Origin of the sequence: Candidatus Pantoea gossypiicola, from assembly GCF_008632075.1 — a bacterium.
GTDB lineage: Bacteria > Pseudomonadota > Gammaproteobacteria > Enterobacterales > Enterobacteriaceae > Pantoea > Pantoea gossypiicola.
The window spans coordinates 1-57,671 of record NZ_VWVM01000015.1; the positions used below are offsets into that span (position 1 = coordinate 1).

Consider the following 57,671-nt stretch of genomic DNA (forward strand, 5'->3'; position numbering starts at 1 on the left):
CCAGACATTACTCACCCGTCCGCCACTCGTCACCCGAGAGCAAGCTCTCTGTGCTACCGTCCGACTTGCATGTGTTAGGCCTGCCGCCAGCGTTCAATCTGAGCCATGATCAAACTCTTCAATTTAAGTTTGATTTGCTGCAACAAGTGCAGCGATGCTCATCTGTAAAACGTCATAATGAATTTCATTATGTGTTCACTCGTGAGGCTTTGATATTTTTGTGCGTCCGGAGACGCTGATATCAATCCTGCGAGTGCCCACACAGATTGTCTGATAAATTGTTAAAGAGCAGTGCGAACAGTGCGTTAGCGTCCTGTCGCGAGGTGGCGTATATTACGCTTTCCTCCTGCAGAGTCAACCTCTATTTCAGAAGTTTTTCTCCGGCGGGTCAGTCTCCTGAACCTTCAACCCGTTTCCCGTTGCCGGTGTGCCGTGTCGATGGAGGCGCATTATAGGGAACGGTTCAGATAGCGCAAGTGCAAATTGAGACTTTTTTACTGTTCGTCTGAAATTTGCACAAAAGCGCCGTTTTAGCCCTGTTTAATGCGTGCAGGCAGCTCTGCCAGGCTATTAATTACCCAGTCTGCTGCAGCTTCGCCTTCAGCTGTGACGGGTTTACCGCTACGCACCAGCACTTTGGTGCCAACGCCCGCAGCCTTTCCTGCCAGCATATCTTCCAGCTTGTCACCCACCATATAGGAAGCAGCCATATCAATATGCAACTCTTCCTGTGCGGTCAGCAGCATGCCTGGCTGTGGCTTACGGCAATCACATTCCTGACGGAATTCTTCTACAGTTGCTTCGGGATGGTGAGGACAGAAATAGATGCCATCAAGATCGACGTCGCGATCGGCCAGCGACCAGTCCATCCACTCTGTCAGACGCATAAAGGTATCTTCGGTAAACATACCGCGTGCTATGCCAGACTGATTGGTCACGATCACCAGCGCATACCCCATTGCCTTCAACTGCTGCAGCGCTTCAATCGTGCCGTCAATAAACTGGAAGTCATCGATCTCATGGACATAGCCACTGTCGATATTAAGGGTGCCATCACGATCAAGAAAAATAGCGGGGACTTTATTCGCCACGTAGAAACTCCTGCTGTAAAAATTGCCGATCAGTATCGCATGATTGCTGTAAAAGGGAGAATGTCAGATTGAATCACTTCCATTGATTTAGACGTCTGGATGCCTTAACATCCATCCAGCTTTTATAGCGATTAAAAGTGACGAGGCTTCCCACACCACGGACAACGCAACACGATAATTAATAACATAATGATTAAACTAGAAAATATTACTAAGGTGTTTCAGCAAGGCTCGCGGACTATTCCGGCATTAACGGATGTCAGCCTGCACGTGCCTGCCGGACAGATTTATGGCGTTATCGGCGCTTCCGGGGCCGGTAAAAGTACATTGATTCGTTGCGTGAATCTGCTGGAGCGCCCGACTTCGGGTCGCGTACTGGTCGACGGAGCCGATCTGACTGCTCTTAATGAACGTCAGTTAACCCAGGCGCGCCGCCAGATTGGCATGATCTTCCAGCACTTTAACCTGATGAACTCACGCACCGTTGCGGGCAACGTTTCTCTGCCACTGGAACTCGGTAATCTCTCCCGCGCTCAGATCAACGCTCGTGTCACTGAGCTGCTGGAACTGGTGGGATTGTCTGATAAGCATGATGCCTGGCCTGCAAATCTCTCGGGTGGTCAGAAGCAGCGTGTCGCGATTGCCCGTGCGCTGGCCAGCAATCCCAAGGTTTTGCTGTGTGATGAAGCCACCAGCGCACTGGATCCCGCTACAACCCGCTCTATTCTGGAGCTGCTGAAAGATATCAATCGCCGCCTTGGGCTGACGATTCTCCTGATCACTCATGAGATGGATGTGGTGAAACGCATCTGCGACCAGGTTGCGGTCATTAGTCACGGTGAGCTGATCGAGAAAGACAGCGTCAGTGAAGTGTTCTCACACCCTAAGACGCCTCTGGCGCAACAGTTTATTCAGTCGACTCTGCATCTGGATATTCCGGATGATTACCAGCAGCGTCTTTCAGCCACTGCCACTGAAGGCACCGTACCGCTGCTGCGACTGGAGTTCACCGGTAAATCGGTTGATGCGCCACTGCTTTCCGAAGCGGCCCGGCGTTACAACGTGAATAACAACATTATCAGTGCCCAGATGGATTACGCCGGTGGTGTAAAGTTCGGCATTATGCTGGCCGAAATGCATGGCGCAGAAAGCGATACGCGCGAGGCGATAACCTGGCTGAAGGAGAATCATGTGAAAGTAGAGGTGTTAGGTTATGTCTGAAGCGATGATGTGGTTGCTGGGACGGGGCGTATGGGAAACGCTGATGATGACCTTCGTCTCTGGCTTTTTCGGTTTTGTACTGGGCCTGCCGGTCGGCGTTTTACTTTATGTCACCCGTCCAGGACAGATTCTGCAGAATCAGGGGCTGTACCGCGTGCTCTCCGCGCTGGTGAATATCTTCCGTTCTATTCCTTTCATTATCTTACTGGTCTGGATGATTCCTTTTACCCGCGTTATCGTCGGCACCTCCATCGGACTGCAGGCAGCTATCGTTCCGCTGACCGTTGGCGCTGCACCGTTTATTGCGCGTATGGTTGAAAATGCCTTGCTGGAACTGCCTACCGGCCTGATCGAAGCCTCGCGAGCCATGGGCGCAACGCCAATGCAGATCGTCCGTAAGGTCCTGCTGCCGGAAGCGATGCCGGGCCTGGTGAATGCTGCAACCATTACCCTAATTACTCTGGTCGGTTACTCCGCCATGGGTGGCGCAGTGGGTGCCGGTGGTCTGGGTCAGATCGGCTATCAGTATGGTTATATCGGATACAACGCCACGGTGATGAATACGGTATTGGTGTTGTTAGTGGTTTTGGTGTATCTCATTCAATTCTGTGGTGACCGCATCGTGCGTGCAGTGTCCCATAAGTAAGCCAGCAATCTCACATTATTAAGAAGGAAAGGATATGTCTTTCAGATTCAAAAAAATTGCCGCTGTGGGTGCTCTGATTGGCGCGATTGCGCTGGCAGGATGCGATCAAAAAGAGAAAGACGCTAACCACATCAAAGTGGGCGTCATTGTTGGTGCTGAGCAGCAGGTTGCTGAAGCCGCACAGAAAGTGGCTAAAGAGAAATATGGTCTGGACGTTGAGCTGGTCACCTTTAACGACTACGTGCTGCCAAATGAAGCGCTGAGCAAAGGCGATATCGACGTCAATGCTTTCCAGCACAAACCGTATCTGGACCAGCAGATTAAAGATCGTGGTTACAAGCTGGTTTCAGTAGGTAACTCCTTCGTCTACCCGATTGCGGGCTATTCGAAGAAGATCAAGTCGCTGGATGAGCTGCAGGATGGCGCGCAGGTTGCCATTCCGAATGACCCGACCAACCTGGGCCGTACACTGCTGCTGCTGCAGAAAGTGGGGCTGATCAAATTGAAAGATGGCGTGGGCTTGCTGCCAACCTCGCTGGATATCACTGAGAATCCTAAGCATCTGAAAATTGTTGAGCTGGAAGCGCCACAGCTGCCGCGCTCACTGGACGATCAGCAGATCGCGCTGGCCGTAATCAATACCACTTACGCCAGCCAGATTGGCCTGACCCCGGCTAAAGATGGCATTTTCGTCGAAGATAAAGATTCGCCTTACGTGAACCTGATTGTTGCCCGCGAAGATAATAAAGATGCGGAAAACGTGAAGAAGTTCGTCCAGGCTTACCAGTCTGACGAAGTGAACGAAGCCGCGAACAAAGTCTTTAACGGCGGCGCAGTTAAAGGCTGGTAATTCAGCTCATCATCTCCTTCAGGGCGGCGCTATGCCGCCCTTTCTGTTATTGGGTACCCTGCCCGACTTGTTATTTATTCCCGTCCTTGTTTCAATAACGCCACTTTTTGAAATCTGAGGATGTTGCCATGCGTTTTTTACCGCTCTGCTTGTTAGCATTGATGCTGACAGGGTGTGTTCATGAGTATCACCCGATAAGCAGCGCACCGTCCCGGCCGCAGCAATCCAGCCAACCGACCCGCAAACCAGTGGTACGACCGGCCCCGGTTAAGCTCTATACCGATGCCGCCGATCTGGTCAGCAAACCGTTCCGCGATCTGGGTGAAGTCTCCGCTGAAGATTGCCAGATCAGTAATCAGAACTCCCCGGCCAACATCGCCACAGCACGAAAACGTCTGCAGATTAAAGCATCACAGATGAAAGCCAATGCGGTGCTGGTGCATCAGTGTGAAATCGTCACCGGCACGCCGGGCTGTTATCGTCAGGCCGTCTGCCAGGGTTCAGCACTGAAAGTCAGCAATCAATGAGTGAATTCGCCTTTGCGCAAATTGGGGTAATCCGTTCACCGTGGAAAGAGAAGTTTGCCGTGCCGCGCCAGCCAGGTCTGGTGCAGGATGGCGGCGGCGAACTTCACCTGCTGCCCCCCTACAATCAGCCGGAAGCCGTTCGCGGGCTGGAAGACTTCAGTCACCTCTGGCTGCTGTTTGTCTTCCATCAGACGATGGCGGGCGGCTGGCGTCCTACGGTTCGCCCTCCCCGGCTGGGCGGCAATGCGCGCATGGGTGTTTTTGCCACACGGTCAACGTTCCGTCCTAACCCGATTGGCATGTCGCTGGTTGAACTAAAAGGGATCAGGATTGAAAAACAGCAGGTGATCCTGCAGCTTGGCAGTCTGGATCTGGTCGATGGCACGCCGGTGGTGGATATCAAACCTTATCTGCCCTTTGCCGAAGCGCTGCCTCATGCGCAGGCCGGGTTTGCTCAGGCGGCACCTGCGGCGGATATGCCTGTTCGCTTCTCCGCGCTGGCCCAGCAGCAGCTTCAGCAGCAGTCGCGCTATCCCAATCTCGCACGTTTTATCAGTGAAGTGCTGGCACAGGACCCTCGTCCCGCTTACCGTCAGGGTGAAACGCAGGAACGGGAATATGCGGCCTTGCTGATGGATTTTAATGTACGCTGGCGCATTGACGATGCCGGTACTGAAGTTATCGCTATCGACCCGCGTTAAAACCCGCTTTTGAGCCGGTGATCTCGCTGGTACACTAGCCGCCAGCAAAATTCTGTCTGTGACTCTCCGATCAACTGGAACCGTAATCAATGCGTACTACTCAATATCTGCTCTCTACTCAGAAAGAGACGCCTTCCGACGCTGAAGTGATCAGCCACCAGCTGATGCTGCGCGCCGGTATGATCCGCAAACTGGCTTCTGGCTTGTACACCTGGTTACCGACCGGTGTTCGCGTGCTGAAGAAAGTCGAAAATATCGTGCGCGAAGAGATGAACAACGCGGGCGCGGTTGAGATTTTAATGCCGGTTGTGCAGCCCGCCGACCTGTGGCAGGAGAGCGGTCGCTGGGAGGAGTATGGCCCGGAACTGTTACGTATTGCCGATCGCCACGAGCGTCCGTTCGTGCTGGGTCCGACGCATGAAGAAGTAGTCACTGACCTGATCCGCAATGAGCTGAGCTCTTATAAGCAACTGCCGCTCAACCTGTATCAGATTCAGACCAAATTCCGTGATGAAGTGCGTCCACGCTTTGGCGTGATGCGTTCACGCGAGTTCATCATGAAAGATGCATACTCGTTTCACGTTTCGCAGGAATCGCTGCAGGAAACCTATGACGCGATGTATCGCGCCTATAGCCAGATTTTCAGCCGTATGGGCCTGGATTTTCGTGCCGTGCAGGCCGATACCGGCTCTATCGGTGGCAGCGCATCACATGAGTTCCAGGTGCTGGCGCAGAGCGGTGAAGATGATGTGATCTTCTCTACCGATTCCGATTACGCCGCCAACATTGAGCTGGCCGAAGCCGTCGCCCCCGCCGGTGAACGTGCCGCGCCGTCGCAGGAGATGCAGCTGGTCGAGACGCCAGATGCCAAAACCATCGCGGAGCTGGTTGAGCAATTCAGTTTACCTGTTGAAAAGACAGTGAAAACGCTGATTGTTAAAGGTGCTGAAGAGAGCGGTCATGCACTGGTTGCCCTGCTGGTTCGCGGCGATCATCAGCTGAATGAGATCAAAGCAGAGAAGTCAGCTATCGTTGCATCACCGCTGGTGTTCGCGACAGAAGAAGAGATTCGCGCCGCTGTGGGAGCCGGTCCGGGTTCAATCGGCCCGGTTGGTCTGCAGATGCCGATCATCGCTGACCGTACCGTGGCGAAGATGAGCGATTTCAGCGCCGGTGCCAACGTCGATGGCAAGCATTACTTCGGCATTAACTGGGAGCGCGATCTGCCGCTGGCCAGCGTTGCAGATATCCGTAACGTGGTCGAAGGCGATTTAAGCCCGGATGGCAAAGGTACGCTGCAGATTAAACGCGGCATTGAAGTCGGTCACATCTTCCAGCTCGGCACCAAGTATTCTGACGCGCTGAAAGCCTCCGTTCAGGGTGAAGATGGCCGTAATCAGGTGATGAGCATGGGCTGCTATGGCATCGGCATCACTCGCGTGGTTGCCGCAGCCATTGAGCAGAACCATGACGATCGCGGCATCATCTGGCCAGCCGCACTGGCACCGTTCGAGGTGGCGATTCTGCCAATGAATATGCAGAAATCGTTCCGCGTTAAAGAGCTGGCGGAAGAGCTGTATGCCACTCTGCGTGCCAAAGGCGTTGACGTTATTCTGGATGACCGTAAAGAGCGTCCGGGCGTGATGTTCGCCGATATGGAACTGATCGGTGTGCCACACACCATCGTCATCGGCGACCGCAATCTCGACAATCAGGAGATTGAATATAAATCACGTCGCGCCGGTGAGAAGCAGATGATTAAGCAGGATGAGATCGTTGATTTCCTGCTGAAGGCGCTGAATAAGTAAGCTTTGAAGGAATGGTCAGATGCCTCGCTTGTGGGGCGTCTGACAGCCGAAGAATGAGGTGTGCCCTAACCGGGCCAACGCATGGCGTTTTTGTCCATGGCACGGGACGCTTTCCTCTTCTGACCCTGTTCCCTGCGCTCTGAGCTTATTCGTTGCTGCCAGATTCACGCTGGTCTGGTTGATCAGATCCTAAACGCCCCGCCTGCGGGGCGTTTTTTATTGCACCCTGCCGCGCATCGCTTTCGTCGAACTGCGTCGCGCTTTTCCTTCCAGACGCCGCTCTTTCGAGGCGCGGGTCGGGCGCGTGGCGCGCCGGGCTTTTTCGACCGTGCTCAACTCCCGGATCAGATTGACCAGACGCTGCAATGCCGCTTCGCGATTCATCTCCTGACTACGATACTCCTGCGCCTTAATCACCACGACACCTTCACCGGTAATCAGGTGATGACTGGCGGTCAGTAACCGCTCTTTATAAAACGCAGGCAGTGAAGAGGCCGCAATATCGAAGCGCAGATGAATGGCGGTACTGGCTTTGTTGACATGCTGTCCGCCTGCACCCTGGGCACGAATTGCCGTCAGCTCGATCTCACTTTCCGGAATCTCAACCGAACGGGATAGCATAATCATCAGCGCGCTCCCCACACCTTAATCACGTTGACCTCCGATAACCTGTTCATCAAATTAACCTTTTGTGCTCTGATTCATTCCGCCTGAGACAGCGGAATCTGTCACTTTAGCAGTGATTCGCGCACTGATCCTGCTTTACGCGGGCTGATTTCCTCCAAATGGCTATGATATAGTCGCCAGTTAACCAGAGTATTTACGCTCTGCTGAGGAGGGCCACGTGCAAAATTATTGTGAGTTAGTTCGCCGGAAATATGCCGAAATCGGCAGCGGGGATTTAGGTTACATACCGGATGCGATTGGCTGCGCATTAAAGGCACTTAATGATATTGCCGCAAATACTGAGCTAAACTCTTCTGTCAGGGAACAGGCGGCCTACGCCGCTGCTAACTTATTGGTGAGCGACTATGTTGATAAATGAAGCGTACCAACCTATCAATTGCGATGATTACGATAATCTGGAGCTCGCCTGCCAGAACCACTGGATGCTGTCGCTGGAAATGAAAGATGGCGAGCAGCTTAAGGCAAAGGCTAAAGAGATCTTTTCACGCAAGAATGTGGAGTATCTGGCTATCGATCTTTCCGGTGAACATCGCGAATTACGTCTCGATCATATCGCCAGCTTTACCCATCCCGAACTGGGTACGGTCGTGGTCAGCGCAGAGTAATCCACGCATTCCGGGCGGGACCTTCCCGCCCTGTTAATCTTCAGGGCTGTAACGAACTGTAGTACGCCGCCAGATCCGCCATATCGCTATCGCTTAATCCCGCTACAAACGCCTTCATGACCTCAGCCTGACCGCCACTGCGTTCACCCTTTTTGTAGGCCTGTAGCGCATGCTCCAGATAAGGAGCGTGTTGTCCGGCCAGGTTTGGGTAAAGCGTTACCGCCGCTTTACCCGCTGTGCCATGACACGCCATGCAACTGGCCGCTTTTTCTGCGCCGCGCTGCGCATCACCCGCTGCCCACGTCGGTAACACGGCCGCCACGAAACAGGCGATAAGCCATTGCTTCATTGTTAGTGCTCTCCTGCGCGGGATGTCATGTCCCAGACTATCTGCCAGCCCTGCTGATCACTGGCCGCGCCAGCATGGGTGACAAAGAGATTCGGTACACAGACCAGCGCCTGGTTGTAGTAAATTAACGGCAGCCGTTCTCGCTGCCACGGCGGTATCTGTAATTCCTGCCACAGCTTTTTCATTTCTCTTCCGCCATTGCGGCCCACCAGATGGACGTGACCCTGCGCATGAAAGCGCACGCTGATCTGCTCATCCGGCTGAGGATAGCGCAACAGGCTCTGCGACTGGCTGGCACGCAGCGTGCCGAGGTTCTGTGGTAAATCCAGCGGCTGGCGGAGATCGGGCCATGCCAGCTCAGTGTCGCGTAGAGAAGGGAATAACGGCAGCCAGTAGAGTCGCTGACGGTAACGACGCAATTCAGCCTGGCCGAAGCGAAGCCGGGGCTGTGCATCTTCCCGGCTTGCCATCACTTCATCGCGGATCCGTTTCAGCGCCTCCCGGGACGGCATCGCGCCGCCCTGCCCGGCAATCCAGCGACGCAGTAACGCATTAGCGCGCAGCTCACTCATGGCCATTAAAGGCGGAAAGTGCAGACTGCCATCTGGCTGGATGAGCTCAGCCAGTTGCCCGGCCAGCAGTTCATCCAGCAACTGCTCCTGCTCACTACACAATGCCGCACTTCGGGCCGTTGCCTCGGCAAAATGGGGCCAGCGCTGATAAAGCTCAGGCAGCAGCCGCTGACGAAGGAAGTTACGATCGTAGCGAATATCCTGATTACTCTCATCATCTATCCACACCAGCTGATGGGCGTCGGCGTAAGCTTCCAGCGACTGCCGCGACTGATTCAGCAGCGGACGCACCAGCTGATGGGAACCCAGCATGCGCGATGAAGGCATTGCCGCCAGCCCGGCCGGACCACTGCCGCGCTTCAGCGCCAGCATTAAGGTTTCACACTGATCGTCGAGGTGCTGGGCGGTAAGCAATATCTCGCCCGGCTTCAGCGCGGCGCTCAGCGCCTGATAACGGGCGGTGCGAGCGGCTGCTTCAATCCCGTTTTCCCTGCCATCTACGGTTACGCGCAGCACGTCACATGGCAGTTGCCACTGCTCGCATAGCGTCTGGCAATGGGCGGCCCATGCATCGGCATTCGGGCTGAGACCATGATGCACATGTAACGCTCGCAGGTGCGATTCAGGATGCTGCTGCTGCCAGGCACGAAGCTGATGCAGCAGCACCGTTGAATCGAGTCCACCGCTGAATGCGACTACCAGCGCGGCATCATTTTGCAACAGGGTGTCAAAAGCGGGCAAAGACATAGCGGCATCCGAAAAATTGGGCCACTGAATGTCGCCCGCTGAGTGGCTATTTTACGCCTGATAAAGCTCCAGCGGCAAACCATCCGGATCCGCAAAGAACGTACACGGTTTACCGGTCAGTTCATCGATGCGAATTGGCTCGCAGACCACGCCTTTATCGGCCAGCGTTGCAACGGCAGCGGCCACATCCGGTACGGTAAAGGCCAGATGACGCAGACCACACGCCTCAGGATGACTGACACGTGCTGGCGGCTCGGGAAAAGAGAATAGTTCGATGGTATAGCGATCCTGTAAGGCCAGATCGCCTTTCCAGGAGTCTCGGGCCTCGCGGTAAACTTCGCTCATCAGACGAAAGCCGAGTACGTCGCAATAGAACGCTTTGCTGCGCTGATAGTCGGAGGCGATGATGGCGATGTGGTGAATAGCGGTTAACTGCAACATAGTGAAAGTCCTGATTCGGGCAGGCTGTCCGCAGACCGCCTGCCGCTGTGAGTCATTTAAGGGTTAAGCGGGATCGTTTTTCAGCACGCGGACGCGGTACTCGCCCTCTTCCGTCAGGCTGGCACCGTGAATATCGGTTTCGAAGCCCGGATAATGCCGGCCAATGCTGCACAGCATCAGCAGGAAGTCGAGCACGGCACGGCTTTTCTCGGTAATCATCTCGCCCGGCATCACCAGGGGAACGCCCGGCGGATAGGGCAGAATCATGTTGGCCGACACCCGCCCGACCAGTTCACTGAGATCTACCGTTTCGATGTTGCCCTTCACCTGCTGCTGAAATGCCTGATGCGGTGTCATCTTCATTTCTGGCAGCACGTCGAATGCCTGCAGCATCAGACGCGGCAGATCGTGATGGCGGATCAGCTGATGGATTCCCTGCGCCAGGGTCTGAATGCGCATATTGCGATAGAAGTCGGGATCCTCCGCGTAGAGATCCGGCAGCATGTTTTTCACCCGCAGATTGAGATCGTAGGCGCGTTTGAACTCGGTCAGACCGCGCAGCACGCTCATCGCTTTGGTTTTGTCGATGCCGATGCTAAACAGGAACAACAGGTTATAGGGACCGGTTTTCTCCACTACAATGCCGCGCTCATCCAGAAACTTCGCTACCAACGCGGCCGGGATCCCCTCTTCTGCCATCTCCCCCAGTTCGCTCATACCTGGCGTCAGGATAGTGACTTTGATCGGATCGAGGTACATGTGATCGCGATCGGCTTGAGTAAATCCATGCCACTCTTCTTCACCGGGCTGGATCGCCCAGCACTGCGCTTCGTCGATCTGTTCCGGCTGCCAGATATCAAAGAACCAGCTGTCAGACTCTTCGCGCAGCCGCTGGATTTCCCGACGGAAGTGCAGCGCACGTTCCACCGAGCGATTGATCAACCGCTTACCGGGGTTACCGCGCAGCATAGCGGCGGCAGTTTCAATCGAGGAGACGATAGCGTAATTGGGCGAGGTGGTGGTGTGCATCATGTAGGCTTCGTTAAACGTCTGTTCGTCGTAGTCGCCTTTAATGTGAATCATGGAGGCCTGCGAGAACGCCGCCAGTAGTTTGTGAGTCGATTGCGTCTCGTATACCACCTTGCCCGGAATACGATCGCCACTCATGCCGCTTTTACCGGCATAAATCGGATGGAAATTGGTATATGGCACCCAGGCCGAATCGAAATGGATCGACGGCACATCCAGCGTCTCTTTGATGAACTGAGTGTTGTAGAGCAGCCCATCATAAGTAGAGTTGGTAATCACCGCATGCACCGGCCAGGTGGCACGATCGGTAGCCGCCACTTTGTGCGTAATACTCTCGCGGGTGAACTCCTGCTTCGGAATACCACCGAGAATCCCCAGCGCATTGCGGGTCGGCTTCAGCCAGATAGGGATCAGATCGCTCATCATCAGCAGATGGGTCAGAGATTTGTGGCAGTTGCGATCGATCAATACGGTGCTGCCCGCCGGTGCTGCATACATACCGACAATTTTGTTCGATGTAGAGGTGCCGTTGGTCACCATATAACTCTGCTCGGCACCAAACGTGCGTGCGATGTACTCTTCCGCTTCGAGGTGCGGGCCGGTGTGATCCAGCAGCGAACCCAGTTCGGTCACTGAAATGGAAATGTCCGACTTCAGCGTATTAGCCCCGAAGAAATCATAGAACAGGCAGCCGACCGGGCTTTTCTGAAAGGCGGTGCCCGCCATATGGCCCGGCGTGCAGAAAGTGTACTTACCCTCTTTCACATAGGTGAACAGCGCTTTAGTCAGCGGCGGCGTAATGTGGTCGAGATAGTCATCGGTATATTGCCGGATATGCAGCGCGATATCGTCGGCGGCGTTCAGCGCATATTCAAAAAAATGCAGCGGCATGCGCATCTCATTGATGCTGATGTCCATCTGTGAGTGGGTATTGATAAAGGCGTACAGCGGCAGGTATTCGTTGAGCTGATTAATCTCTCCGCACAGCTCAGGACTATTGTGCGCGTCCCAGTCGAAGATGACGCCGCTGATTCGCGGATTGTGTTCGATCAGCTTCAGCAGATCGTCACTGTTTTTCGGGTAAAGCAGCTGGAAGCCTTGCAGATTTAACGCCGCGTCGAGTTCGCGTAACGGTTCATCTTTATAAAACACGCCGTGCGCGCCCATGATCGCCAGAATATTCAATGCCCCTCTCCCTGATTGTTGTGGAACCGGACAAGCATAACCGCTAACTCAGGGAAGGTGTAGCAAGGGGACGATCAGATGAGGCTGAAAGGCGTCAGACCGCATGCGGTGGCTGAACTGACAGCATAAAAAAAGCGGACCGGAGTCCGCTTTTATTGATGAGCTAAAATCAGGCGTAGCCGTAGCTCATCAGACGCTGATAACGACGATCCAGCAGCTCTTCGGTGGTTAATCCATCGAGATCGGCCAGGTCAGCCAGCAGCTGCTGCTTGAGTGACTGCGCCATATCCACCGGACGGCGATGTGCGCCACCCAGCGGCTCAGGGATCACAGTGTCAATCAGCTTCAGCTCTTTCAGACGGTGCGCGGTAATGCCCATCGCTTCGGCAGCAAGCGGGGCTTTGTCAGCGCTTTTCCACAGGATCGAAGCACAGCCTTCTGGCGAGATCACTGAATAGGTGCTGTACTGCAGCATATTCACTTTATCGCCCACGCCAATTGCCAGCGCACCACCTGAACCGCCTTCACCGATGACCGTACAGATCACCGGTACTTTCAGGCCAGACATTTCACGCAGGTTTCGGGCAATCGCTTCAGACTGCCCACGCTCTTCTGCGCCCACGCCCGGATAAGCACCCGGTGTGTCGATGAAGGTGATGATTGGCATTTTGAAACGTTCAGCCATCTCCATCAGGCGCAACGCTTTGCGATAGCCTTCCGGTGCAGGCATGCCGAAGTTACGGCGAATCTTCTCTTTGGTTTCACGGCCTTTCTGGTGTCCGATAATCATCACCGGACGTCCATCAAGACGCGCAATCCCGCCGACAATCGCTTTGTCATCCGCATAAGCACGGTCGCCCGCCAGCTCATCGAAATCGTCGAAAGCGTTGCGAACATAGTCAAAGGTGTAAGGACGTAAAGGATGGCGTGCCAGCTGGGCAATTTGCCATGCGCCCAAATCGGCGAAGATTTTACGGGTCAGCTCAACGCTTTTCTCACGCAGACGCTGAACTTCTTCATCCAGATTAACGTGTTTATCATCCTGACGACCAATTGAGGTCAGCGAATCAATCTTCGCTTCCAGTTCTGCAATTGGCTGTTCAAAATCCAGGTAATTAAGACTCATAATGTTCCTGTTCTAGTCAAACTCCAGTTCCACCTGCTCCGATCCAATCAACGAGCGCAGATCGTTAAGTAAACGATCGCTGGGCGAAATTCGCCACGCTGCACCAAAGCGCAGCTTCGCTCGCGCGTCGGCTCTCTGATAGTAGAGATGCACCGGAATAGTCCCTGATCGATGGGGTTCCAGGGACTGACGGAGTCGGTTTAATAGCTGGTCATCAATTTGCCTGTCCGTCAGCGAGATAGCAAGTCCGCGCGCGTATTTTTCGCGAGCTTCGTCGATGTCCATGACTTCACGCGCGGTCATTTTAAGTCCACCACTGAAGTCATCAAAGCTGACCTGTCCGCTGACGATCAGGATTCGGTCTTTCTCCAGCAACTGCTGGTATTTATCTAACGCATCGGTAAATAACATCACCTCAAGACGACCGGAGCGATCGTCCAGAGTACAGATACCAATTCGGTTGCCGCGTTTGGTTACCATTACACGCGCTGCGATCACCAGACCGGCCGCCACGGTAATTTTACCCCGTTCGGTAGGATGCATATCTTTCAGCCGCACCCCGCCAACGTAACGCTCAATTTCTTTCAGATACTGATTAATCGGGTGGCCGGTCAGGTACAAGCCCAGCGTTTCCCGTTCCCCATCCAGCTGCACCTGCTCAGGCCACGGTGTGACGCTGGCGTACGATTTCTCGACCTGCTCCGGCTCTTCTGCCAGTACACCAAACATGTCCGCCTGACCAATCGCTTCCGCTTTCGCATGCTGGTCGGCCGCTTTCAGTGCATCACCGAGTGCGCTCATCAGCGCAGCGCGGTGTGGTCCGAGGCGGTCAAAGGCCCCGGACATGATCAGTTTCTCCATCACCCGACGGTTGATCTTTTTGGTGTCGGTACGGGCGCAGAGATCAAACAGCTCGCGGAAATAGCCGCCCTCGTTACGGGCGTCGATGATCGCTTCGATCGGACCTTCGCCCACGCCTTTGATCGCGCCTATGCCGTACACGATCTCGCCCGCTTCGTTAACGTGGAACGGATAGAGACCGGAGTTAATATCGGGCGGCAGGACTTTCAGCCCCATCCGCCAGCACTCATCGACCAGACCGACCACTTTCTCGGTGTTATCCATATCGGCGGTCATAACCGCCGCCATAAACTCAGCCGGATAGTGCGCTTTCAGCCACAGCGTCTGGTAGGAGACCAGCGCGTAGGCCGCAGAGTGTGACTTGTTAAAGCCATAACCTGCAAATTTTTCCACCAGATCGAAGATCTTCATCGACAGTTCGCCGTCGATGCCCATGCTTTCAGCACCGTCACGGAAGACTGAACGCTGCTTAGCCATCTCCTCAGGTTTCTTTTTACCCATGGCGCGACGCAGCATATCTGCACCGCCCAGGGTATAGCCAGAGAGCACCTGGGCGATCTGCATCACCTGTTCCTGATAGAGGATGATGCCGTAAGTCGGCTCCAGTACTGGCTTCAGGCTTTCATGCTGCCACTGAATGTCGGGATAGGAGATCGCTTCCCGGCCATGCTTACGGTCGATGAAGTTGTCTACCATGCCGGACTGCAGAGGGCCAGGACGAAACAGCGCTACCAGTGCGATCATATCTTCGAAGCAGTCGGGCTTCAGACGCTTAATCAGATCTTTCATGCCGCGCGATTCAAGCTGGAACACCGCGGTGGTTTCTGAGCGCTGCAGCATATCAAAGCTTTTCTTATCATCCAGCGGGATCGCGGCGATATCGATCGGCTCCAGTCCCTCTTTTTCCCGGCGCGGGTTGATCATCTTCAGCGCCCAGTCGATGATGGTCAGCGTTCGCAGTCCCAGGAAATCGAACTTCACCAGGCCGGCATATTCCACATCATTTTTATCGAACTGAGTGACCGGGAACTGGCCGTGCTCATCGCAGTAGAGCGGCGCAAAGTCGGTAATTTTCGTTGGCGCGATGACCACGCCACCCGCATGCTTACCAGCGTTTCGCGTGACACCTTCCAGCTTGCGCGCCATGTCGATCAGCGCTTTCACCTCTTCATCTGCGTCATACATCGCAGGAAGTTGTGGTTCAGCAATAAAGGCTTTTTCCAGCGTCATGCCGGGATCGGGCGGGATCAGTTTTGAAATACGATCGACAAAGCCGTAAGGATGACCCAGCACGCGGCCCACATCGCGGATAACCGCTTTCGCTGCCATGGTGCCGAAGGTAATGATCTGCGAAACCGCCTCACGTCCGTACATATCGGCGACATGTTCGATTACCTGATCGCGTTTCTCCATGCAGAAATCGACGTCGAAGTCGGGCATCGAAACACGTTCCGGGTTCAGGAAGCGTTCGAACAGCAGGTCGAATTCCAGCGGATCGATATCGGTGATTTTCAGCGCATAGGCCACCAGCGACCCCGCACCCGAGCCACGGCCCGGTCCAACCGGTACGCCGTTATCCTTGGACCACTGGATGAATTCCATGACGATCAGGAAGTAGCCAGGGAAGCCCATCTGGTTGATAACGTTCAGTTCAACTTCCAGACGCTCATCATATTCCGGGCGTTTTTCCGCGCGCTCAGCCTCGTCCGGAAACAGGAACACCAGACGCTCTTCCAGCCCCTCACGGGATTTCACCACCAGATAATCTTCAGTGGTCATATCGCCGGTCGGGAACTGTGGCAGGAAGTACTCCCCGAGCCGGACTGTCACATTACAACGCTTAGCAATCTCTACGCTGTTTTCCAGCGCTTCCGGGATGTCCGAGAACAGCTCGCACATCTCCTCTTCGCTGCGCATATATTGCTGAGGACTGTAGTTGCGCGGACGTTTAGGATCATCCAGCGTATAGCCGTCATGAATCGCAACGCGAATTTCGTGCGCATCGAAATCTTCCGCATTGATAAAGCAGACTTCATTGGTGGCGACGACCGGGATGCCCTCGGCAATCGCCAGTTCAACAGCGGCATGCAGATAGCTCTCTTCGTCCTGACGACCGGTACGAATGAGTTCCAGGTAGTAACGATCGGGGAAGTGCTGTTGGTAAAACGACAGGCACTGCGACACCAGGGTACTGTTGCCACGCAACAGGCTGCGGCCCACATCGCCACGCCGCCCGCCTGACAGCAGGATTAACCCTTCCTGCAATTCGATCAGCCAGTCACGATCGATAATCGGCCCGTCCACGCCATAGCCACGCTGATAGGCGCGGGAGATTAACAGCGTCAGGTTCTGATAGCCGGTATTGTTCGCCGCCAGCACGGTCAGCTGCGTGAGTTCATCCCCCATCAGCTCGCTGGCGACCTTAAAATCGGCACCAATGACCGGCTTTATCCCTGCGCTGTGCGCGCCACCGTAGAATTTCACCAGACCACACAGGTTAGTGAAGTCGGTAATCGCGATAGCAGGCATGCCAAGGGCAGCCGCCTTCTTTATCAACGGCCCGGTTTTTGCCAGGCCATCAACCATCGAATAGTCACTGTGGACACGCAGATGTATAAAACGGGGTTCAGCCATATCAGTTTCCGGTTAAAACAGCGTCAGGCTATTAAAGCGTAAGGGCCTGGCGGGCAGCCAGTACTTCAGCATCGAGCAGCGCGTTGCGTACGGGCGCAAAACTGCGACGGTGGAACGGCGTGGCACCATACTGCGTCAGTTTTTCCATATGCAGCGCCGTCGGATAACCTTTGTGCTGAGCAAAACCATACTGCGGGAACAGCTGATCCAGCTCAGTCATCTCACGATCGCGCGACACTTTGGCGATGATGGAGGCGGCACTGATTTCGGCCACCAGACTATCCCCTTTCACTACGGCCTGTGAAGGCACAGGCAACGCCGGACAACGATTACCATCAATCAGCACATAGTCGGGCTGAATACTCAGGCCAGCAACAGCACGCTGCATCGCCAGCATAGTGGCGTGCAGGATGTTGAGCTGGTCGATCTCTTCCGGCTCTGCGCGTCCCAGACTCCAGGCCAGCGCCTTCTCTTTGATTTCGTCATACAACGCCAGGCGGCGCTTTTCCGACAGTTTCTTGGAGTCAGCCAGGCCGGTAATCGGATTAGCCGGGTCGAGGATGACGGCAGCCGTGACGACCGCACCGACCAGCGGACCGCGACCTACTTCGTCCACACCGGCAATCAGTCTGGCAACAGGGTAGATAAAATCAGGCATTCACCAGCTCCAGTACCGCGTCCGCTGCCTGCTCATCGGCGTTCCAGCGGATCTGTTGATGCAATTCATGAAACGTCTGCAGCAGGGTTTCGCGTTCAGGCCCGGCATGCAGCAGCGGATCTAACGCCGCGGCCAGGGCATCAGGCTGACACTCGTCCTGCAATAGCTCTTTGACCAGCTCACGCCCGGCCAGCAGATTCGGCAGCGAGACGTAAGGCGTTTTTACCAGTCGTTTCGCCAGCCAGAACGTGGCCGGCTTCATCCGATAACCGACGACCATAGGGCATTTTGCCAGCATGCACTCCAGTGCAGCAGTACCTGACGCCAGGAGTGCGGCATCGCTCGCAATCATCGCTTCACGTCCCTGACCATCCAGCAGATGCATCGGCAGTTCGGGAGCGACGTCGGCTTTGATTTTCTCAAACTGTTCGCGACGCCGGGCATTAACCAGCGGCACCACGATTTCCAGCGCCGGATAGTGACGACGCAACAGTTGAGCTGTTTTCAGGAAATCAGCGCTGAGCATTTCCACTTCTGCTCCACGACTGCCGGGCAACAAAGCCAGACAGAGCGCATCATCGGCAATACCGAGATGACGCCGCGCAGCCTGCTTATCGGGTTGCAGCGGCATAGCATCGGCCATGGTATGGCCGATAAAGCGACAGGGAACGTTATAGCGATCGTAGAAGGCTTTTTCAAACGGCAGGAAGGCCAGCACCAGATTGGTGTTGCGGCCAATTTTAAACACACGCTTTTGCCGCCATGCCCATACAGAGGGACTGACATAGTGGATCGTGCGAATGCCCGTGCGTTTAAGATTGCCTTCCAGCGTGATATTAAAATCGGGCGCATCAATGCCGACAAAGACATCGGGTCTGAGTTCGGTAAAACGCCGGGTGAGATCGCGGCGGATTGTCAGTAGTCGTCGCAGGCGGCCCAGCACCTCGACAATGCCCATTACCGCCAGCTCTTCCATCTCATACCAGGCTTCACATCCTTCCGCCTGCATCAATGGCCCCGCCACGCCGACAAAGCGTGCATCAGGATGACGGGCTTTCAGGGCACGAATCAGACCTGCACCAAGAATATCGCCGGAGGTTTCTCCGGCGACCAGGGCAATCGTTAGAGGACGCGCTGACATGGATTAACGAATTAATCCACGGGTTGAACGGGCAAAGAAATCGTAGAAAGGCTGCACTTCGCTATGCTGCTGCGCAAGCGCTTCAATCTCCGGCTTCACGTCTTCCAGCGTTCTGCCGCTGCGATAAAGCAGCTTGTAGGCGTTGCGAATCGCGTGCAACGACTCTTTGCTGAAGCCACGGCGCTTAAGACCTTCGATATTGATCCCGAACGGAGTAGCGTGGTTGCCCTGCGCAATAACGTAAGGCGGCACATCCTGCGCTACGCCGGAACAGCCACCCACCATAACGTGCGCACCAATCGTGCACCACTGATGCACCGCTGTCATGCCGCCAATAATGGCGAAATCATCCACCGTAACATGTCCACCCAGGGTCGCGTTGTTGGCGAAGATACAGCGGTTGCCGATTACGCAGTCGTGCGCAATATGAACGTTAACCATCAGCAGATTATCACTGCCCACCGTGGTGACATGTCCACCCTGAATGGTGCCGCGATGAATCGTCACGCTTTCACGGATGCGGTTGCGATCGCCGATTTCAACCCGTGTTGGCTCACCGGCATATTTCAGATCCTGGTTCACTTCGCCGATAGAGGCGAACTGATAGATCTGGTTATCTTTACCGATACGCGTGTGGCCGTTCACCACAACGTGTGACTTCAGTACCGTTCCTTCACCGATCTCCACATTAGCACCAATAAAGCAAAATGGGCCAATGTGAACGCGGGCACCGATAACCGCGCCCTCTTCAATGACAGAACTGGGATGGATAGTGGCGGTTGGATCAATCACGAATTATGCCTCCCGGCTGCGGGCACACATCATGGTCGCTTCACAAACGATTTTACCGTCGACAGTCGCCACGCCTTTAAAGCGGGTCAGACCACGGCGGGTTTTCTCGAAAGTGACTTCCATGATCATCTGGTCGCCTGGTACCACAGGGCGCTTAAAACGGGCACTGTCGATACCGGCAAAGTAATAGAGTTCACCTGGTTCCAGTTTACCTACGCTTTTAAACGCCAGAATACCGGTGGCCTGCGCCATCGCTTCCAGGATCAGAACGCCAGGAAAAATCGGTTTACCAGGGAAATGCCCCTGGAAAAACGGTTCATTAACAGAAACGTTCTTCACTGCACGCAGGTATTTGTGCTCTTCAAATTCCAGCACGCGGTCTACGAGCAGAAACGGATAGCGGTGCGGCAGCAGCTCTAAAATCTCTTCAATTTTCAGAGTATGAGTTTCAGTAGTCAAAATACTCTTCCTGTCCTAAAAATCTGATGACATCAATAACACGGCCTGCACAGATCAACATGATCTTCCGCAGGCCGCAAATAGGTTCTGTGGCGCCGGGCTTCCCTGCTTAACATTTTTATTATGAAAGCCGGTCAGTTTTGGGATGGCGGTCAGTCGTCTTTGCCGACCTTGCGCTCGATGGCTTTTAAGCGTTTGCTCATGTCATCGATGTTCATCACCAGCGCTGCAGTTTTGCGCCAGGTTTTGTTGGGTTGCAGCGGAATGCCTGAGGAATAGACGCCAGGCTCTGTGATAGGACGCATGACCATGCCCATACCGGTCACGGTGACTTTGTCACAGATTTCCATATGGCCGTTAATGACGCTGGCACCGCCAATCATACAGTAACGTCCAATTTTCAAACTACCCGCCATGATCACACCGCCTGCAACCGCAGTATTGTCACCAATAACTACGTTGTGAGCGATCTGGCACTGGTTGTCTATGATAACACCATTGCCTATCAGAGTGTTATCCAGCGCACCGCGATCGATAGTAGTGCAGGCACCAATTTCCACCCGATCGCCGATAATTACCGCGCCTAACTGCGGGATTTTCACCCAGTTACCACGATCGTTGGCATAACCGAAACCATCAGAACCGATTACGGTCCCTGACTGAATCAGACAATCCTGGCCGATTTCGATCTCGTGATAAACCGAGACGTTGGCCCAGAGACGGGTTCCGCTGCCGATACGGGTTTTTTTGCCCACGAAACAGCCTGCGCCGATCACCACGTTATCACCCAGCTCAACGTCCGCTTCGATTACCGCATTGGCACCAATGGCAACGTTATTGCCAAGTCGGGCCGAGGGATCGATTACCGCGCTGGGGGCAATATCTTGCGCTGGCTGTGGGGTGGTATCGAGTATCTGTGCCATACGCGCATAGGTCAGGTAGGGGTTTTTGACTACCAGGGCTGCGGTTTTGCACCACTCCAGATCCGCTTCCGTCAGCACCACGGCTGAGGCTTTTATCAGGGCGAGTTGCTCGCGGTAACGGCTGTTTGCAAGAAAAGTGATTTGGCCAGTTGTGGCGGATTGCATAGAAGCAATGCCGGAGATGACGATATCGCCATCTCCGTGCAATTCTGCATCCAACTGCTGGGCTAAATCAGCCAGTCGAATAGATGACATGAATTATTTAACCTGTTTCAGCACGTCAGCAGTGATGTCTTTTGCGTTTGATGCATAAGCCACCGCGTTAGCGTCGATCACGACGTCATAACCATCGCTGTCAGCGACTTTCTTCACGGCATCCTGAATACGGCTCAGCAGCTTGTTACGCTCTTCCATCTGACGACGGCGATTATCCTGCTCAAAAGCCTGCGCTTTTGAAGAGAAGGCTTCACGCTGAGACATGACATCTTTTTCCATACGGCTGCGTTCGCTGGCCTTCATGGTAGAACCGTCACGCTGCAGACGCTGCATTTTGGTTTGCAGATCGCGCTCCTGGCTCTGCAACTCAGTTGCACGGCCTTTGAACTCGTTTTCCAGCTGTTTAGCAACAGTCGCACGTTGCGGTAACTGTTGGAAAATGCTGGACACGTTTACCACTGCAATTTTGTCAGCAGCCTGAACACCAGCGGAAACCGCTAAAGCAAGACCCAGACCTGCGGCACACAACAACTTTTTCACTATAAACTCCTTACCATCAACGTTTGTGTCAGCGACACAGTGTTTGCCCCGGAACAGCAACAGGTACTGTCCGGCAGCAAGACTTCAGCTATGCATCCATGCTCAGAACATTACCAGGTTTTACCAATGTTAAACTGGAACTGTTCTGACTTGTCTCCATCGACTTTCTTAATCGGCTGGGCGTACGAGAACACCAGCGGACCGAGCGGTGACATCCACTGCAGCGCCACACCGCTTGATACGCGGATATTGTTTGGATCGCTGTAGTCAGGAATACCCGCCGCACGTGTTTCAGCGGTATTTTCCCAATGGGTATCCCATGCGGTACCGGTATCGACAAACACCGAGGTACGCACCGAGTTAGCATACTTCTCGCTCAGGAACGGCGTTGGCGTAATCAGCTCAAGGCTGGCAATCGCCATGGCGTTACCGCCCACCGCATCGTCAGACTTACAGACGCCATTCGGATCGGCGATTCGGCAGTTCGACGAGTTGTTATTGTAGTAAGCCGCTTTCGGTCCAATAGTGTTGGACTGGAAGCCACGCACGGTGCTCGAACCACCGGCGTAGAAGTTCTCATAGAACGGCATCTCTTTGCCGCCGAGTCCATCTCCATAACCCACACGACCACGGCCCAGCAGCACCCAGGTACGATCCTGGTTAATTGGCACATACTGCTGAGTATCCAGCGTGGCCTTATAGAAGCTGTTATCTGAGCCTGGAATCGTTACCTTACCGTTCAGGTTGGTACGGTTACCGGATGTCGGGAAGAAGCCGCGGTCCAGCGTGTTGTACGTCCAGCCATAGTTAAAGGTGAAGTCATCGGCTGAGAATTCGCCTTTATCATTAAGCTGCTGCGGCTTGCCGACTGAATCCAGATAACGCCACATCGCAACCTGCGGCTGCATGTTTGACAGGTCGTTGTGCACATAGCCCAGACCGACACGCAATGTGTTGTTTTCGTTAACCGGGAAGCCAAGCGTGCCATCCAGACCATAACTTTTGTTGGTATAGTCAGACAGGTCCGCATTGTCTGCTTTAAAGTCGTTGTAGAACAGACGGCCACCCAGACTCACACCATCAACGGTGAAGTAAGGATCAGTCAGCGAGAATTCAGCATAGGTCTGGTAATCATTTTTGGTCCCGCTGATGCCAACGGTATTACCGGTGCCCAGCCAGTTATCCTGCGTGACCCCGACCTGGAAGCTTACACCACTTTCAGTGCCGTAACCGACGCCGAAGTTAAAGGTGCCGGTGTTACGCTCTTTAACCTTGTAGACCACATCAACCTGGTCCGGCGCACCTGGTACACGCTGCGTATCCACATCGACGGTTTCAAAGTAACCGGTACGGTTCAGACGCTCTTTACCCTGTTCAACCAGATCGCTGCCCAGCCATGCACCTTCCATCTGACGCATTTCGCGACGTAACACCGAGTCTTTTGACGTGTCATTGCCTTCGAAACGGACGTTACGCACGTAGTAACGGTTGCCCGCATCCACGTTGATATGCAGTTTTACGGTTTTATCGGTGTCGTTGATTTCAGGCTGTGTGGCTACGCGCGGATAGGCATAGCCATAGCGGCCCAGCAGTTTCTTGATGTCATCTTCCATTTTCGTGACTTTGGCGCCGTTATAAAGCTCGCCAGCCGGAATTTTGGTCAGATGTTCAATTTCTGCTGAATGGCCCGCCATGCTGCCATTGACGATCACACCAGCGATTTTGTACTGGTCGCCCTCGGTGATATTCACCGTGATGTAGATGCCTTTTTTATCTGGCGTCAGGCTGACCTGGGTCGAATCGATGTTGAAGCGTGCGTAACCGCGATCCAGATAGAAGCTGCGCAGGGTTTCGAGGTCGCCCGCCAGTTTCTGCTTCTGGTATTTACGATCGCCCACCACGTTCCACCATGGCACTTCATCGCGCAGCTGGAAACGGGAGATCAGTTCATCTGAGCTGAAGGCTTTATTACCGACAATGTTTATCTGCTGAATTTTGGCAGAAACACCTTCCGTAAAGACCAGCTTCAGATCAACGCGGTTACGCGGCAGTGGCGTGACCACGGCTTTTACGTTAGCGGTATATTTACCGACGCTGTAATAGAAGTCTTCAAGTCCCTTCTCGATAGAAGAGATAGTAGTACGGTCCAGCGCTTCGCCGACACGGACGCCTGAAGCTTCCAGATTTTGTTTGAGCTGATCCTCTTTCACCGCTTTGTTACCGGTGAAGGTAATGCTGGCAATGGTAGGACGTTCTTTGACCTGGACAATCAGCGTTGTACCGTCTCGCAGGACCTGAACATCCTCAAAGTTGCCAGTAGCGAACAGCGAGCGAATGGTATTTCTGACATCATCGTCATTCACCGTATCGCCAACCCGTACTGGCATGCTCAGCAGAGCCGCGCCGACGGCGACTCGCTGCAGCCCTTCGAAATGAATATCCTTCACCACGAAATCGTCTGCACCGTAAACGGTGGCGCTGCTAAACAGCAGCGACGCTATGAGCAACTTTTTCATCGCCATCGTTGTTATGCGTTTTCCTAACACATCCCTCGAATGTTCGCGTTCCAGCGGTTACAAACGTGAGAAATCATTGAAAAGTGCAAGCCCCATTAACAGCACCAGCAAAATTGAGCCGATGCGATAACTAAAGTCCTGAACTCGCTCGGACACCGGTCCACCTTTGATCTTTTCGATCGCCAGGAACAGCAGGTGCCCACCATCTAAAACCGGCAGAGGGAACAGGTTGATAATGCCCAGGTTGACGCTAATCAACGCCAGGAACATCAGGTAGTAAATCAACCCATACTCTGCTGACAACCCTGCACCCTGCGCAATCGAGATTGGCCCGCTCAGGTTGTTCAGCTTCACATCACCGGTTATTAACTTGCCCAGCATGGAAACGGTAAGCTTCATCAGTTGCCAGGTTTTTACACTGGCCTCACCGATAGCCGCAAACGCGCCATACTGCCTTACCGTCTTGTACTCTTCGGGCAGCGGAACAATGCGCGGAATCACACCCGCAAAGCCCGCTGTCGTGCCAGCTTTCGCTTCTGGCGTCATCGTCAGCGCAATTGATTCACCGCCGCGATCCACCTCAAGCGTCATGCTTTTGCCGGGATTGTCCCGGACCTGGGTGACAAACGTCTGCCACTGCGATAATGGCTGACCATCGACTTTAACGATCCTGTCGCCTGCTTGCAAACCGGCTTCACTGGCTGGCGAATTCGCCTGAACTTCTGCCAGTGTGGTCTCAATTTGCGGACCGCGAGGCTGAATGCCTAACGCGACGACCGGATCCTGCTTATCAGGCTCAAACTGCCAGTTACGCAAATCCAGCTGCTTCTGCTGAGTCGCGTCCTCGCCAAATCGTGCCACCGTTAACGTGGTGCTGCTGTCGCCGATTTTACCCACCAGCGCCATACGCACAGCATCCCAGTCAGGCGTTTCGATACCGTCAACGGCCTTAAGTTCCATGCCGGGCGCAATTTGCGCTTCCGCAGCGACCGAACCGTTTAAAATTTCACCAATTACCGGACGCACACCAGGCACGCCGTGAATAAACACCACCCACCAGGCAAAGATGGCAAAGAGGAAGTTAGCGACAGGACCTGCCGCGATGATGGAGGCGCGTTGCCAGACGGCTTTATTATTAAAAGCCTGATGACGCAGCTCGGATGGCACGCTTTCGACACGTTCGTCGAGCATTTTAACGTAGCCACCAAGGGGAATCAGCGCGATGACAAATTCCGTGCCGTGGCGGTCACGACGCTGCCAGAGCGACTTACCAAACCCAATGGAAAAACGCTCAACTTTGACGCCACAGCGACGAGCGACCCAGAAATGGCCAAACTCATGAACGGTAATCAATACGCCCAGCGCAACGATAAAGGCGAAGAAACTCCAGATTATGCTCAACATCTTTGCCTGTCCTTAAAGGGTGCGGAACACCAGCAGCAATAAACAGGCAAACACCGGCACCGCCGCAGTCAGACTATCAATGCGATCAAGAATGCCGCCGTGACCCGGTATCAGATTGCCACTGTCTTTGATACCTGCTTCACGTTTAAACATGCTCTCAGTGAGGTCGCCCAGCACAGAGGCCAGCGTTGCGATAACCGCGCAAATCACCAGCGTACCGGTCGAGACCGTCAGCGGTGCCAGTGAGGCAAACAGCAGCGCAATCAGCGCTGAGGAGACCAGGCCGCCCAGGAAGCCTTCCCAGGTTTTACCTGGCGAGACCTTCGGTGCCAGCTTATGTTTACCAAACATCTTGCCAAACATATAGGCACCTGAATCCGCCCCCCACACCAGCAGCAACACAAACAGCAGCCACCAGGCACCAGCGAAGTGATCGGTTTCATAGTGATACTGGCGCAGCGCCACCATGCCCCAGAAAAAAGGCACCAGCGTTAACACGCCAAACAGTAAGCGAAGCGGGCGCGAATGACGCCAGAAGGCCGCAGAAGCGGGATAGGAGAGTACCAGCAGCAGTGCAACGACCCACCACGCCAGCGACGCCCAGAGCGATGTCGCGACCTGGGGCAGATGCACCGTGTGTTGATAAGGTGGAAGCGTAAACTGCATCAGCGCCAGCAGCAGACCACAAAGTACAGCCAGCCAGACGCGCTGTTGCCGTGATGCCATCCCTGCAAACTGGCCCCATTCCCAGGCGGCCAGCATACAGATAACGATGGTAGTGAGAGCAAAGCCCACAGGTGGTAACCAGAACAGTGCAGCTATTACCAGCGGAATTAATATCAACGCGGTAATCAGACGAGACTTCAGCAAAGGTTACCCCCAGATTGCTCAGGCGCCGCCTGGTGCAGCGCCGCCAAAACGACGCTCCCGCAGAGAGAATGCATTCAGTGCACCTTCAAAAACGTGTTCATCGAAATCCGGCCAGAGCACATCGGTAAAATAGAATTCAGCATAGGCAATCTGCCACAGCAGGAAGTTGCTAATCCGATGCTCTCCCCCGGTCCTTATCACTAAATCCACTGGCGCCAGCTCCTGCATACAGAGCTGCGACGTCAGGCTCTCTTCGGTAATCTGGTCAGGACGCAGTAATCCTTCCTGCACCTGCTCAGCCAGTTTTTTCACGCCTTCGATAATATCCCAACGGCCGCCATAGTTGGCAGCAATGTTGAGCGTCAGGCCACTATTATTTGCGGTCAGCGTCTCAGAACGGCGAATACGTTCCTGAATACGCGGGCTGAAACGGCTGGTATCGCCAATGACGCGTAAGCGAACATTGTGTTTGTGCAGGCTTTTTACTTCGCTGTCGAGCGCCCAGACAAACAGTTCCATTAATGCGGTGACTTCCTGTGCCGGACGGCTCCAGTTTTCACTGCTGAAGGCGTAAAGCGTCAGGGCTTCAAGATTGTTGCTGACCGCAAAGCTGACGGCACGGCGCACCGATTTAACGCCCGCTTTGTGGCCTGAAATACGCAATTTTCCCTGATTTTTGGCCCAGCGACCGTTGCCATCCATGATGATAGCGACATGGCGCGGACCGTTTCCCTGCTGGTCATCAGTGTTGTTGTGATTGTTAGACGACATAACGCTTAACCAATTCCTTTCATCAGAAATGCTGTGGTTTCTGAATACATTGCGCCCGATTCAAATCCCGACACGCTTTTGGTGCCGGGCCACACCGAATTCGGTGACAGACCGTGAAACGCGAGCCAGCGACTATACCATTTTCACCTGAAGCGAACAAATGGCCTCATAACGATCGGCTTCACGAGGTGAAGCGCGGCAACATTTCTGCCGCCAGCGCGCGCGCGGAGCAATCAATTTCAAGGACAGCGTCCACCGAATCCGGCTCCGGACACACTTGTGCCGCCATCACCGCGCTATTAAGCGCAGCGATGTCGGTGAAGCGGATCTGGTTATTCAGGAAAGCCGCGACGGCAACCTCGTTGGCTGCATTCAGCGTGGTGGTCGCCGCCTGCCCTGCCTCACAGGCATCAATGGCCAGCTTCAGGCAGGGATAGCGACTAAAATCAGGTTCTGCAAAGCTCAGCGCCGACATGCGGGTAAAATCCAGCGGCGTCACGCCTGCTTTGATGCGCGAAGGCCACGCCATACTGTGGGCAATGGGCGTACGCATATCGGGAGAACCTAACTGAGCCAGCACGCTGCCATCGCAGTATCGCACCATGGAGTGAATCACCGACTGTGGGTGAAGGATCACTTCCATCTGCGCTGCGCTGGCATTAAACAGCCAACGGGCTTCAATGTACTCAAGACCTTTATTCATCATGGTGGCCGAATCGACAGAGATTTTTCTTCCCATCGACCAGTTCGGATGTGCACAGGCCTGATCCGGCGACATGGCGCTGAGATCCGCTAAATCTGTGTCACGAAAAGGACCACCCGATCCCGTAAGGATAATTGACTCAATGCCATTATCCCGCAGGTCAGCGTAACCTAACTGATGCTGGATGGTAGCCGGTAAACTCTGAAAAATGGCGTTATGCTCGCTGTCTACTGGTAGTAACTGTGCGTTATGATGACGCACCGCCTCCATAAACAAACGGCCGCAGGTGACAAGCGATTCTTTGTTGGCCAGCAGCACCGTTTTACCGGCGCGAATAGCGGCCAGCGTTGGCAGCAAACCTGATGCACCGACAATGGCCGCCATCACCTGATCCACCTCATCCAGCGCGGCCAGCTCACAGGCTGCCTGAACGCCGGAGAGCACTTCAGTATTGACCCTGATTGCTCTCAGTCGCTCACGCAGCGCAGCGGCAGAAGTCTTGTCTGCCATGCAGGCATAGCGTGGCCTGAAAGCCGCACACTGTTCGGCCATCAGCGCCACGTTATGGCCGGCAACCAGCGCCGTAATCTGATAAAGCTCTGGGTTGGCGCGAACCACCGCCAGCGTACTGGTGCCGATCGAGCCGGTGGATCCCAGCAGAGTTAATCGCTTCATGAGGCTATCCGTGTGAAGTCAGCGTGCCCGCAGGCACAATGTAAAACGCCGCCAGATGTCGCATTCATACGAATACCTCTCTGTACGGCGTTTTGTCCGGCAGTGATGGAATCAGAAATCCATCAGCTCCGTCTCTTTTTCTGACAGTGCAGCATCAACTTTCTTGATGTATGCATCGGTCATTTTTTGCACTTCGTCCTGCGCACGACGTTCGTCGTCTTCACTGATTTCTTTATCTTTCAGCAGTGCTTTGATTTTATCGTTGGCATCGCGACGGACGTTACGTACCGACACACGGCCCTGCTCGGCTTCGCCGCGCACGATTTTAATCAGATCTTTACGACGCTCTTCTGTCAGCGCTGGCAGCGGAACACGGATGTCAGTACCGGCTGAACTTGGGTTCAGACCGAGATCAGACTTCATGATCGCTTTTTCGACTGCCGAACTCAGTGAACGATCAAACACGTTGATTTTCAGCGTGCGTGAATCTTCCACAGTGACAGAAGCCAGCTGACGCAGTGGCGTCGGCGTGCCGTAATATTCGACGACGATGCCGTCGAGCAGCGTAGGTGACGCACGACCGGTGCGCACTTTGCTGATGGTCGTTTTGAATGCTTCAACGCATTTTTCCATGCGCGTGTCAGCATCTTTTTTGATGTCGTTAATCACGTTGAAACCCTTGGATTCGGTTTGACCTGGCCAGTTCCGGCATAACCGGAAGCGGGATCGATAATCATCGATAATCCTGACTGGTGCGCGATGCATTCTCATCGCGCTGACAGAATATACCTTATTTTATCTCGCCTCGGGTATTAATGCGTAATCAGGGTGCCTTCTTTTTCACCCATCACTACGCGACGCAGTGCGCCAGGTTTATTCATGTTGAAAACACGGATAGGTAATTTGTGGTCACGCGCCAGAGTAAAGGCCGCCAGATCCATCACTTTCAGCTCTTTATCCAGGACTTCGGCATAGGTCAGTTGATCATACAGTGTCGCATCCGGGCTTTTCACCGGATCGGCAGAGTAGACGCCGTCAACTTTGGTCGCCTTCAGTACCACGTCCGCTTCAATCTCAATGCCACGCAGACACGCCGCAGAGTCGGTGGTAAAGAACGGGTTGCCGGTACCGGCGGAGAAGATGACGACGCGGTTGTTACGCAGCAGGCTGATCGCTTCTGCCCAGCTGTAGTTGTCACAGACGCCATTGAGTGGAATCGCTGACATCAGGCGTGCATTCACATAGGCGCGGTGCAGTGCATCACGCATCGCCAGGCCATTCATTACAGTCGCCAGCATACCCATGTGGTCACCTACGACACGGTTCATACCTGCCTGCTGCAGGCTCGCGCCGCGGAACAGGTTCCCTCCGCCAATTACCACGCCAACCTGGATGCCCAGCTCAACCAGCTCTTTTACCTCTTGTGCCATGCGGTCAAGCACACTCGCGTCGATACCAAAACCTTCAGCGCCTTGCAGAGCTTCGCCGCTGAGTTTAAGCAGGATACGTTGATAAACAGGTTTTGCGTTGGTCGCCATGGTCAGTTCTTCCTGGAAGATTGGGTGTAAAGGAGAAGTAAATTCTGATCGATCATCCGCTTACCGCAAAGAAAATGCTATTGGGATGAAACTGAAAACGTGTCTGTTGCGATTCACAGACAAAAAAGAACCGCCATCTGGCGGTTCTTTCAGAGCATTAAGACTGTTTGGACATTGCTGCAACTTCTGCAGCGAAGTCAGACTCAACTTTCTCGATGCCTTCACCCACTTCGAAGCGGATGAAGTTGATCACGTCAGCGCCCTGCTCTTTCAGAGCCTGGCCAACGGTTTTGCTTGGGTCGATAACGAAAGCCTGACCTGTCAGAGAGACTTCGCCGGTGAATTTCTTCATACGGCCTTCAACCATCTTCTCTGCGATCTCTTTTGGCTTGCCAGACTGCATCGCGATGTCCAGCTGAACCTGGTACTCTTTATCAACCACGTCAGCAGAAACGTCTTCTGGCTTAACGAATTCAGGCTTGCTCGCTGCAACGTGCATCGCGATCTGTTTGATCAGATCTTCATTAGCGCCTTTCGCTGAAACCAGAACGCCGATACGCGCGCCGTGCAGGTAGCTGCCCAGCTCTGCGCCTTCCAGGATTGCAACGCGACGGATGTTGATGTTCTCACCGATTTTAGCAACCAGTGCAACGCGCTCTTCTTCGAACTGCGCTTTCAGGACTTCAACGTCAGTGACGCGATTAGCGGCAGCCGCATCCAGAACTTTGTCTGCGAAAGCCTGGAAACCGCCATCTTTTGCTACGAAGTCAGTCTGGCAGTTAACTTCCAGAATCACACCGTAGTCGCCAACGATTTTGGTTTTGATTACGCCATCAGCAGCAACGTTGCCTGCTTTTTTCGCTGCTTTGATTGCGCCAGACTTACGCATATTCTCAATCGCCAGCTCAATGTCGCCGTTCGCTTCAGTCAGCGCTTTTTTGCAATCCATCATGCCAGCGCCAGTACGCTCGCGCAGTTCTTTTACCAATGCAGCGGTAATGTCAGCCATTCCAGAATCCTCGGTTCGTGCCTGTGTACATAGGTACCCGCAGACACTTATTTGCGGAAAATTTACTCTGTCCCGCCGTCCGGTTGGGGGCGTAACAGACTTAGATAAATAAAGGGGCCACTATAGGCCCCTTACAGATCACATCTGAATGCTAAGGGCTCTTATGCAGAGCAAACCTTAATTAAGCGTTTTCTAAAGACGCTTCTTCAGCTTGCTCAGCCAGGTCCTGAGAGCGGCCTTCGCGAACGGTGGTCGCAACGGCAGTCAGGTACAGGTTTACAGCACGGATCGCATCGTCGTTACCTGGGATAACGAAATCAACGCCATCTGGATCTGAGTTGGTATCAACGATAGCAAATACCGGGATACCCAGGTTGTTTGCTTCTTTGATTGCGATGTGTTCGTGGTCAGCATCAACAACAAACAGCGCGTCTGGCAGACCGCCCATGTCTTTGATACCGCCCAGGCTGTTTTCCAGCTTGGCCAGCTCACGTGCACGCATCAGCGCTTCTTTTTTGGTCAGTTTGTCGAACGTACCATCCTGAGACTGAGTCTCCAGATCTTTCAGACGTTTGATTGACTGACGCACGGTTTTCCAGTTAGTCAGCATGCCACCTAACCAGCGATGGTTTACGAAGAACTGGTCGCAGCTCAGTGCAGACTCTTTTACCGCTTCAGCAGCAGCGCGCTTAGTCCCTACGATCAGGATCTTACCTTTACGGGAAGCGATCTTGTTCAGTTCAGCCAGAGCTTCGTTGAACATAGGAACCGTTTTTTCCAGGTTGATGATGTGAACCTTGTTACGAGCACCAAAGATGAATGGCTTCATTTTTGGGTTCCAGTAACGGGTCTGGTGACCGAAGTGAACACCAGCCTGGAGCATGTCGCGCATGGAAACAGTTGCCATGATAAAACCTCTAAAGTTTGATTGGGGTTGGGCCTCCATGTATCCCATACGACCGACCTCTTTCAAGGCACCCCGGCGTATGTGTCGATACATGTGTGTTTTAGTACACATAATGAGAGTTATGCGTTTCCTGCTGACCGAGACGGCCATACAGAGAATCGTCGGCGCGCTTTATATCACAACCAGCCCAGTGACGCCAATAAATGATCGCTGACAGAGGCCAGCGCGTTCTCTATTTGGCAGCCCATTTGCTGACTGCTAACATGACAGCACAGAACTTATTATTGTCGAAAATTTCGACAACTGCGGATTAATTTAATGGCAATTTCAATTAAAACCCCTGAAGAAATCGAAAAAATGCGCGTCGCGGGCCGACTGGCCGCCGAAGTGCTGGAGATGATCGAACCCTACGTTAAACCGGGTGTGACCACCGGTGAACTGGACCGCATCTGCCACGAGCACATTACCCAAAAGCAACAGGCGGTCTCTGCCTGCCTCGGCTATCACGGCTTTCCGAAATCGGTCTGCATCTCCGTTAATGAAGTGGTGTGCCACGGCATCCCCAGCGACGATCGCCCGTTAAAAGATGGCGATATCGTCAATATTGATGTCACCGTGATTAAAGATGAGTACCACGGCGACACCTCTAAGATGTTTATCGTCGGCAAGCCGACCATTCAGGGCGAGCGCCTGTGCCGCGTCACGCAGGAGAGCCTCTATCTTTCCCTGCGTTTGATTAAGCCCGGCATTCGTCTGCGCGAGCTGGGCCGGGCTATCCAGAAGTATGTGGAAGCGAATGACTTCTCCGTGGTGCGCGAATATTGCGGCCATGGCATCGGTAAGGGCTTCCACGAAGAGCCGCAGGTGCTGCATTACGATGCCGATGACAGCGGCGTGGTACTGCAGGCAGGCATGACCTTTACGGTAGAACCGATGGTCAATGCCGGTGATTACCGCATCCGCACAATGAAAGATGGCTGGACGGTAAAAACCAAAGATCGCAGCTTGTCCGCACAGTATGAGCATACTATTGTGGTGACGGAAAACGGCTGTGAGATTTTAACCCTGCGTAAAGATGACACGATCCCTGCCGTGCTCGTTGCTGAAGGGTAATTTTCCTCACACAGATCAAGCCGGCGATGAGCCGGCTTTTTTTTGGCTAAAAATAGAGAAAAGCTGCATGAGCGTGAGTCTGTCAGAAGAGGTAAAAAACGGTCTGGTCGATTCGCCGGCCGAATGGGGTGACGACCAGCTGACCCGCGACATTCTGAAGCCGCGGCTGGAGCAGTTTCAGCAGCACCTGGCTGCCGCATTTGATGCCGGTGAAGCCGTTGAGCCGCTGATTGATGCGCGTACGCTGTTTATCGATCGGCTGCTACGTCGCCTGTGGCGCTTTTTTGGCTTTGATGCGATGCCCTCTATCGCGCTGGTCGCCGTAGGCGGCTATGGCCGTGCCGAACTGCATCCGCTCTCTGACATTGATGTGTTGATCCTCAGCCGACAGCCGCTGGACGAACAGGCCGCACAGCGCACCAGCGATCTGCTGACGCTGATGTGGGACCTCAAGCTGGAAGTGGGCCATAGTGTCCGCACGCTGGAAGAGTGTCTGCTGGAAGGACTGTCAGACCTTACCGTTGCCACCAACCTGATTGAGTCGCGAATGCTGACCGGCGACGTGGCGCTGTTTCTGGAACTGCAGAAAAACATCTTCAGTGACGGCTTCTGGCCCTCATCCACCTTCTTTGCCGCCAAAATTGAAGAACAGCAGGAACGCCACAAGCGTTACCACGGCACCAGCTATAACCTTGAGCCGGACATCAAGAGCAGTCCGGGTGGTCTGCGCGATATCCATACGCTGCAGTGGGTCGCCCGACGTCATTTTGGTGCCACCACGCTGGATGAGATGGTTGGCTTTGGTTTCCTCACCGATGCGGAGCGCAGCGAACTCAACGAATGCCAGGAATTTCTCTGGCGCATCCGCTTTGCCCTGCATCTCTCCCTGCCCCGCTACGATAATCGGCTGCTGTTCGATCGCCAGCTCAGCGTGGCGCAGCGCCTGAATTACCAGGGTGAAGGTAATGAGCCGGTCGAGCGAATGATGAAAGACTTCTATCGCGTCACGCGGCGCATCGGCGAACTGAATCAGATGCTGCTGCAGCTGTTTGATGAGGCGATTCTGGCGCTCTCTACCAGCGAAAAACCGAGACCTGTCGATGATGATTTCCAGCTGCGTGGCGATTTGATCGACCTGCGCGATGAAACGCTGTTTACCCGCGAACCGCAGGCAATTCTGCGCATGTTCTATGTCATGGTGCGTAACGACAGCATCAAAGGGATCTACTCCACGACTCTGCGTCATCTGCGCCATGCGCGTCGTCATCTTAAACAGCCGCTGTGTCAGATTCCGGAAGCGCGTCGCACTTTTATGTCGATTCTGCGTCATCCCGGGGCGGTCAGCCGGGCACTGGTACCGATGCACCGTCACAGCGTGTTATGGGCTTACACGCCGCTGTGGGGCCATATTGTCGGCCAGATGCAGTTTGATCTGTTTCACGCCTACACCGTGGATGAGCACACTATCCGCGTGTTGCAGAAGCTGGAAAGCTTTGCCAATGAAACCACCCGTCCGCAGCATCCGCTCTGCGTAGAGTTATGGCCGCGTCTGCCACAGCAGGAGTTGTTGCTGATGGCAGCACTGCTGCACGACATTGCCAAAGGGCGCGGCGGCGATCACTCGATTCTCGGCGCACAGGACGCGCTCGACTTCGCTGAAATGCATGGCCTGAACTCGCGGGAAACGCAGCTGGTGGCCTGGCTGGTGCGCCATCATCTGCTGATGTCAGTGACAGCGCAAAGGCGCGATATTCAGGACCCGACGGTGATCCAGCAGTTCGCTGAGGTGATGCAGAATGAGAACCGGCTGCGCTATCTGGTTTGCCTGACCGTCGCCGATATCTGCGCCACCAACGAAAGCCTGTGGAACAGCTGGAAGCAGAGCCTGCTGCGCGAGCTCTTTTTCGCCACCGAGAAGCAGTTGCGACGCGGCATGGAAAACAGTCCGGACCTGCGTGAGCGGGTGCGTCACCATCGCCTGCAGGCGCTGGCGCTGCTACGGATGGACAACATCGATGAAGAGCGCCTGCACCAGATCTGGAATCGCTGCCGGGCAGATTATTTCCTGCGCCATACGCCTAATCAGATTGCCTGGCATGCCCGCCACTTACTGGTTCACGATCTGAAGAAACCGCTGGTGCTGGTCAGTCCGCAGGCCACGCGCGGCGGAACCGAAATTTTCATCTGGAGTCCCGATCGTCCGCACCTGTTTGCCGCCGTCGCCGGAGAACTCGACCGCCGCAATCTCAGCGTTCACGACGCGCAGATCTTTACCAGCCGCGACGGCATGGCCATGGATACCTTTATTGTGCTGGAACCGGATGGCAGCCCGCTGTCGCCAGATCGCCATCCGATGATCATTCAGGCGCTGGAGCAGGCGATCACCCAGTCTGACTGGGTGCCGCCGCGTACCCGCCGTCCGTCAGCCAAACTCCGACATTTTAGCGTGGATACCGAGGTCAATTTTCTGCCAACGCATACTGATCGTCGCAGCTACCTGGAGCTGGTGGCGCTGGATCAGCCAGGCCTGCTGGCGCGGGTCGGCGAAGTTTTTGCCGATCTCGGTGTGTCGCTGCACGGCGCACGCATCAGTACCATCGGCGAGCGGGTCGAAGATTTGTTTATTCTGGCCAACAGTGAACGTCAGGCGCTGGACGAAGAAATGCGCAAAGCGTTGCAACAACGGTTGACAGAGGCCCTTAATCCAAACGATAAAGTGTGACCAGACTCGATTTGTAAACATTAATCTCTTTACTTGTGTCGGGTTATTGCCCGGCATCGCACATGACAGATCAGGAAAAAAATATGCAACAGTTACAGAGCGTTATTGAATCCGCCTTCGAACGTCGCGCTGACATCACCCCTGCCAGCGTTGACAGCGAAACCCGTGATGCCATCAACCAGGTGATCTCTCTGCTGGACAGCGGTGAGCTGCGCGTTGCTGAGAAGATCGACGGCGAGTGGGTAACGCATCAGTGGCTGAAGAAAGCAGTGCTGCTCTCTTTCCGCATCAATGACAATCAGGTAATGGAAGGTGCAGAAACCCGCTTTTACGACAAAGTGCCAATGAAGTTTGCCGGCTGGGACGAAGCGCGTTTCAAAGCTGCAGGCTTCCGCGTCGTGCCGCCTGCGGCTGTCCGTCAGGGTGCCTGTATCGCCCGCAATACGGTGCTGATGCCTTCTTACGTCAACATTGGCGCTTTCGTAGATGAAGGTACCATGGTAGACACCTGGGCGACCGTCGGCTCCTGTGCGCAGATTGGTAAAAACGTTCACCTTTCTGGCGGCGTGGGTATCGGTGGCGTGCTGGAACCGCTGCAGGCTAACCCGACCATTATCGAAGACAACTGCTTCATTGGCGCACGCTCTGAAATCGTTGAAGGCGTGATTGTTGAAGAAGGCTCAGTGATCTCAATGGGCGTTTACATCGGTCAGAGCACCAAAATTTATGACCGCGAAACGGGCGAAGTCCATTATGGTCGTGTGCCTGCCGGTTCCGTGGTGGTTTCAGGTAACCTGCCGTCCAAAGATGGCAGCTACAGTCTCTACTGTGCGGTGATCGTGAAGAAAGTCGATGCGAAAACGCTGGGCAAAACCGGTATCAACGAACTGCTGCGCACTATAGAGTGATTAATCTGACGGGCTGGAAACCAGCCCGTCATCTTTTCTTTACAGTCATTACCAAATAACATGCTTCGCGCCGCGAATTAACTGGTGCGTTTAGTTTTTATCCAGGTCATAATCCGCGCCAGTTAAATCCTGTCGCGCAATGTTCATCCCGCTTATTTATGTCTACAGTTGACGGACGTCATGAACAAGTCTGCGCGCTTCTCACTTTTGATGGAAACAACGCTATGTATGACAATCTGAAAAGCTTAGGTATCAGTAATCCGGACGACATTGACCGCTACAGCCTGCGTCAGGAAGCCAATAACGACATTCTGAAGATCTACTTCCGCAAAGATAAAGGCGAGTTTTTCGCGAAGAGCGTTAAATTCAAATATCCGCGCCAGCGCAAAACTGTCGTTGCCGATCACGCGACGCAGGGCTACAAAGAAGTTCAGGAAATCAGCCCGAATCTGCGTTATGTCATCGATGAACTGGACCAGATTTGCCAGCGCGATCAGGTTGAAGTGGATCTGAAACGCAAAATTCTGGATGACCTGCGTCATCTGGAAAGCGTCGTCGCCCACAAGATCTCAGAAATTGAATCGGACCTGGAAAAATTAACCCGTAACAGCCGTTAATGTCCTGTACGACAAGAGAGGCCAGCTTTGCTGGCCTTTTTTATGCCGCAAATCTGCTCTCTACCCCTGCTCATCCAGTTGCAAAGCCACATAGAGCAACAGCCTGTCGTCAAAATGGCCCAGATTCAGTCCGGTCAGTTCAGAAATCCGGTTCAGGCGGTACTCCAGCGTATTACGATGAATGAACAGCGCACGTGCGGTAGCGCTCGGCTGGACGTTATGGGTGAACCAAGCGATTAGCGTGCGGCGCAGCAAACCGTTGTTATCCATGCTCTTGAGCTTCGCCAGCGGCCGGGCGAGTTCATTGGCCTGCCAGCCGCCTCGCAGGCTGTCGAGCAGCACCGGCAGTACCAGATCCTGATAAAAATAGCTGCGCACTTCGGGCATACGCTGCTTGCCCACCATCATGGTGGTGCGCGCCGTCCGGTAAGAGCGTGCGATACTGCCCGGCCCGGTAAAGAAGTTACCCAGCGCGATGCGCATCCGAAGATGACCACTCTCTTTCATCCGCTGCAGCAACTGCTCAACGCGGCGTCGATGATCATCCTGATCGTAACGTCCATGCCCATTCAGGGCGGGTTTCAGCACCACCATTTCGGTCAGTGACACAATGGCGATCAGATTATCGCGCTCCGGTGTGGTCAGCAGCGTTTGCAGTTGCTGTAGCTCTGACATCGCACTGTCGACACCAAGCTGACCGCTATCCACCTCCAGAACGGCCACCACTCGCGGTTGATTAAGATCGATGCCAAGCCGCTGAGCCCATTCGGTGAGCTGTGGCGACAGAGTATCGCTGCGGATGAGATTCAGCACCAGCTCTTCACGCAGACGGCTGTCCTGTGCCAGCATATGCAGAAGCCGCGCCTGCTCCAGCATCATTTCTGCGGTCATGCAGACCAGCTCGCCGTAGTGTCTCAAGGCCAGCGGCTCGCCGGTCAGGCCAATCACCCCGACGATGTCACCATCAATGCGCAGCGGCAGGTTAATGCCGGGCCGTACGCCATGAAGGTGTTTAGCTACCGCTTCATCGATGTCGACTACGCGGCCCTGCGAAAGCACCAGCAGCGCACCTTCGTGCAACTCCCCAATGCGTTCCCGGTCACCGCTGCCGATAATGCGGCCCCGCGCATCCATCACATTGACATTGCTGTCAATAATTTTCATGGTGCGCGCCACGATATCCTGTGCCAGCCGGGCATCAAGGTGATAGGTAGCCATCCATTACTCCTGAAAAAGAGGGGGGAGAAACAGAATACGCATGGGAAGCAGGCAGCACATTGTGCATTTGCATAGAGCCAGCCGGTCATTTGCCGAATTTGCGGTAAGCATCACACTCTGCCGGGGCAAACGCCGGGCATAAAAAAGGCAGACCGCAGTCCGCCTCTTTATCAGTGGTCGTTCCGTTACTGCATCAGCAGGTAGATACTGCTATCGCCGCGCTTCACATTCAGCGCCAGAACAGCGGGCTTGGTATCGAGGACTTTGCGCAGCTCGCCGAGGTTGGTTACCGGCTGCTGGTTAACGCCCTGAATCACGTCACCCTTCTTCAGGCCGATACGCGCTGCGGCACTGCCCGCTTTCACATTATCAACGCGAACGCCTTTATCGCCGGTTTCAACATTGCTGAGGTCAGCGCCTTCAATGCCGTTGTAGATGGTGGCGGACTGCACTTTCGCCTGGCTGCTCTGCTGCAACTTAACAGAAACATCGACCGGTTTGCCGTCACGCAGCAGGCCCAGCTTCAGGGTGGTGCCAACCGGCAGTGAACCCACTTCTGCACGCAGTGAAGCAAAGCTGCTCAGCGGTTTGCCGTTCATGGAGACAATCACGTCACCGGCTTTAATACCCGCTTTCGCGGCAGCGGAGTCTGGCAGTACCTGGCTGACAAACGCACCACGCTGTGCGTCCACCTTCATCGCTTTAGCCAGTTCGGAATTGAGTTCCGTGCCCTGCACGCCCAGCTCGCCGCGTTTCACCTGTCCAAACTCCACCATCTGCGCCGTCAGGTTTTTCACCATGTTGCTGGGGATAGCAAAGCCGATACCGATGTTGCCGCCATCCGGTGCCAGAATCGCGGTGTTAATCCCGATCAGCTCACCGTTGAGGTTAACCAGCGCACCACCGGAGTTGCCCCGGTTAATCGCCGCATCGGTCTGAATAAAGTTCTCATAATTTTCCACATTCAGGCCGCTGCGTCCCAGCGCAGAGACGATACCTGACGTCACGGTTTCGCCCAGTCCGTAAGGGTTACCGATGGCCACGGTGTAATCACCCACCCGCAGGCTGTCAGAGTCGGCGATCTTCACTGCGGTCAGGTTTTTGGCGTCCTGCAGCTGCACCAGCGCAATATCGGAACTCGGATCTTTGCCAATGACTTTGGCGTCATAGCGACGGCCATCGCTCAGCTGCACCTGAATTTTGGTGGCATTGTTCACCACGTGGTTGTTGGTGACCACATAGCCTTTCTCGGCGTTAATGATGACACCCGATCCCAGCGCGCGGAATTTCTCCTGCTGGGTATCCGGGCCTGGCGCTCCGCCGTTACCACCGTTCTGGCACATGGGTGAACCCTGGAACGGTGAACCGTCCTGGCAGAATGGCGAATTGTCGCCAAAGAATTGCTGAAACTGCTGTGGCATGCGTGGCGTTTTGACTGTGGTGGTGCCCTCAACGCTGATACTGACCACAGACGGCATCACTTTTTCCAGCATGGGAGCCAGGCTTGGCAGTTGCTGGCTTTCGGAAGAGGCCGTTTGCGCAGCAGAAACAGTAACAGGGGCGAGCGCCATGCTCAGGCTCAACGCCAGCGCACTTAACACTAAAGTCTTTTTTTTCATTTTTCGTTTCTCAATAAGATTACTGTTCAGACCATTGCTGTGGTCGAAAGGTGAGATAAATGTTTTAGCGCGAAGTTCCTTTAAAAGTTTAAGTCAAAGGTAAAAATTTATTCGCGCTCTTTACAATCGGCGGCTTATTCTACTGCCATCAGACGCCGGTACTCATCCCAGGCATAGAGATCGGTCATACCGCTAATATAATCCTGAATAAGCCGGAAGCGATAATAACGCTCCCACAACAGCCGCTGATATTTATGCTCCACAACCAGATTACGCATCTTGTGCAAATAGGCTTTGCGGTGTTTCCCGGAGAGCTTATGAAAAAGTCGCGTTTCAATCGGGTGCTGGCGTAAAAAATCCTCATTCATCAGCGTGGTAAAGGCTTCATAATTGAGGCGCATCAGCGGCTGATAGATCTCCAGCAGCCCTTTAATCACGCGGTAACCCTGCAGCTCCAGCTGTTCAACTTCGGAGTGATTAAACACCTGCTGGCGCGCAACGGTCTTAAACAGTTGCAGTAAGCGACCCTCTTCACCCTCATCTTCCAGCAGCGCATGGTTAAAACTTCCCTCGAATATTGCAGGAAGATTATCAACAAAACGTTTCACCGCGTAACTGACCAGCACGCTCTGAACATTTACGCGTAATGACATAAAAAACTGATCGCTGCGGCTGCGGCGTTTTTTACTGCAGGCTTCACGCCAGGCTTCACCAATAGTTCGGCTGAAAGCGTCATTATTTTTAACCGGCCCCCAGGTTTTATTGAGAAATTCAAACAAACTCTCAACATTAAAGATATCTTTTTCTACAGCGTCGTCCAAATCGGCAATACAATAGGAGATATCATCCGCCGCTTCCATTATATAGGTGAGCGGAAAGCGGTGGTGTTCTTCCATATTGGTGGCAGCACGCAGGTCGGCAATATAATCCTGCTCAGAGAGATAAAAACCGGGCTTCTTCATTAACACGCTAAATTCGGCAGGCTTTTCACCCTGCCACCAGGCAGGTGCAGTGTATTTCAGAATACAGGCGACCTGAGAGTAGCTGAGATTGAGTTGCAGCAGCGTATGCACCATACGGATAGCCTGCGCGTTGCCCTCAAAATGGCAGAGATCCTGGCGTATCATGGCGTTCAGCTCATCAAAGGCTTTACGCTGCGCATCGCCTTCAACCCCCGCCACCAGCGGATCGACCAGCTCGGCAGCCAGGTTATCTTCAAACCAGTCGTTAATAGCCGCCTCGCCAAAATGACCAAACGGCGGATTACCCACGTCATGCAGCAGACACGCCATTTCGATCAGGCTTTCAAAAGCGCCTTCAAGCTCATCCAGACCATATTGTGCCAGTCCACCCTGCATCTTCAGGGTTTGCAGGATCTCTTTGGTGATGTAGCGTCCGGTCTGCTGCACCTCCAGCGAGTGCGTCAGTCGGGAACGGACGGCGGCATTGCGCTCCAGCGGAAAGACCTGCGTTTTCTGCTGCAGTCGCCGGATGGCGGCAGAGTTGATAATCCGTCCACGATCGCTCTCAAAATGGCGGGTAATGTAATATTCGCCTTCCGGATCTTTTCGGCTGGTATAAGGGCGCGAGAAGCTGATCTTCTTCCTGAAATTGATCGCCGACATGAATTACCCCTGACTTTTTCGTGAATTAATCCCCTGGATGCCATGGTAGACTATGCCCTAAATTTTGATTCTTTACATTAGCGGAACTCACTATGAAAGCAGGCATTATTGGCGCGATGGAGCAGGAAGTCACACTGCTGCGCGACAAAATTGAAAACCGTCAAACGCTGTCGCTGGCGGGTTGTGAAATCTATACCGGCACCCTGCAGGGCGTTGAGGTGGCACTGCTGAAATCAGGCATTGGTAAAACCTCTGCGGCGCTGGGCACCACGCTGCTGCTGCAGCTCTGCAAACCCGATGTGGTGATCAACACCGGTTCGGCGGGCGGTTTAGCGCCGTCGCTCAGCGTCGGCGATATCGTAGTGTCAGATGAAGTGCGTTATCACGATGCGGATGTCACCGCTTTTGGTTACGAGCCAGGGCAGATGGCGGGTTGCCCGGCCGCGTTTATGGCAGACAGCAAGCTTATCGCCGCAGCGGAAGCCTGCATTAAGCAGCTGGACCTGAATGCCGTACGCGGTCTGGTGGTAAGCGGTGATGCCTTTATCAATGGTGCCGAACCGCTGGCGCGCATTCGCAACCTGTTCCCACAGGCGATTGCCGTTGAGATGGAAGCGACTGCCATCGGTCACGTCTGTCATCAGTTCCAGGTACCGTTTGTGGTGGTCCGTGCGATTTCCGACGTGGCCGATAAGGAATCTCATCTCAGCTTTGATGAGTTCTTAAGCGTAGCGGCGAAGCAATCTTCGCTGTTGGTGGAGAACCTGCTGGCGCATCTGGCGCGTGGCTAAAACGCTGCTTTTCTGCTGGCTGCTGCTGTTGAGCGGCAGCCTGCTTGCCTCCCCGCCCCGTGTTATCACCCTCGCTCCCCACCTTACTGAACTCGCCTTTGCTGCCGGGATTACGCCGATTGCGGTCAGTGCGTGGTCTGACTACCCGCCGCAGGCGAAACAGATTGAACAGGTCGCCAACTGGCAGGGCATCAAGGCCGAACGCATTCTGCAGCTCAAACCGGATCTGGTCTTAGCCTGGCGCGGCGGTAATCCGCAACGTCAGATTGACCAGTTGCAGCAGCTTGGGGTACCGGTTAAATGGATTGATCCGCAGACGCTGGAGGAGATGTTCACGGCGCTGGTCGATCTGGGCCGCTGGAGTCCCAGCCCGGAGCAGGCAAGCAGAGCGGCTCAGGCGTTACGGCAGCAGGAAGCCGCACTGCGTCAGCGCTATACTCACCTGACTGCGGTTCCGCTTTTTTTACAGTTTGGACAGCAGCCGCTGTTTACCGCCGCCAGAGCCACGCTGCAGAATGAGATTATTACATTATGTGGTGGCAGGAATATCTTTGCCGACAGTCGCGTCAGCTGGCCACAGGTTAGCCGTGAGCAGGTACTGATGCGCCATCCTCAGGCCGTGGTGACAGCGGGCAGTGCACAGCAGGCGGAAAACATCCGTGACTTCTGGCGGCCACAGCTCACTGTGCCGGTGATTGCCATCAACGAGGACTGGCTGAGCCGGCCAGGCCCACGACTGCTGCTGGCGGCGCAGCAACTCTGTGTGGCCCTGCATCCCGCTGAATAAACCAGCGAAATGATTAAAGTTGCTGCACTTTTTGCCGTTAATCAATACCAGAGACGAGCCGGCCACGTATGCTTGCCGTCCTTTTAGCGCCACGGCGCTTTTTTAAAACACCAGGAACCATCTATGACCAGAGCACTGCTGCTGGCCATAGGGCTATCGATCGCCGGATCTGCATTTGCGGGATCGATTAATGGCTCTATAGGCGCCAGGCTTGTCATCTATTCACGCTGTGAAATCAACACGGCTAACGGTCAGCCCGCGCCGCAGGTGAACTGCGGCAGACAGGCAAGCGCGCAGCCACGCGTGACCCATAGTCAGATTCAGTCGCAGGGAAGTGTGAAACAGAGTAACCGGCTGGTCACAATAGAGTGGTAAACGAGGCCGTCGTGATGACGGCCTTCGTCATCAGATACTGAAGGAAGAGCCACAGCCACAGGTGGTTTTGGCATTCGGATTGGTCACGATAAAGCGTGAGCCTTCCAGACCTTCGGTATAATCCACTGAACCGCCCACCAGATATTGCAGGCTCATCGGGTCAACCACCAGCGAGACGCCCTGCTTTTCGATCGTCATGTCGCCATCATTCAGTTGGTCATCAAAGGTGAAGCCGTACTGGAAACCACTGCAACCGCCACCGGTGATATAGACGCGAAGTTTCAGCGCCGGGTTCTCTTCGTCGGCAATCAGGTTCTTCACCTTGGTGGCTGCGGCGTCGGTAAACTGCAACGGCAGTGCTACTACTTCATCACTCATGTTTTACTCCGGTAAACGCCCAGGTCAGAAAACGACCTTAATTACGCTATTATCAGCCAGCACCTCAGCGCAATCAAGCTCTCCCCTTCGCACTCTGTGCCGCTTTTACCTCTGTTAAGGGCGCTGCGGGTGAATCCGCCTTTCGTCTGCTGCCCCTCTTCCGTAGAATAGTGCAATATTTTTTGTGAACCGCTGGAGCCGAAAATGAGTAAGTCCGAACAACTGTTTGCCGAGGCACAACGCCTGATCCCGGGCGGGGTAAACTCGCCAGTACGCGCATTTACCGGTGTGGGCGGCGTTCCACTGTTTATTGAACATGCTGATGGCGCGTATCTCTATGACGCCGATGGCAAAGCCTATATCGACTACGTGGGCTCATGGGGTCCGATGGTGCTGGGCCATAACAACGCGGCGATCCGCAATGCCGTGATCGAAGCGGCCCAGCGCGGCCTGAGCTTTGGCGCACCGACCGAAATGGAAGTGACCATGGCACAGCTGGTGTGTGAGCTGGTGCCTTCTATGGAGATGGTGCGGATGGTCAACTCCGGCACCGAAGCGACCATGAGCGCGATTCGTCTGGCACGTGGCTTTACCGGCCGCGATAAAATTATCAAGTTTGAAGGCTGCTATCACGGTCACGCCGATCATCTGCTGGTGAAAGCCGGTTCCGGTGCCTTAACGCTGGGTCAGCCAAACTCGCCGGGCGTACCGGCTGATTTCGCTAAACACACCCTGACCTGCACCTTTAATGACCTCGACTCAGTGCGCAGCGCCTTTGAGCAATATCCTGACGCCATCGCGGCCATCATCGTTGAGCCGGTTGCCGGCAACATGAACTGCATTCCGCCGCAGCCGGAATTCCTGCCAGGCCTGCGCGCGATCTGCGATGAGTTCGGCGCACTGCTGATTATTGATGAAGTGATGACCGGTTTCCGCGTGGCGCTGGGTGGCGCGCAGGCTCACTACAATGTGCGTCCTGACCTGACCTGCCTCGGAAAGATTATCGGTGGCGGGATGCCGGTTGGCGCATTCGGTGGCCGTCGCGACGTGATGGCTGCGCTGGCCCCGACCGGTCCGGTTTATCAGGCGGGCACGCTCTCCGGTAACCCAATCGCGATGGCCGCCGGTTTTGCCTGCCTGACGCAGATCGCGCAGCCTGGCACGCACGAAAAGCTGGATGCCCTGACCCGCCAGCTGGCTGAGGGTCTGCGCGAGGCAGCACAACAGCAAAATATCCCGCTGGTGATCAACCATGTGGGCGGGATGTTTGGCCTGTTCTTCACCGACGCTGACAGCGTGACCTGTTATGCCGATGTGACACGCTGCGATGTAGCGCGCTTTAAAACCTTCTTCCATCTGATGCTGGAGGAGGGCGTTTACTTTGCGCCATCAGCTTATGAAGCAGGCTTTATGTCGCTGGCACACAGCGAAGAGGATATTCAGCGCACGGTCGACGCCGCGCGTCGTTGTTTCGCGAAGCTGTAATTTCGGCGGCGTTAAAGACGAAGACCGGCAGCAGCCGGTCTTTTGTTATTGATGAGGTTTGCCCCGCTCTGTTGTGGGAGGGTGCATGCACAGGAAACAGGGTCAGATCGGAAAGGCGCGAAAGCCGTCATCCATGACTCGCTCGGCCCGCGCCGTCCATGGCGCGGGACGCTTTCCTCCTCTGCCCCAATTCCCTGCGCATTGAGCTTCTTCGTTGTTGTCAGATTCACCCTACTTTGGATCTGGCCGCAGTCTGAAACCAGCCTGCTTTTTCATCTTAACCTGAACGCCGCAGCAGCCAGATAAAGTAAGGCGCACCTAAAAACGTCGCCATCAGCCCGGCAGGGATTTGATCCGGAAATGCCAGCATTCGCCCGCACCAGTCAGCCAGTATCATCAATCCCCCGCCCAGCAATCCCGACAGCAGCAGTTGCGGCAAGGCCCGCCGGAACCCCAACATCCGCGCCATATGCGGTGCTATCAGTCCGACAAAACTCAGCGGACCGATAGTCAGCGTCGCGCTGGCGGTCAGCGCGGCGGCCAGCAGCAGCAGACTCAGCCGCGCGGGCGTCAGCGCCATGCCCGCCGAGCGCGCGGTCGCACTTCCTAGCGGCAGCAGCGTCAGCCAGCGGCTCGCCAATGGAGCAAGCGACACCAGCACCAGCGCGCAAATTGCGCTCTGAATCGCCTGACTGCCGCTGATGTTATAGGTCGAGCCGGAGATCCAGCTCAGCAGCCCGCCCATACGCGGATCGCCGCTGGCCAGCAGCAACATCAGCAGGGTGACAAAGGCGCTGTTAAGCGCCATACCCGCCAGCAGCATCCGCTCCGGCGAGAAGCCGCCACGGCTGGCTACCGCCATAATCACCAGCAGCGTCAGCGCGGCACCCAACGCACCGGCGGGCAGCAGCCAGACCATCGCATCGCCTGGCACAAAGAACATCATGACCACTACACCGCAGGCAGCTCCGGAACTGATGCCCAGCACTTCCGGGCTGGCCATGGGATTGCCGGTCAGCCGCTGAATCAGACTCCCCGCCACGCCCAGCATCAGACCGGTTACCAGTGCCGCCAGCACGCGCGGCGCGCGCCACGGCAGCAGTGATTGCAGCATCTCGCCCGCTGCCCCGCTCCAGCCCTGCGCATCACGTCCAAACGCCAGACCACCCCACGCCAGCAGGGCAAGAACAGCGAGACCGATCAGCGCCCAGCGCAGCAGGTTCTGTCGCTCGGCGGGCACATAGTCACCCTGATTCAGCGCGGGCGGCACTGAACCAGTGCGCAGTCGCGGCAGCAGCCACAGCAGAATCGGTACGCCAAGCAGGGCCGTGGCCGTGCCGGTCGGAATATCGCGCCAGTGTGCGCTGAGCCATAACACACAGCTATCTGCAAGCCACAGCAGCAGCGCGCCAGCCAGCGGTGCCAGCAGCATCCGGGTGAGGAGTCGTCGTCCACCCAGCATCTTCGCCAGCAGCGGCGCAAACAGCCCGATAAAACCGATGATACCGGCGACATTGACCAGCTGTGCGCTGAGCAGAATCGCCAGTCCAAGACCGCCAATACGTGCCACAGAGAGTGTCAGACCCAGATTTTTTGCGACACCATCATCCAGCCCCATCAGCGTCAGCGGACGCATCAGCGCCAGCGCCAGCACAAACGCCAGCAGCAGGCGCGGCCAGAGTTGCTGCACGTTTTCCCAGCTCATCTGATTCAGCGCGCCGGTGCTCCACAGAAACATGTTTTGCAGCTGATCGTGATTGAAGATTGCGAAGATTTGATTCACCGCGCCGCTATACAGGCTCAGTACCAGTCCGGCCAGAATCAGCGTCACCGGCGACAGACGTTTGCCCCAGGCCACACCAAACACCAGCGCGCCCACCAGCAACGCACCGCTAAGCGCAGCAAACTGCTGTGTCAACGCCCCGCCTGGCAGATGCCACAGCGTCGCCACGGTAATGCCCAGCTGCGCGCCGGAAGAGACGCCAAGCGTGGTTGGCTCCGCCAGTGGGTTGCGCAGGATCTGCTGAAACAGCAGACCGGCTAACCCCAGCCCGGCACCCACCAGCAGCGCCAGCGCCGTGCGCGGCAGCAGGCTGTAGTGAAACACCATCTGCGGCAGACTATCGACGGCTGGTGACCAGAATGCCTGCCACCATTCAGCCTGTGGCAGTGCCTGGTGCAGATTAACCAGCGTCAGGCTGAGTGAGAGCAGAAACAGCAGGCTGAGGAAGACTGCGGGAAACAGTGCATGGCGCATCAGTGCGTCTCCAGCGCGCGTTCCAGCACGCGAACAAAGTGCAGCGCCGAGAGCGTTGCACCGTAATACCAGACCGCCGGGACGCGCTGAAAGCGTCCGGTGCGAACAAACGGCATGGCCTGCCACAGCGGACTGCGCATCAGCTGCTGCATCTCCACGTCATTGTCATGATCGAAACAGATAACATCCACCTCCCCGGCCTGCGCCAGCTGTTCGATGCCGATCACTGCGCTGCCCCAGAAGTTGGTTTCGCCCTGCCAGCCATTTTTCAGGCCCAGCAGCGTCATCACTTCCAGGAACAGGCTGTTTTTACCGAAGGTAATGGCGTGACGACTGTCGAGCAGCGACATCAGCAGAAGCGTGCGTCCGGCATAGGGTGCCAGCCGCTCACGCGCCGCTGCCAGCCGATCATCGACCTCGCGCAGATGCTGCTCCGCGCGCTCATTTAATCCCAGGCGCGCCGCCAGCTGACGCAGTGATGCGCGCGCGGCGGTGAAGGGTTTTCCGTCGCCGCTGTGAAGGTCGAAGCCCATGATGGGTGCGATGCGCGTCAGTTTCTCTTTAGGCGGGCCGTAGCCGTTGGAGCAGAGGATCAGCGACGGCTGCATTTGCGCCATCAGCTCAAGATTGGGTTCGGTGCGCAGGCCTACGTCAATCACGTCCGCAGGCAGCTTCGGCTCCCCGACCCAGATGTTGTAGTTGTGCAGATCGGCCACGCCCCAGGGCGTAACGCCCAGCGCTATCAGCAGTTCGGTGGGTAACCACTCCAGTGCGATAATCCGGCCCGGATTCGGCGTGGCAGCACGCAGAGGAAGCGCACAAAACAGCGGCGAGGCCGCCAGTGCCAGCAACAGGCGGCGGCGATAAAGATCGGGCATCATCCTTTCCTTAACAGACAAAACTAACCGGCGAGCCGCCCTGCGGGTGCGGTAAAATGCCCATCGGAATGCCATAAATTGCACCGAGCACCTCTGGCTGCATAATCGCCTCCGCGTCACCTTCGGCAATCATCGCGCCCTGACGCAGCGCCACCAGATGATCGCAGTAGCGTGCCGCCATATTGATATCGTGCAGCACCGCAATGACGGTCAGGCCGCGCTGCTGGCTCAGATCTTTGATCAGCGCCAGTACCTCAACCTGATGGGCAATATCCAGCGCCGAGGTCGGTTCATCCAGCAGCAGACAGCGACTGTTCTGCGCCACCATCATTGCCAGCCAGGCGCGCTGACGCTCACCGCCTGACAGACTGTCCACCAGCCGGCCGGCAAAGGGCTTTAGCCCGACCTGCGCAATCGCATCCTCTACCCTATCGCGATCCTCCTGACCAAAGCGCCCCAGCGCCCCGTGCCAGGGATAGCGGCCAATCGCCACCAGTTCACGCACCGTCATCCCTTCGGCGGCCGGTAACTGCTGAGGCAGATAGGCCACCTCGCGGGCAAAGGCTTTACTGTGCCAGCGCCCGACCGGCTGCTGATTCAGCAAAACCTCTCCACTACTGGCCGCATGATGACGGCCCAGCATTTTCAACAGCGTCGATTTGCCCGAGCCATTATGACCAATCAGCGCGGTCATTTTACCCGGTGGAAAAGTCAGCGACAGGGGCTGGAGGAGAGTGCGGCCGGGCACTTCGAAACTGGCATTCTCCAGCCTGAAGGTTGCCTCTTCTGCGTGCGGATGCGGCATGGTTATCCCTGTGAACGGGCGCCGAAGCGCCCGGTTAAATCAGAATCTGAAGGTCGCGGTGCCGACAATCTGGCGTTCCGCACCCCAGTAGCAGGCGTATTCACGGTAGCAGCTGGCGACATACTCGCGATTGAACAGATTGTTGACGTTGACGCCTACCGTCGAGCCAGGCAGGCCGAAGCGACCCAGATCGTATTTCAGCGCCGCATCCACCGTGGTGTAACCGGCTACCTTAAAGTTCTGGTTCTGCTCAGTGCCGGTGCTGTAAAGCCCCTGGCTTTCCCCAACGTAACGCACACCTGCGCCCACTGTCACACCTGACAAGGCGGTTTCGTGGAAGGTGTAGTCGCTCCAGAGTGAAGCCATATGCTTCGGCACCTGCACCGGCGTTTTGCCTTTGAGCTGGGTGTCTTCAGTATATTCCGCATCGGTGTAGGTGTAGGAGGCCGTCAGATTGACGTTAGCGTTCAGCGCCGCTTTAGCTTCCAGCTCTACGCCGCGCGACCGGATTTCACCGCTCTGTACGCTGGCAAACGGATGATTAACCGTATCCGGATCGGCAGTCAGGTTTTTGGTTTTGGTAAGCTGGTAAAGCGCGGCGGTGAGCACCACCGGACGATCTTTCGGTACATATTTCACGCCCGCTTCATACTGCTTAGCGCGTGACGGATCAAATGCCTGCCCCTCATAGGTTGAACCCGCATTCGGAATAAAGGCTTCGCTGTAGCTGAAGTAAGGCGCGATTCCGTTATCAAACACATAGTTCAGCCCCCCACGCCAGGTAAAGGCCTGATCGTTCTGGCGATCAACGCTATTCGCCACCCGATCGTAAACCGAGGTCATGGCGTAGTCGTAGCGGCCACCCAGCGTCAGCACCCAGCGGTTCCATTCCATCTGATCCTGTGCATAGAGGCCGGTCTGACGCTGCTTATTCAGATGCTGATAAGGATCGGCAAACGGCGTCACGCTATCATCGCCATATTGCGGGTTAACCGCATTCAGGCTGGATGCCGAGCCAAACTGTGCGTCGATATCATTACGCGTACGCTGGAAGTCCACACCCAGCAGCAGCGTATGATCGACCTGGCCGGTGGCAAACTTTGCCTGTGCCTGAGTATCTACGGCAAACTGATTCAGCTTTTCGCTGGAGGCCGCAGAACCACGGGTAATCTCCTGGGTTGCGGTATTGAAACCATTGCCATAAATACTGCGGTAATCGGTGCGCAGGTCGGCGTAACGCAGGTTCTGGCGCAGCGTCCAGGTGTCATTGAGGGTATGCTCGGCGTTATAGCCCACCATTTTGGTGGTGCGCGATATCTTATTGCTCTGCTCGCCCTCGTCGAAGTCGGTCGGCAGTTTGTACTGGCTGCCATCGGCACGGGTGATCGGCACCACGGTGCCCTGACGCGGCAGCCAGCCGTAATAGCCGGTTTCTGGCTCGTTCTGGAAATAGGTCAGCAGATCAATGCGGGTGCGATCGTCGGGACGCCAGCTGAATGACGGCGCGATGGTGTAGCGCTTCTCTTTATTCATCGACTGCTGCGCATCCTGACTGCGCGCCTGACCGGTCAGGCGATAGCTGTAGACGCCGTTATCATCCAGCGCGCCACCAAAGTCAAAGCCGGTCGAGAAGAGATTGTCGTTACCCATCTGGAACTGTACTTCGCGCAGGGTTTCCTGGGTGGGACGCTTGCTCACCAGTGAGACAACACCGCCCGGATTGCTTTTACCGTAGAGCACCGACACCGGACCGCGCAGCAGTTCGGCGCGCTCCAGAAAGTAGGGATCGATGGCAAACTCGGAGTAGTTATCTCCCTGCAGTTTCAGGCCATCCAGATACTGGTTGGTATTGGTTTCGCTGAAGCCGCGAATCGAAAGCGCATCAATCACGTCTGAGCTGCCACGGTTGCCGGTCAGCACGCCAGGCGTATAGTTAAACGCCCCTTTCACGCTGGTCACGTTGCGCATTTCCATCTCTTCGCGGGTAACCACGGAGACAGACTGCGGATTTTTTTCAATCGGGGTATCGGTTTTGGTGCCGGTGGCGCTGCGTTTCGCCGCCACCGTCGGTGCCGGTCCCCAGGCGCTTTCCGCCTCGACGCCGCTGCCGCCATCCGCTGAGACCACCATGGTCTCCGTCTGAGCAGCGTAAAGCGAGGTACTCAGGCTCAGTGAGATCATGACGCCCAGAAGCGGCCGGGAAAATGTTTTTTTGGTGTTGTCTGCAAAAGTCGTTCGCGCATTCATAAAAAGGTGTCTCTTAAAATAGGCTCAGGCGAGCGAATCGAAACGATAATGATTATTATAACGGATTGGATAATATGCGAACTTCAGCGACGACTGCAAGCAGAAATCCCAGCAGTGACGCCGTTTGCAGGGCCGTTTACCCGTATTAATCAAAAACAAAAAAAGGACGCCGAAGCGCCCTTTTTAACCTGTCTGACTGATTTATTTGCCAAACATATCTTTTATCCAACCGGCTACGCCGTCGCTGTCTTTCTGCTCCTGCGGTTGCTGGGCCGGTTGCTGTTGTTGCTGTTGTTGCTGTTGTTGCTGGTCAAACAGCTGTTGCTGCTGCTGAACCTGCTGCTGCTGTTGCTGACACAGCGCATTCGGATCCAGCGCCCACACCGGCAGAGATCGCCAGGTGCTGCTGCCCGTACCGCAGACAAAGTTACCGGCAGAATCCACATTCATCAGTGACACATCTTCTGGCGGCGTCAGCTGCAACGGCATCGGTGCCTGATTGTCGAGGTAGCGACGGTAGAGCTGCATCGCACCGCTGGCACCATAGAGTTTGGTCGGCTGGTTGTTATCGCGTCCCACCCAGGTGATCGCCACTTCTTTGCCATCAATACCGGCAAACCAGCTATCGACCAGATCGTTGGTGGTACCGGTTTTCCCGGCCAGATGCGCATTCGGGAAACGCGCGCCCAGCGCACGGGCGGTGCCGTGATCGGCGACCTGCTGCAGGGTATAGAGCGTCAGATAGGCGGCCTGAGCCGGTTCAACACGCTGCGCCTGCGGATAACTCTGATAGAGCACGCTGCCATCTTCTGCGATCACCGACCGCACCGCCGACAGCTCAGCGCGGTTACCGCCGCTGGCAATCGACTGGAACGCCTGCGCCACTTCAACCGGCGTCAGGTTAAGCGCACCCAGCAGCATCGCTGGCACCGGATTGAGCTGCTCTTTCGGCACACCCAGCTTGTTCCAGGTATCGACCACCGCATCCAGCCCCAGCGTCATACCGAGGTTAACCGTCGGCACGTTCATGGAGTTGGTCAGCGCGTCCACCAGCATCACTTTGCCGCTGAAGCGACGGTCGTCGTTCATCGGTTTCCACACGGTGCCATTTGGCTGCTTCAGCGCAATCGGCTCATCGGCGATCCAGCTGTTCAGGCGGTAGCTGTTTGGCTGGCTCAGCGCGGTGAGATAGGTCGCCGGTTTCGCCAGGGAACCAATAGAGCGACGCGCCTGCAGCGCACGGTTGTAACCGGCATACTGCGGATCGGCACCACCGACCATGGCACGGACTTCGCCGCTGAAGCGGTCAACCACCACCATTGCGGTTTCCAGATCCTTCAGGCCGCGCTGTTTTTTCAGCGTCGGGATGCCGTCAACCACCGCTTTTTCGGCCGCATCCTGAGAGACCGGATCCAGCGTGGTAAAAATCTTCACGCCGGAGAGATCTTTCACTTTATCGCCCAGTTTCGCCTGAAGCTCGTTACGCACCATCTGCATAAAGGCAGGCTGTGGCGTGATCACACCGCCCTTCGGCTGCACGCCCAATGGACGCGCCGACAACATGTCGTACAGCTCCTGGTCGATCACTTGCTGCTGCTGCAACAGGCGCAGCACCAGGTTGCGGCGTTCCAGCGCCAGTTTCGGGTTGCGCCACGGGTTATAGAGCGACGCCCCTTTCACCATGCCGACCAGCATCGCCTGCTGATCCAGACTCAGCTCATCCACCGGACGGCCAAAGTAGTAGAGGCTCGCCAGCGGGAAGCCGCGAATCTGATCGCTACCCGCCTGACCGAGATAGACCTCATTCAGGTAGAGCTCCAGGATGCGATCTTTGCTGTAGCGCGCATCCATGATCACCGCCATATAGGCTTCACGCGCTTTGCGCCACAGCGAACGCTCATTGGTCAGGAACAGGTTCTTCACCAGCTGCTGCGTCAGCGTACTGCCACCCTGCACCGCTTTCCCGGCCGTGATGTTCGCCAGGAAGGCGCGACCAATGGAGTACGGGCTGATGCCATCATGCTCATAGAAATGGCGATCTTCAGTGGCGATCAGCGTATCGACCAGCAGATCCGGGAAACCGGTACGCGGCACGAAGAGTCGCTGTTCACCATTCGGCGACTGCAGCATGGTGATCAGACGCGGATCGAGGCGGAAAAAGCCAAAATCACGGCCGGTTTCGAGGTTTTTAATCTCGCTCAGCTCATCTTTGGTAAAGCTCATGCGCGCGTGGATTTGCCCCTCTTTACTGTCGGGGAAATCAAACGGGCGACGCAGCAGATCAATGGTGTTGCCCTTCACCGAAAACTCGCCGGGGCGCGTAATACGGGAGACTTCGCGATACTGAGTCCCTTCCAGCAGCGCCACCATTTCACTTTTGTTGTAGGCCATGCCCGGTTCCAGGCTGACCATGCGGCCATAGACGGTGGCGGGCAGTTGCCACACCTTACCGTCAATACGACTGCGAATTTCCGAGTCGAGGTAGATGCCCCACGCGGCCATGACCACCACAAACACCAGGAACAGTTTAATTATCCATCCCAGCCAACGGCGTTTGCCGCGCGGCGGTTTTCCACCTTTACCTTTACGTGGCACCGGCGCTTCCTCCTCGTCATCATTAAAATCGTCCTGATCGATATCCTGTTCGATATCCCTGCGTCGTCCCCGGCCCGCACTGCTGCGCGGCGGCAACGGTTTACCTTTGCGCCCTATTGGTTCGCGATCGTTCCCAGACATTACTTTTCTTCTCCAGGCAGTGCTTACGGCAGCGCCGCTACTCTAACTGCTTTCTCGCGTGCCGCATGGCAGAACCCTCTGAATTCGATCCAGCGGACTCAACCCTGCGGGGACATTTTTTTGGTTCGCCTTGTTGGCAAGGCGGTGGCCGGATCCTCTGGCCAGAGGTGTTTCGGATAGCGTCCCTTCATCTCTTTCCTGACCTCCGGCCAGGCACCGCGCCAGAACGCCGCCAGATCACGGGTAATCTGCAACGGGCGCTGGGCGGGCGATAACAGCTCAAGCACCAGCGGGATGCGTCCTTCCGCCACGGTGGGATTCTGCGCTTCGCCAAACATCTCCTGAATCCTGACTGCCAGCGCGGGCGGCTTATCCGCATCGTAGCGGATTGGAAGCCGGCTTCCGGTCGGCACAGTGTAATGAGTTGGCAGCACACTATCCAGCCGCTGACGTTGTGACCATGTGAGTAAATGTAAGAGCGCCGTGGTCAGGTTTACTGACTGCAGGCTACGCAGATCGCGTACTGCTGACATTTGCGGCAGCAGCCACTGCGGCAGGCTCTCAAGCAGGCTTTCGTCATCCATGGCGGGCCAGTTCTCTTCCGGCAGCCACTGCGCCGCACACTGAATGCGCAGGCGCAACTGTTCGGCATCCGGCGTCCAGCCCAATACCGACAGCCCTTTTTCGGCGATCCAGCGCAGCATAGCCGCGTGAAGCACATCCGGCTCCGGGCGCGCCATCGGCTGGGTCTTCAGGATCAGCGCGCCAATCTGCTCACGTCTGAACGCACGCAGCGTGCCCTTCTCTTCGTCCCACTCCACTTCGGTCCGGCGCTCAATCAGTGCGGGCTGCTGCTGGCACAGCGTTTCAATATCAACCGGCAGTGCCAGCAACATCCGGGCATCCGGCGTCGCACTGCCCTGCAACAGAGCGGGTGCAATCAGCCATTCGTTGCGCGTCAGGCCATCCTGCTCATCGAGTCTGGCCCCCAGCCCGTTGGCCAGCTGATAGCGACCGCTCTGGTCGCGACGCCGCGCCAGCCGATCGCCAAACCCTACCGCCAGCAGGCCAGCGAAGCGATCTTCATCGACCCGTCCGCCACGGATTTTAAGCCGCTGCTGCCACTGCTGCGCCCGCCTCTGCCATTGAGCCTGTGGCCGATGCAGCGCATCACGCAGATCGGCACTGCCGCTGCGCGGAGGATCTTCCAGAATTGCCACCAGCAGCGCGGCGCTGGCGACCGCATCCGGCTCATCGCCTGCGGCACAGAGCATAGCAGCAAGCCGCGGATCGCAACCCAGCTGTGCCATACGCCGTCCCAGTGTGTTGAGCAGGCCGTTGCTGTTCAGAGCACCCAGACGGGTCAGTTGCTGTTGCGCTGCAATCAGATTTCTGGCGGGCGGCTGATCCAGCCACTGCAGCTGTTGCGGCCCGGTACAGCCCCACTGCAGCAGATCCAGCCACAGCGATGAGAGATCGCTGTTCACGATTTCCGGTTCGCTCTGCGCTGCTGCACGTGACGCCTGCTCCTGCGGCAGCAGATGCAGGCAGATCCCTGGCATCAGTCGCCCGGCGCGACCTGCGCGCTGGATCATTGAGGCCTGGCTGATGCGCTGGGTCTGCAGACGCGTTACGCCGCTGCGGGCATCAAACAGGGCGCTGCGTTCCAGCGCACTGTCGACGACCAGACGAATCCCCTCAATGGTCAGGCTGGTCTCGGCGATATTAGTGGCGAGCACCACTTTGCGACGTCCAGCAGCGGCGGGCAGAATCGCCCGGCGCTGCGCCGCCAGCGGCAGTGCACCGTAGAGCGGCGTCAGATCCACATCGTCACTGATGCGTAATTCCAGCTCGCGCTTCACCCGTTCAATTTCCGCCACGCCCGGCAGAAACAGTAACAGTGAACCCTCTTCATCGCGCAGCAACTGAGCGACTTCACGCGCGACCGCCTCTTCAAAGCTTACGTTCTGATTCAGCGACGCGTAACGCCGCTCAACCGGATAGCTGCGCCCTTCTGAAATAATCAGTGGCGCATCCGGCAGTAGCGCCGCCAGCCGGGCATTATCCAGCGTGGCCGACATCAGCATGATTTTAAGATCGTCGCGCAGCCCCTGCTGCACATCGAGCAGCAGCGCCAGCGCCAGATCGGCCTGCAGGCTGCGCTCGTGAAACTCATCGAGGATCACCAGCGACACGCCCTCCAGCATCGGATCGTGCTGAAGCATGCGCGTGAGCATCCCTTCGGTAACGACTTCCAGCCGGGTTTCTGGCCCGACGCAGCTTTCGCCACGCATCCGAAATCCCACCGTGGCACCCGGCTGTTCGCCGAGCTGTTCCGCCAGCCGCTGCGCCACATTACGCGCCGCCAGCCGGCGTGGCTCCAGCATAATGATGCGTCCCGGCAGCGCCGCCTGCTGCAACAACTGCAGCGGCAGCCAGGTCGATTTGCCCGCGCCGGTAGGGGCGGCCAGCAGGATTTGAGAGGCGTCACGCAGTGCCGCCAGGATGTCTGGCAGCACCGCGCTGACCGGTAAATCGCTCACAGCAAACTCCGCTTCTGCCTGTGCTAAGATGGCGCGCATTGTAGCATCCATCCGTGATATTTGCCGGAGAGCGCCATGGCGACACAACGCTTATTTTTTGCCATCAGCCTGCCTGACGACATGCAGCAACAGCTGGTGCGCTGGCGGGCCGACACCTTTCCTGCAGAGGCCGGCACGCCCGTGGTCGCAGCGAATCTGCACCTGACGCTGGCGTTTCTGGGTGAGGTTGCACCGGAAACCTCACAACGCCTGCAGACGCTGGCCTCCCGCATCGTCCAGCCCGGTTTCGATCTCGACCTGGATGATGCCGGGCACTGGCCGCGTCCCGGCGTGGTCTGGCTCGGCTGCCAGCGCGCGCCTCGCGG

Annotated in this window: 50 protein-coding genes and 1 rRNA gene (1 of these 51 running past the window's edge); 17 read left to right on the forward strand and 34 right to left on the reverse strand. The window is 55.7% G+C overall.

Features of this window, described 5'->3' with window-relative positions:
- A 16S ribosomal RNA gene (locus F3I20_RS17470) occupies nt 1–125 on the reverse strand; the annotation flags it as partial.
- 405 nt (nt 126–530) lie between these two features.
- The gene (gene gmhB, locus F3I20_RS17475; RefSeq protein ID WP_150010667.1) at nt 531–1,091 is read right to left on the reverse strand and encodes a D-glycero-beta-D-manno-heptose 1,7-bisphosphate 7-phosphatase; all 561 of its coding nucleotides are present in this window, start codon (nt 1,089–1,091) and stop codon (nt 531–533) included.
- 189 nt (nt 1,092–1,280) lie between these two features.
- Here gmhB and metN point away from each other — a divergent pair, with 189 nt between their 5' ends.
- From metN to proS, 6 genes are all read left to right on the forward strand, one after another.
- Nucleotides 1,281–2,312: a methionine ABC transporter ATP-binding protein MetN gene (gene metN / locus F3I20_RS17480; RefSeq protein ID WP_150037675.1), complete on the forward strand. Its 1,032-nt coding sequence runs from the start codon at nt 1,281–1,283 to the stop codon at nt 2,310–2,312.
- Nucleotides 2,305–2,958 (forward strand): methionine ABC transporter permease MetI, encoded by a 654-nt coding sequence (locus tag F3I20_RS17485; protein ID WP_009091958.1) that lies wholly within the window; start codon nt 2,305–2,307, stop codon nt 2,956–2,958. Before metN ends, F3I20_RS17485 begins: the two co-directional genes overlap by 8 nt.
- Before the next feature lie 34 nt (nt 2,959–2,992).
- Entirely contained in the window at nt 2,993–3,808 is an 816-nt protein-coding gene (locus F3I20_RS17490; protein WP_013356861.1) for a MetQ/NlpA family lipoprotein, read from the forward strand.
- Between the two features lie 128 nt (nt 3,809–3,936).
- Nucleotides 3,937–4,335: an envelope stress sensor lipoprotein RcsF gene (gene rcsF, locus F3I20_RS17495; protein ID WP_150037674.1), complete on the forward strand. Its 399-nt coding sequence runs from the start codon at nt 3,937–3,939 to the stop codon at nt 4,333–4,335.
- Nucleotides 4,332–5,036: a tRNA (N6-threonylcarbamoyladenosine(37)-N6)-methyltransferase TrmO gene (tsaA, locus tag F3I20_RS17500; protein ID WP_033781942.1), complete on the forward strand. Its 705-nt coding sequence runs from the start codon at nt 4,332–4,334 to the stop codon at nt 5,034–5,036. The genes rcsF and tsaA overlap by 4 nt, the downstream gene beginning before the upstream one ends.
- Nucleotides 5,037–5,125: 89 nt before the next feature.
- A complete protein-coding gene (proS, locus tag F3I20_RS17505; protein WP_150010673.1) occupies nt 5,126–6,844 on the forward strand; it encodes a proline--tRNA ligase in 1,719 nt (572 codons plus the stop codon).
- A 216-nt stretch (nt 6,845–7,060) separates the two neighbouring features.
- Here proS and arfB read toward each other — a convergent pair whose 3' ends face one another.
- Complete coding sequence (gene arfB, locus F3I20_RS17510) at nt 7,061–7,471, reverse strand: alternative ribosome rescue aminoacyl-tRNA hydrolase ArfB (RefSeq protein ID WP_033731644.1); 411 nt, start codon at nt 7,469–7,471, stop codon at nt 7,061–7,063.
- Between the two features lie 217 nt (nt 7,472–7,688).
- Between arfB and F3I20_RS17515 the strand changes: the two genes are divergently transcribed.
- Nucleotides 7,689–7,889, forward strand: coding sequence for a YaeP family protein (locus F3I20_RS17515; protein WP_003852623.1), 201 nt, complete (start codon nt 7,689–7,691; stop codon nt 7,887–7,889).
- Nucleotides 7,876–8,136 carry a Rho-binding antiterminator gene (rof, locus tag F3I20_RS17520; protein ID WP_150010675.1) on the forward strand — a complete coding sequence of 87 codons (261 nt, stop codon included), beginning with the start codon at nt 7,876–7,878 and terminating at the stop codon, nt 8,134–8,136. The genes F3I20_RS17515 and rof overlap by 14 nt, the downstream gene beginning before the upstream one ends.
- Nucleotides 8,137–8,176: 40 nt before the next feature.
- On the opposite strand, the gene F3I20_RS17525 is transcribed toward rof, so the two are convergent.
- From F3I20_RS17525 to rpsB, 21 genes are all read right to left on the reverse strand, one after another.
- On the reverse strand, nt 8,177–8,485 hold the full coding sequence (locus F3I20_RS17525) for a c-type cytochrome (RefSeq protein WP_150037673.1): 309 nt from the start codon (nt 8,483–8,485) through the stop codon (nt 8,177–8,179).
- Nucleotides 8,486–8,487: 2 nt separating this feature from the next.
- A complete protein-coding gene (tilS, locus tag F3I20_RS17530; RefSeq protein ID WP_150037672.1) occupies nt 8,488–9,804 on the reverse strand; it encodes a tRNA lysidine(34) synthetase TilS in 1,317 nt (438 codons plus the stop codon).
- Nucleotides 9,805–9,855: 51 nt separating this feature from the next.
- Nucleotides 9,856–10,245 carry a VOC family protein gene (locus F3I20_RS17535; protein WP_150010681.1) on the reverse strand — a complete coding sequence of 130 codons (390 nt, stop codon included), beginning with the start codon at nt 10,243–10,245 and terminating at the stop codon, nt 9,856–9,858.
- A 63-nt stretch (nt 10,246–10,308) separates the two neighbouring features.
- Nucleotides 10,309–12,459 (reverse strand): lysine decarboxylase LdcC, encoded by a 2,151-nt coding sequence (locus F3I20_RS17540; RefSeq protein ID WP_150037671.1) that lies wholly within the window; start codon nt 12,457–12,459, stop codon nt 10,309–10,311.
- 169 nt (nt 12,460–12,628) lie between these two features.
- On the reverse strand, nt 12,629–13,585 hold the full coding sequence (accA, locus tag F3I20_RS17545; protein WP_150010685.1) for an acetyl-CoA carboxylase carboxyl transferase subunit alpha: 957 nt from the start codon (nt 13,583–13,585) through the stop codon (nt 12,629–12,631).
- Nucleotides 13,586–13,597: 12 nt separating this feature from the next.
- Nucleotides 13,598–17,080: a DNA polymerase III subunit alpha gene (gene dnaE, locus F3I20_RS17550; RefSeq protein ID WP_150010687.1), complete on the reverse strand. Its 3,483-nt coding sequence runs from the start codon at nt 17,078–17,080 to the stop codon at nt 13,598–13,600.
- A 31-nt stretch (nt 17,081–17,111) separates the two neighbouring features.
- Nucleotides 17,112–17,738, reverse strand: coding sequence for a ribonuclease HII (gene rnhB / locus F3I20_RS17555; RefSeq protein ID WP_150010689.1), 627 nt, complete (start codon nt 17,736–17,738; stop codon nt 17,112–17,114).
- Entirely contained in the window at nt 17,731–18,879 is a 1,149-nt protein-coding gene (gene lpxB / locus F3I20_RS17560; protein ID WP_150037670.1) for a lipid-A-disaccharide synthase, read from the reverse strand. The genes rnhB and lpxB overlap by 8 nt, the downstream gene beginning before the upstream one ends.
- Nucleotides 18,880–18,882: 3 nt before the next feature.
- Nucleotides 18,883–19,671, reverse strand: a complete 789-nt coding sequence (lpxA, locus tag F3I20_RS17565; RefSeq protein ID WP_150037669.1) for an acyl-ACP--UDP-N-acetylglucosamine O-acyltransferase — start codon at nt 19,669–19,671, stop codon at nt 18,883–18,885.
- A gap of 3 nt (nt 19,672–19,674) precedes the next feature.
- A complete protein-coding gene (fabZ, locus tag F3I20_RS17570; protein WP_003852639.1) occupies nt 19,675–20,130 on the reverse strand; it encodes a 3-hydroxyacyl-ACP dehydratase FabZ in 456 nt (151 codons plus the stop codon).
- A 152-nt stretch (nt 20,131–20,282) separates the two neighbouring features.
- Nucleotides 20,283–21,308, reverse strand: coding sequence for a UDP-3-O-(3-hydroxymyristoyl)glucosamine N-acyltransferase (gene lpxD / locus F3I20_RS17575; RefSeq protein ID WP_150037668.1), 1,026 nt, complete (start codon nt 21,306–21,308; stop codon nt 20,283–20,285).
- Nucleotides 21,309–21,311: 3 nt separating this feature from the next.
- Entirely contained in the window at nt 21,312–21,809 is a 498-nt protein-coding gene (gene skp, locus F3I20_RS17580) for a molecular chaperone Skp (protein ID WP_003852644.1), read from the reverse strand.
- Nucleotides 21,810–21,919: 110 nt separating this feature from the next.
- Nucleotides 21,920–24,331 (reverse strand): outer membrane protein assembly factor BamA, encoded by a 2,412-nt coding sequence (gene bamA, locus F3I20_RS17585; protein WP_150010695.1) that lies wholly within the window; start codon nt 24,329–24,331, stop codon nt 21,920–21,922.
- Between the two features lie 51 nt (nt 24,332–24,382).
- Nucleotides 24,383–25,729, reverse strand: coding sequence for a sigma E protease regulator RseP (rseP, locus tag F3I20_RS17590; RefSeq protein WP_150010697.1), 1,347 nt, complete (start codon nt 25,727–25,729; stop codon nt 24,383–24,385).
- Between the two features lie 12 nt (nt 25,730–25,741).
- On the reverse strand, nt 25,742–26,599 hold the full coding sequence (gene cdsA / locus F3I20_RS17595) for a phosphatidate cytidylyltransferase (RefSeq protein WP_150037667.1): 858 nt from the start codon (nt 26,597–26,599) through the stop codon (nt 25,742–25,744).
- Between the two features lie 18 nt (nt 26,600–26,617).
- On the reverse strand, nt 26,618–27,370 hold the full coding sequence (ispU, locus tag F3I20_RS17600; RefSeq protein ID WP_009091989.1) for a (2E,6E)-farnesyl-diphosphate-specific ditrans,polycis-undecaprenyl-diphosphate synthase: 753 nt from the start codon (nt 27,368–27,370) through the stop codon (nt 26,618–26,620).
- A 181-nt stretch (nt 27,371–27,551) separates the two neighbouring features.
- Nucleotides 27,552–28,748 (reverse strand): 1-deoxy-D-xylulose-5-phosphate reductoisomerase, encoded by a 1,197-nt coding sequence (gene ispC, locus F3I20_RS17605; protein WP_150037666.1) that lies wholly within the window; start codon nt 28,746–28,748, stop codon nt 27,552–27,554.
- A 111-nt stretch (nt 28,749–28,859) separates the two neighbouring features.
- Nucleotides 28,860–29,417 carry a ribosome recycling factor gene (gene frr, locus F3I20_RS17610; protein WP_150010703.1) on the reverse strand — a complete coding sequence of 186 codons (558 nt, stop codon included), beginning with the start codon at nt 29,415–29,417 and terminating at the stop codon, nt 28,860–28,862.
- A gap of 143 nt (nt 29,418–29,560) precedes the next feature.
- Nucleotides 29,561–30,286, reverse strand: a complete 726-nt coding sequence (pyrH, locus tag F3I20_RS17615) for a UMP kinase (protein WP_013356840.1) — start codon at nt 30,284–30,286, stop codon at nt 29,561–29,563.
- Between the two features lie 157 nt (nt 30,287–30,443).
- A complete protein-coding gene (tsf, locus tag F3I20_RS17620; protein WP_150010705.1) occupies nt 30,444–31,295 on the reverse strand; it encodes a translation elongation factor Ts in 852 nt (283 codons plus the stop codon).
- Between the two features lie 181 nt (nt 31,296–31,476).
- Entirely contained in the window at nt 31,477–32,202 is a 726-nt protein-coding gene (gene rpsB / locus F3I20_RS17625; protein ID WP_031375276.1) for a 30S ribosomal protein S2, read from the reverse strand.
- Between the two features lie 318 nt (nt 32,203–32,520).
- Between rpsB and map the strand changes: the two genes are divergently transcribed.
- The 4 genes from map to F3I20_RS17645 all read left to right on the forward strand — a co-directional run bounded on the left by map (nt 32,521) and on the right by F3I20_RS17645 (nt 37,562).
- Nucleotides 32,521–33,315: a type I methionyl aminopeptidase gene (map, locus tag F3I20_RS17630; RefSeq protein ID WP_041456646.1), complete on the forward strand. Its 795-nt coding sequence runs from the start codon at nt 32,521–32,523 to the stop codon at nt 33,313–33,315.
- 67 nt (nt 33,316–33,382) lie between these two features.
- A complete protein-coding gene (gene glnD / locus F3I20_RS17635; RefSeq protein ID WP_150037665.1) occupies nt 33,383–36,037 on the forward strand; it encodes a bifunctional uridylyltransferase/uridylyl-removing protein GlnD in 2,655 nt (884 codons plus the stop codon).
- 83 nt (nt 36,038–36,120) lie between these two features.
- Complete coding sequence (dapD, locus tag F3I20_RS17640) at nt 36,121–36,945, forward strand: 2,3,4,5-tetrahydropyridine-2,6-dicarboxylate N-succinyltransferase (protein ID WP_150010709.1); 825 nt, start codon at nt 36,121–36,123, stop codon at nt 36,943–36,945.
- Between the two features lie 224 nt (nt 36,946–37,169).
- Entirely contained in the window at nt 37,170–37,562 is a 393-nt protein-coding gene (locus F3I20_RS17645) for a DUF3461 family protein (protein WP_033731626.1), read from the forward strand.
- A 60-nt stretch (nt 37,563–37,622) separates the two neighbouring features.
- On the opposite strand, the gene F3I20_RS17650 is transcribed toward F3I20_RS17645, so the two are convergent.
- The 3 genes from F3I20_RS17650 to dgt all read right to left on the reverse strand — a co-directional run bounded on the left by F3I20_RS17650 (nt 37,623) and on the right by dgt (nt 42,024).
- Nucleotides 37,623–38,780 carry a CdaR family transcriptional regulator gene (locus F3I20_RS17650; protein ID WP_013356833.1) on the reverse strand — a complete coding sequence of 386 codons (1,158 nt, stop codon included), beginning with the start codon at nt 38,778–38,780 and terminating at the stop codon, nt 37,623–37,625.
- Between the two features lie 185 nt (nt 38,781–38,965).
- On the reverse strand, nt 38,966–40,399 hold the full coding sequence (degP, locus tag F3I20_RS17655; RefSeq protein WP_150010711.1) for a serine endoprotease DegP: 1,434 nt from the start codon (nt 40,397–40,399) through the stop codon (nt 38,966–38,968).
- Nucleotides 40,400–40,533: 134 nt separating this feature from the next.
- A complete protein-coding gene (gene dgt / locus F3I20_RS17660) occupies nt 40,534–42,024 on the reverse strand; it encodes a dGTPase (RefSeq protein WP_150037664.1) in 1,491 nt (496 codons plus the stop codon).
- A 92-nt stretch (nt 42,025–42,116) separates the two neighbouring features.
- Between dgt and mtnN the strand changes: the two genes are divergently transcribed.
- The 3 genes from mtnN (at nt 42,117) to F3I20_RS17675 (ending at nt 43,977) form a co-directional block, all read left to right on the forward strand.
- Nucleotides 42,117–42,815, forward strand: coding sequence for a 5'-methylthioadenosine/S-adenosylhomocysteine nucleosidase (gene mtnN / locus F3I20_RS17665; protein WP_150010715.1), 699 nt, complete (start codon nt 42,117–42,119; stop codon nt 42,813–42,815).
- Nucleotides 42,808–43,602 (forward strand): vitamin B12 ABC transporter substrate-binding protein BtuF, encoded by a 795-nt coding sequence (btuF, locus tag F3I20_RS17670; protein WP_150037663.1) that lies wholly within the window; start codon nt 42,808–42,810, stop codon nt 43,600–43,602. The genes mtnN and btuF overlap by 8 nt, the downstream gene beginning before the upstream one ends.
- 123 nt (nt 43,603–43,725) lie before the next feature.
- Nucleotides 43,726–43,977, forward strand: coding sequence for a hypothetical protein (locus tag F3I20_RS17675; RefSeq protein WP_150010719.1), 252 nt, complete (start codon nt 43,726–43,728; stop codon nt 43,975–43,977).
- Between the two features lie 30 nt (nt 43,978–44,007).
- On the opposite strand, the gene erpA is transcribed toward F3I20_RS17675, so the two are convergent.
- Nucleotides 44,008–44,355 (reverse strand): iron-sulfur cluster insertion protein ErpA, encoded by a 348-nt coding sequence (gene erpA / locus F3I20_RS17680; protein WP_008925625.1) that lies wholly within the window; start codon nt 44,353–44,355, stop codon nt 44,008–44,010.
- Between the two features lie 204 nt (nt 44,356–44,559).
- Here erpA and hemL point away from each other — a divergent pair, with 204 nt between their 5' ends.
- Nucleotides 44,560–45,840: a glutamate-1-semialdehyde 2,1-aminomutase gene (gene hemL, locus F3I20_RS17685; protein WP_150010721.1), complete on the forward strand. Its 1,281-nt coding sequence runs from the start codon at nt 44,560–44,562 to the stop codon at nt 45,838–45,840.
- Between the two features lie 277 nt (nt 45,841–46,117).
- On the opposite strand, the gene fhuB is transcribed toward hemL, so the two are convergent.
- From fhuB to hrpB, 6 genes are all read right to left on the reverse strand, one after another.
- The gene (gene fhuB, locus F3I20_RS17690) at nt 46,118–48,097 is read right to left on the reverse strand and encodes a Fe(3+)-hydroxamate ABC transporter permease FhuB (protein ID WP_150037662.1); all 1,980 of its coding nucleotides are present in this window, start codon (nt 48,095–48,097) and stop codon (nt 46,118–46,120) included.
- Nucleotides 48,097–48,975: a Fe(3+)-hydroxamate ABC transporter substrate-binding protein FhuD gene (gene fhuD / locus F3I20_RS17695; protein WP_150011003.1), complete on the reverse strand. Its 879-nt coding sequence runs from the start codon at nt 48,973–48,975 to the stop codon at nt 48,097–48,099. Before fhuD ends, fhuB begins: the two co-directional genes overlap by 1 nt.
- Before the next feature lie 10 nt (nt 48,976–48,985).
- Nucleotides 48,986–49,780, reverse strand: a complete 795-nt coding sequence (gene fhuC, locus F3I20_RS17700; RefSeq protein WP_150010727.1) for a Fe3+-hydroxamate ABC transporter ATP-binding protein FhuC — start codon at nt 49,778–49,780, stop codon at nt 48,986–48,988.
- Nucleotides 49,781–49,819: 39 nt separating this feature from the next.
- Entirely contained in the window at nt 49,820–52,027 is a 2,208-nt protein-coding gene (gene fhuA, locus F3I20_RS17705; protein ID WP_150010729.1) for a ferrichrome porin FhuA, read from the reverse strand.
- Between the two features lie 201 nt (nt 52,028–52,228).
- Nucleotides 52,229–54,763 carry a bifunctional glycosyl transferase/transpeptidase gene (gene mrcB, locus F3I20_RS17710; protein ID WP_150010731.1) on the reverse strand — a complete coding sequence of 845 codons (2,535 nt, stop codon included), beginning with the start codon at nt 54,761–54,763 and terminating at the stop codon, nt 52,229–52,231.
- 98 nt (nt 54,764–54,861) lie between these two features.
- Nucleotides 54,862–57,345, reverse strand: coding sequence for an ATP-dependent helicase HrpB (gene hrpB, locus F3I20_RS17715; RefSeq protein ID WP_150037661.1), 2,484 nt, complete (start codon nt 57,343–57,345; stop codon nt 54,862–54,864).
- Nucleotides 57,346–57,381: 36 nt separating this feature from the next.
- Here hrpB and thpR point away from each other — a divergent pair, with 36 nt between their 5' ends.
- A protein-coding gene (gene thpR, locus F3I20_RS17720; RefSeq protein ID WP_150010735.1) for an RNA 2',3'-cyclic phosphodiesterase crosses the window boundary here: on the forward strand, nt 57,382–57,671 show its 5' portion. It continues 268 nt past the right edge of the window; only the first 290 of its 558 coding nucleotides appear in the window; its start codon is at nt 57,382–57,384; its stop codon lies beyond the right edge, outside the window.

Excerpts from the sequence above, each read along its gene's own strand:
- rcsF (WP_150037674.1), top strand. The coding sequence starts at position 3,937 with ATGCGTTTTTTACCGCTCTGCTTGTTAGCATTGATGCTGACAGGGTGT.
- mtnN (WP_150010715.1), top strand. The coding sequence starts at position 42,117 with ATGAAAGCAGGCATTATTGGCGCGATGGAGCAGGAAGTCACACTGCTG.
- map (WP_041456646.1), top strand. The coding sequence starts at position 32,521 with ATGGCAATTTCAATTAAAACCCCTGAAGAAATCGAAAAAATGCGCGTC.
- tsf (WP_150010705.1), bottom strand. The coding sequence starts at position 31,295 with ATGGCTGACATTACCGCTGCATTGGTAAAAGAACTGCGCGAGCGTACT.
- F3I20_RS17650 (WP_013356833.1), bottom strand. The coding sequence starts at position 38,780 with ATGGCTACCTATCACCTTGATGCCCGGCTGGCACAGGATATCGTGGCG.
- dnaE (WP_150010687.1), bottom strand. The coding sequence starts at position 17,080 with ATGGCTGAACCCCGTTTTATACATCTGCGTGTCCACAGTGACTATTCG.
- pyrH (WP_013356840.1), bottom strand. The coding sequence starts at position 30,286 with ATGGCGACCAACGCAAAACCTGTTTATCAACGTATCCTGCTTAAACTC.
- arfB (WP_033731644.1), bottom strand. The coding sequence starts at position 7,471 with ATGATTATGCTATCCCGTTCGGTTGAGATTCCGGAAAGTGAGATCGAG.
- F3I20_RS17490 (WP_013356861.1), top strand. The coding sequence starts at position 2,993 with ATGTCTTTCAGATTCAAAAAAATTGCCGCTGTGGGTGCTCTGATTGGC.
- rnhB (WP_150010689.1), bottom strand. The coding sequence starts at position 17,738 with ATGCCTGATTTTATCTACCCTGTTGCCAGACTGATTGCCGGTGTGGAC.
- lpxB (WP_150037670.1), bottom strand. The coding sequence starts at position 18,879 with ATGTCAGCGCGTCCTCTAACGATTGCCCTGGTCGCCGGAGAAACCTCC.
- dapD (WP_150010709.1), top strand. The coding sequence starts at position 36,121 with ATGCAACAGTTACAGAGCGTTATTGAATCCGCCTTCGAACGTCGCGCT.
- hrpB (WP_150037661.1), bottom strand. The coding sequence starts at position 57,345 with ATGCGCGCCATCTTAGCACAGGCAGAAGCGGAGTTTGCTGTGAGCGAT.
- tilS (WP_150037672.1), bottom strand. The coding sequence starts at position 9,804 with ATGTCTTTGCCCGCTTTTGACACCCTGTTGCAAAATGATGCCGCGCTG.
- F3I20_RS17675 (WP_150010719.1), top strand. The coding sequence starts at position 43,726 with ATGACCAGAGCACTGCTGCTGGCCATAGGGCTATCGATCGCCGGATCT.
- fhuD (WP_150011003.1), bottom strand. The coding sequence starts at position 48,975 with ATGCCCGATCTTTATCGCCGCCGCCTGTTGCTGGCACTGGCGGCCTCG.
- fhuC (WP_150010727.1), bottom strand. The coding sequence starts at position 49,780 with ATGCCGCATCCGCACGCAGAAGAGGCAACCTTCAGGCTGGAGAATGCC.
- erpA (WP_008925625.1), bottom strand. The coding sequence starts at position 44,355 with ATGAGTGATGAAGTAGTAGCACTGCCGTTGCAGTTTACCGACGCCGCA.
- hemL (WP_150010721.1), top strand. The coding sequence starts at position 44,560 with ATGAGTAAGTCCGAACAACTGTTTGCCGAGGCACAACGCCTGATCCCG.
- degP (WP_150010711.1), bottom strand. The coding sequence starts at position 40,399 with ATGAAAAAAAAGACTTTAGTGTTAAGTGCGCTGGCGTTGAGCCTGAGC.
- rpsB (WP_031375276.1), bottom strand. The coding sequence starts at position 32,202 with ATGGCAACTGTTTCCATGCGCGACATGCTCCAGGCTGGTGTTCACTTC.
- F3I20_RS17645 (WP_033731626.1), top strand. The coding sequence starts at position 37,170 with ATGTATGACAATCTGAAAAGCTTAGGTATCAGTAATCCGGACGACATT.
- fhuA (WP_150010729.1), bottom strand. The coding sequence starts at position 52,027 with ATGAATGCGCGAACGACTTTTGCAGACAACACCAAAAAAACATTTTCC.
- glnD (WP_150037665.1), top strand. The coding sequence starts at position 33,383 with ATGAGCGTGAGTCTGTCAGAAGAGGTAAAAAACGGTCTGGTCGATTCG.
- ispU (WP_009091989.1), bottom strand. The coding sequence starts at position 27,370 with ATGTCGTCTAACAATCACAACAACACTGATGACCAGCAGGGAAACGGT.
- accA (WP_150010685.1), bottom strand. The coding sequence starts at position 13,585 with ATGAGTCTTAATTACCTGGATTTTGAACAGCCAATTGCAGAACTGGAA.
- fhuB (WP_150037662.1), bottom strand. The coding sequence starts at position 48,097 with ATGCGCCATGCACTGTTTCCCGCAGTCTTCCTCAGCCTGCTGTTTCTG.
- metN (WP_150037675.1), top strand. The coding sequence starts at position 1,281 with ATGATTAAACTAGAAAATATTACTAAGGTGTTTCAGCAAGGCTCGCGG.
- F3I20_RS17535 (WP_150010681.1), bottom strand. The coding sequence starts at position 10,245 with ATGTTGCAGTTAACCGCTATTCACCACATCGCCATCATCGCCTCCGAC.
- lpxD (WP_150037668.1), bottom strand. The coding sequence starts at position 21,308 with ATGTCATCTATTCGACTGGCTGATTTAGCCCAGCAGTTGGATGCAGAA.
- F3I20_RS17525 (WP_150037673.1), bottom strand. The coding sequence starts at position 8,485 with ATGAAGCAATGGCTTATCGCCTGTTTCGTGGCGGCCGTGTTACCGACG.
- bamA (WP_150010695.1), bottom strand. The coding sequence starts at position 24,331 with ATGGCGATGAAAAAGTTGCTCATAGCGTCGCTGCTGTTTAGCAGCGCC.
- mrcB (WP_150010731.1), bottom strand. The coding sequence starts at position 54,763 with ATGTCTGGGAACGATCGCGAACCAATAGGGCGCAAAGGTAAACCGTTG.
- F3I20_RS17485 (WP_009091958.1), top strand. The coding sequence starts at position 2,305 with ATGTCTGAAGCGATGATGTGGTTGCTGGGACGGGGCGTATGGGAAACG.
- proS (WP_150010673.1), top strand. The coding sequence starts at position 5,126 with ATGCGTACTACTCAATATCTGCTCTCTACTCAGAAAGAGACGCCTTCC.
- rseP (WP_150010697.1), bottom strand. The coding sequence starts at position 25,729 with ATGTTGAGCATAATCTGGAGTTTCTTCGCCTTTATCGTTGCGCTGGGC.
- rof (WP_150010675.1), top strand. The coding sequence starts at position 7,876 with ATGTTGATAAATGAAGCGTACCAACCTATCAATTGCGATGATTACGAT.
- ispC (WP_150037666.1), bottom strand. The coding sequence starts at position 28,748 with ATGAAGCGATTAACTCTGCTGGGATCCACCGGCTCGATCGGCACCAGT.
- tsaA (WP_033781942.1), top strand. The coding sequence starts at position 4,332 with ATGAGTGAATTCGCCTTTGCGCAAATTGGGGTAATCCGTTCACCGTGG.
- dgt (WP_150037664.1), bottom strand. The coding sequence starts at position 42,024 with ATGTCGGCGATCAATTTCAGGAAGAAGATCAGCTTCTCGCGCCCTTAT.